Origin of the sequence: Novosphingobium naphthalenivorans NBRC 102051, from assembly GCF_001590985.1 — a bacterium.
GTDB lineage: Bacteria > Pseudomonadota > Alphaproteobacteria > Sphingomonadales > Sphingomonadaceae > Novosphingobium > Novosphingobium naphthalenivorans.
Window position 1 is genome coordinate 1 of the sequence record NZ_BCTX01000035.1, and the last position, 50828, is coordinate 50828.

At 66.4% G+C, this 50828-nt stretch carries 54 protein-coding genes; 34 read left to right on the forward strand and 20 right to left on the reverse strand.

Annotated features, from left to right (window positions below; translation table 11 throughout):
* Positions 1-163 precede the first annotated feature (163 nt).
* The 9 genes from NN5_RS12835 (at position 164) to ruvC (ending at position 5524) form a co-directional block, all read left to right on the forward strand.
* A complete protein-coding gene (locus NN5_RS12835) occupies positions 164-520 on the forward strand; it encodes an ArsR/SmtB family transcription factor (RefSeq protein WP_067734505.1) in 357 nt (118 codons plus the stop codon).
* Positions 517-990 (forward strand): ArsI/CadI family heavy metal resistance metalloenzyme, encoded by a 474-nt coding sequence (locus NN5_RS12840; protein WP_067734506.1) that lies wholly within the window; start codon positions 517-519, stop codon positions 988-990. Before NN5_RS12835 ends, NN5_RS12840 begins: the two co-directional genes overlap by 4 nt.
* A gap of 10 nt (positions 991-1000) precedes the next feature.
* Entirely contained in the window at positions 1001-1507 is a 507-nt protein-coding gene (locus NN5_RS12845) for an arsenate reductase ArsC (protein ID WP_067734507.1), read from the forward strand.
* 23 nt (positions 1508-1530) lie between these two features.
* The gene (arsB, locus tag NN5_RS12850) at positions 1531-2574 is read left to right on the forward strand and encodes an ACR3 family arsenite efflux transporter (protein WP_067734508.1); all 1044 of its coding nucleotides are present in this window, start codon (positions 1531-1533) and stop codon (positions 2572-2574) included.
* A 126-nt stretch (positions 2575-2700) separates the two neighbouring features.
* On the forward strand, positions 2701-2937 hold the full coding sequence (locus NN5_RS12855; protein WP_007012906.1) for a DUF2312 domain-containing protein: 237 nt from the start codon (positions 2701-2703) through the stop codon (positions 2935-2937).
* A gap of 91 nt (positions 2938-3028) precedes the next feature.
* Entirely contained in the window at positions 3029-3583 is a 555-nt protein-coding gene (locus NN5_RS12860; RefSeq protein ID WP_067734509.1) for a VOC family protein, read from the forward strand.
* A gap of 4 nt (positions 3584-3587) precedes the next feature.
* A complete protein-coding gene (locus tag NN5_RS12865; protein WP_067734510.1) occupies positions 3588-4073 on the forward strand; it encodes an arsinothricin resistance N-acetyltransferase ArsN1 family B in 486 nt (161 codons plus the stop codon).
* Between the two features lie 59 nt (positions 4074-4132).
* A complete protein-coding gene (locus NN5_RS12870) occupies positions 4133-4897 on the forward strand; it encodes a YebC/PmpR family DNA-binding transcriptional regulator (protein ID WP_067734511.1) in 765 nt (254 codons plus the stop codon).
* Positions 4898-5047: 150 nt separating this feature from the next.
* On the forward strand, positions 5048-5524 hold the full coding sequence (gene ruvC, locus NN5_RS12875) for a crossover junction endodeoxyribonuclease RuvC (protein WP_067734512.1): 477 nt from the start codon (positions 5048-5050) through the stop codon (positions 5522-5524).
* Positions 5525-5727: 203 nt separating this feature from the next.
* On the opposite strand, the gene NN5_RS12880 is transcribed toward ruvC, so the two are convergent.
* Positions 5728-7215 (reverse strand): hypothetical protein, encoded by a 1488-nt coding sequence (locus tag NN5_RS12880; RefSeq protein WP_245656463.1) that lies wholly within the window; start codon positions 7213-7215, stop codon positions 5728-5730.
* A gap of 149 nt (positions 7216-7364) precedes the next feature.
* Between NN5_RS12880 and ruvA the strand changes: the two genes are divergently transcribed.
* From ruvA to ruvB, 3 genes are read left to right on the forward strand one after another with little or no spacing between them, the layout of a single operon-like run.
* Entirely contained in the window at positions 7365-7970 is a 606-nt protein-coding gene (gene ruvA, locus NN5_RS12885; protein WP_067734514.1) for a Holliday junction branch migration protein RuvA, read from the forward strand.
* Positions 7971-7986: 16 nt separating this feature from the next.
* Positions 7987-8532 carry a DsrE family protein gene (locus NN5_RS12890; RefSeq protein ID WP_067734515.1) on the forward strand — a complete coding sequence of 182 codons (546 nt, stop codon included), beginning with the start codon at positions 7987-7989 and terminating at the stop codon, positions 8530-8532.
* Positions 8529-9596 (forward strand): Holliday junction branch migration DNA helicase RuvB, encoded by a 1068-nt coding sequence (gene ruvB, locus NN5_RS12895; RefSeq protein ID WP_067734516.1) that lies wholly within the window; start codon positions 8529-8531, stop codon positions 9594-9596. The genes NN5_RS12890 and ruvB overlap by 4 nt, the downstream gene beginning before the upstream one ends.
* 527 nt (positions 9597-10123) lie before the next feature.
* Here the strand turns inward: ruvB and NN5_RS12900 are convergent.
* Together NN5_RS12900 and NN5_RS12905 are read right to left on the reverse strand one after the other, a co-directional pair.
* Entirely contained in the window at positions 10124-10663 is a 540-nt protein-coding gene (locus NN5_RS12900; RefSeq protein WP_067734517.1) for a hypothetical protein, read from the reverse strand.
* A 243-nt stretch (positions 10664-10906) separates the two neighbouring features.
* The gene (locus NN5_RS12905) at positions 10907-11218 is read right to left on the reverse strand and encodes a DUF1244 domain-containing protein (protein WP_067734518.1); all 312 of its coding nucleotides are present in this window, start codon (positions 11216-11218) and stop codon (positions 10907-10909) included.
* A gap of 77 nt (positions 11219-11295) precedes the next feature.
* Here NN5_RS12905 and pyk point away from each other — a divergent pair, with 77 nt between their 5' ends.
* Positions 11296-12792: a pyruvate kinase gene (pyk, locus tag NN5_RS12910; protein WP_067734519.1), complete on the forward strand. Its 1497-nt coding sequence runs from the start codon at positions 11296-11298 to the stop codon at positions 12790-12792.
* 5 nt (positions 12793-12797) lie between these two features.
* Positions 12798-13427: a LysE family translocator gene (locus NN5_RS12915; RefSeq protein WP_067734520.1), complete on the forward strand. Its 630-nt coding sequence runs from the start codon at positions 12798-12800 to the stop codon at positions 13425-13427.
* A gap of 159 nt (positions 13428-13586) precedes the next feature.
* On the opposite strand, the gene NN5_RS12920 is transcribed toward NN5_RS12915, so the two are convergent.
* Positions 13587-14252, reverse strand: a complete 666-nt coding sequence (locus NN5_RS12920) for a YggS family pyridoxal phosphate-dependent enzyme (protein ID WP_067734521.1) — start codon at positions 14250-14252, stop codon at positions 13587-13589.
* Here NN5_RS12920 and NN5_RS12925 point away from each other — a divergent pair.
* From NN5_RS12925 to NN5_RS12940, 4 genes are all read left to right on the forward strand, one after another.
* On the forward strand, positions 14251-14856 hold the full coding sequence (locus NN5_RS12925) for a thiamine phosphate synthase (RefSeq protein ID WP_067734522.1): 606 nt from the start codon (positions 14251-14253) through the stop codon (positions 14854-14856). The two genes, NN5_RS12920 and NN5_RS12925, sit on opposite strands and share 2 nt — an antisense overlap.
* A gap of 52 nt (positions 14857-14908) precedes the next feature.
* Positions 14909-17275 carry a DNA translocase FtsK gene (locus NN5_RS12930; RefSeq protein WP_067734523.1) on the forward strand — a complete coding sequence of 789 codons (2367 nt, stop codon included), beginning with the start codon at positions 14909-14911 and terminating at the stop codon, positions 17273-17275.
* Positions 17272-17697 carry a hypothetical protein gene (locus NN5_RS12935; RefSeq protein ID WP_067734524.1) on the forward strand — a complete coding sequence of 142 codons (426 nt, stop codon included), beginning with the start codon at positions 17272-17274 and terminating at the stop codon, positions 17695-17697. Before NN5_RS12930 ends, NN5_RS12935 begins: the two co-directional genes overlap by 4 nt.
* A 309-nt stretch (positions 17698-18006) precedes the next feature.
* Positions 18007-19776 carry a cation:proton antiporter domain-containing protein gene (locus tag NN5_RS12940; RefSeq protein ID WP_067734525.1) on the forward strand — a complete coding sequence of 590 codons (1770 nt, stop codon included), beginning with the start codon at positions 18007-18009 and terminating at the stop codon, positions 19774-19776.
* Here the strand turns inward: NN5_RS12940 and NN5_RS12945 are convergent.
* A complete protein-coding gene (locus NN5_RS12945) occupies positions 19758-20216 on the reverse strand; it encodes an Lrp/AsnC family transcriptional regulator (RefSeq protein ID WP_067734526.1) in 459 nt (152 codons plus the stop codon). The two genes, NN5_RS12940 and NN5_RS12945, sit on opposite strands and share 19 nt — an antisense overlap.
* Before the next feature lie 136 nt (positions 20217-20352).
* On the opposite strand from NN5_RS12945, the gene ald reads away from it, so the two are divergent.
* Positions 20353-21492, forward strand: coding sequence for an alanine dehydrogenase (gene ald, locus NN5_RS12950; protein WP_067734527.1), 1140 nt, complete (start codon positions 20353-20355; stop codon positions 21490-21492).
* A 46-nt stretch (positions 21493-21538) separates the two neighbouring features.
* Positions 21539-23263, forward strand: coding sequence for a sensor domain-containing diguanylate cyclase (locus NN5_RS26905; protein WP_067734528.1), 1725 nt, complete (start codon positions 21539-21541; stop codon positions 23261-23263).
* On the opposite strand, the gene NN5_RS12960 is transcribed toward NN5_RS26905, so the two are convergent.
* Together NN5_RS12960 and NN5_RS12965 are read right to left on the reverse strand one after the other, a co-directional pair.
* On the reverse strand, positions 23250-23648 hold the full coding sequence (locus NN5_RS12960; protein WP_067734529.1) for an acyl-CoA thioesterase: 399 nt from the start codon (positions 23646-23648) through the stop codon (positions 23250-23252). The two genes, NN5_RS26905 and NN5_RS12960, sit on opposite strands and share 14 nt — an antisense overlap.
* A gap of 136 nt (positions 23649-23784) precedes the next feature.
* On the reverse strand, positions 23785-25875 hold the full coding sequence (locus NN5_RS12965) for a S9 family peptidase (RefSeq protein ID WP_067734530.1): 2091 nt from the start codon (positions 25873-25875) through the stop codon (positions 23785-23787).
* A 42-nt stretch (positions 25876-25917) separates the two neighbouring features.
* On the opposite strand from NN5_RS12965, the gene NN5_RS12970 reads away from it, so the two are divergent.
* The 5 genes from NN5_RS12970 (at position 25918) to NN5_RS12990 (ending at position 31454) form a co-directional block, all read left to right on the forward strand.
* Positions 25918-27738, forward strand: a complete 1821-nt coding sequence (locus NN5_RS12970) for an aminopeptidase P family protein (RefSeq protein WP_067734531.1) — start codon at positions 25918-25920, stop codon at positions 27736-27738.
* 58 nt (positions 27739-27796) lie between these two features.
* Positions 27797-28174 (forward strand): VOC family protein, encoded by a 378-nt coding sequence (locus NN5_RS12975; protein WP_067734532.1) that lies wholly within the window; start codon positions 27797-27799, stop codon positions 28172-28174.
* 328 nt (positions 28175-28502) lie between these two features.
* Positions 28503-29255 (forward strand): EF-hand domain-containing protein, encoded by a 753-nt coding sequence (locus tag NN5_RS12980; protein ID WP_245656464.1) that lies wholly within the window; start codon positions 28503-28505, stop codon positions 29253-29255.
* Positions 29256-29295: 40 nt separating this feature from the next.
* The gene (locus NN5_RS12985; RefSeq protein ID WP_067734534.1) at positions 29296-30036 is read left to right on the forward strand and encodes a response regulator; all 741 of its coding nucleotides are present in this window, start codon (positions 29296-29298) and stop codon (positions 30034-30036) included.
* Complete coding sequence (locus NN5_RS12990) at positions 30033-31454, forward strand: ATP-binding protein (protein WP_067734535.1); 1422 nt, start codon at positions 30033-30035, stop codon at positions 31452-31454. The genes NN5_RS12985 and NN5_RS12990 overlap by 4 nt, the downstream gene beginning before the upstream one ends.
* 10 nt (positions 31455-31464) lie before the next feature.
* Here NN5_RS12990 and NN5_RS12995 read toward each other — a convergent pair whose 3' ends face one another.
* Both NN5_RS12995 and NN5_RS13000 read right to left on the reverse strand, forming a co-directional pair.
* Positions 31465-34077, reverse strand: a complete 2613-nt coding sequence (locus NN5_RS12995) for a M1 family metallopeptidase (protein WP_067734555.1) — start codon at positions 34075-34077, stop codon at positions 31465-31467.
* 79 nt (positions 34078-34156) lie between these two features.
* Positions 34157-35755 carry a helicase HerA-like domain-containing protein gene (locus NN5_RS13000; RefSeq protein WP_067734536.1) on the reverse strand — a complete coding sequence of 533 codons (1599 nt, stop codon included), beginning with the start codon at positions 35753-35755 and terminating at the stop codon, positions 34157-34159.
* Between the two features lie 125 nt (positions 35756-35880).
* On the opposite strand from NN5_RS13000, the gene pabB reads away from it, so the two are divergent.
* Genes pabB through arfB form a run of 4 tightly spaced genes read left to right on the forward strand, consistent with a single transcriptional unit; the run spans position 35881 to position 39962 of the window.
* Entirely contained in the window at positions 35881-37716 is a 1836-nt protein-coding gene (gene pabB, locus NN5_RS13005) for an aminodeoxychorismate synthase component I (protein WP_067734537.1), read from the forward strand.
* Positions 37716-38885: a pyridoxal phosphate-dependent aminotransferase gene (locus tag NN5_RS13010; protein WP_067734538.1), complete on the forward strand. Its 1170-nt coding sequence runs from the start codon at positions 37716-37718 to the stop codon at positions 38883-38885. Before pabB ends, NN5_RS13010 begins: the two co-directional genes overlap by 1 nt.
* Positions 38882-39559: an RluA family pseudouridine synthase gene (locus NN5_RS13015; protein ID WP_067734539.1), complete on the forward strand. Its 678-nt coding sequence runs from the start codon at positions 38882-38884 to the stop codon at positions 39557-39559. The genes NN5_RS13010 and NN5_RS13015 overlap by 4 nt, the downstream gene beginning before the upstream one ends.
* Positions 39546-39962 carry an alternative ribosome rescue aminoacyl-tRNA hydrolase ArfB gene (gene arfB, locus NN5_RS13020; protein WP_067734540.1) on the forward strand — a complete coding sequence of 139 codons (417 nt, stop codon included), beginning with the start codon at positions 39546-39548 and terminating at the stop codon, positions 39960-39962. Before NN5_RS13015 ends, arfB begins: the two co-directional genes overlap by 14 nt.
* Positions 39963-40021: 59 nt before the next feature.
* On the opposite strand, the gene NN5_RS13025 is transcribed toward arfB, so the two are convergent.
* From NN5_RS13025 to dksA, 5 genes are all read right to left on the reverse strand, one after another.
* On the reverse strand, positions 40022-40234 hold the full coding sequence (locus tag NN5_RS13025; RefSeq protein WP_067734541.1) for a hypothetical protein: 213 nt from the start codon (positions 40232-40234) through the stop codon (positions 40022-40024).
* Between the two features lie 258 nt (positions 40235-40492).
* Positions 40493-40882 (reverse strand): DUF4112 domain-containing protein, encoded by a 390-nt coding sequence (locus tag NN5_RS13030; RefSeq protein ID WP_084384911.1) that lies wholly within the window; start codon positions 40880-40882, stop codon positions 40493-40495.
* A gap of 68 nt (positions 40883-40950) precedes the next feature.
* Positions 40951-42516, reverse strand: a complete 1566-nt coding sequence (locus NN5_RS13035; RefSeq protein WP_245656466.1) for an ABC transporter substrate-binding protein — start codon at positions 42514-42516, stop codon at positions 40951-40953.
* Positions 42517-42583: 67 nt separating this feature from the next.
* Positions 42584-43096, reverse strand: a complete 513-nt coding sequence (locus NN5_RS13040; RefSeq protein WP_306305103.1) for a PilZ domain-containing protein — start codon at positions 43094-43096, stop codon at positions 42584-42586.
* A gap of 44 nt (positions 43097-43140) precedes the next feature.
* The gene (gene dksA / locus NN5_RS13045; RefSeq protein WP_067734544.1) at positions 43141-43599 is read right to left on the reverse strand and encodes an RNA polymerase-binding protein DksA; all 459 of its coding nucleotides are present in this window, start codon (positions 43597-43599) and stop codon (positions 43141-43143) included.
* Between the two features lie 316 nt (positions 43600-43915).
* On the opposite strand from dksA, the gene NN5_RS13050 reads away from it, so the two are divergent.
* Positions 43916-44254: a hypothetical protein gene (locus NN5_RS13050; protein WP_067734545.1), complete on the forward strand. Its 339-nt coding sequence runs from the start codon at positions 43916-43918 to the stop codon at positions 44252-44254.
* Between the two features lie 12 nt (positions 44255-44266).
* Here the strand turns inward: NN5_RS13050 and NN5_RS13055 are convergent, their stop codons facing one another.
* Genes NN5_RS13055 through NN5_RS13075 form a run of 5 tightly spaced genes read right to left on the reverse strand, consistent with a single transcriptional unit; the run spans position 44267 to position 47497 of the window.
* Complete coding sequence (locus NN5_RS13055) at positions 44267-45409, reverse strand: GNAT family N-acetyltransferase (protein ID WP_067734546.1); 1143 nt, start codon at positions 45407-45409, stop codon at positions 44267-44269.
* Positions 45406-46206 (reverse strand): glycerophosphodiester phosphodiesterase family protein, encoded by an 801-nt coding sequence (locus NN5_RS13060; RefSeq protein ID WP_067734547.1) that lies wholly within the window; start codon positions 46204-46206, stop codon positions 45406-45408. The genes NN5_RS13055 and NN5_RS13060 overlap by 4 nt, the downstream gene beginning before the upstream one ends.
* Positions 46187-46651, reverse strand: a complete 465-nt coding sequence (locus tag NN5_RS13065; RefSeq protein WP_067734548.1) for a RidA family protein — start codon at positions 46649-46651, stop codon at positions 46187-46189. Before NN5_RS13065 ends, NN5_RS13060 begins: the two co-directional genes overlap by 20 nt.
* Positions 46644-47291: an HAD family hydrolase gene (locus tag NN5_RS13070; protein ID WP_067734549.1), complete on the reverse strand. Its 648-nt coding sequence runs from the start codon at positions 47289-47291 to the stop codon at positions 46644-46646. Before NN5_RS13070 ends, NN5_RS13065 begins: the two co-directional genes overlap by 8 nt.
* On the reverse strand, positions 47288-47497 hold the full coding sequence (locus tag NN5_RS13075; protein WP_067734550.1) for a DUF3572 family protein: 210 nt from the start codon (positions 47495-47497) through the stop codon (positions 47288-47290). Before NN5_RS13075 ends, NN5_RS13070 begins: the two co-directional genes overlap by 4 nt.
* A gap of 128 nt (positions 47498-47625) precedes the next feature.
* Between NN5_RS13075 and NN5_RS13080 the strand changes: the two genes are divergently transcribed.
* The 4 genes from NN5_RS13080 to NN5_RS13095 all read left to right on the forward strand — a co-directional run bounded on the left by NN5_RS13080 (position 47626) and on the right by NN5_RS13095 (position 50536).
* Positions 47626-47988 (forward strand): response regulator, encoded by a 363-nt coding sequence (locus tag NN5_RS13080; RefSeq protein ID WP_067734551.1) that lies wholly within the window; start codon positions 47626-47628, stop codon positions 47986-47988.
* A gap of 259 nt (positions 47989-48247) precedes the next feature.
* Positions 48248-48487, forward strand: coding sequence for an acyl carrier protein (locus NN5_RS13085; RefSeq protein WP_067734552.1), 240 nt, complete (start codon positions 48248-48250; stop codon positions 48485-48487).
* A 14-nt stretch (positions 48488-48501) separates the two neighbouring features.
* Positions 48502-49740, forward strand: coding sequence for a serine palmitoyltransferase (gene spt, locus NN5_RS13090; protein WP_174523893.1), 1239 nt, complete (start codon positions 48502-48504; stop codon positions 49738-49740).
* A 4-nt stretch (positions 49741-49744) separates the two neighbouring features.
* Positions 49745-50536 (forward strand): GDSL-type esterase/lipase family protein, encoded by a 792-nt coding sequence (locus NN5_RS13095; protein ID WP_067734553.1) that lies wholly within the window; start codon positions 49745-49747, stop codon positions 50534-50536.
* On the opposite strand, the gene NN5_RS13100 is transcribed toward NN5_RS13095, so the two are convergent.
* Positions 50520-50825, reverse strand: coding sequence for an usg protein (locus tag NN5_RS13100; protein WP_067734554.1), 306 nt, complete (start codon positions 50823-50825; stop codon positions 50520-50522). The genes NN5_RS13095 and NN5_RS13100 overlap by 17 nt on opposite strands.
* Positions 50826-50828: the final 3 nt, after the last annotated feature.

Here is a 50828-nt window from a genome sequence, read left to right on the forward strand (position 1 = left end):
AACGTCCCCTTTTCGCAGGCAACACCGGATAGCCGTCAATGATCGCCCGCGATTGCACTGACCACATGCCAGACAAAAGTCAGCCTCGCAGCCCCCTCCGCCCCATTGACCGAACTCTCGCAATTCGATATTTCGATATTTATCGAATCATCGGAATGAGAGCATGGACGCAGAGACCGTCATCCGCGCGCTCGGCGCGCTGGCGCAGGAACACCGCCTTGCCGCCTATCGCCTGCTGGTGCAGGCCGGGCCCGAAGGCCTGGCGGCCGGTGCGCTGGCTGAAGCGCTCGGCGTTCCGGCTTCTTCGATGAGCTTTCACCTCTCCCAGCTCGCCCATGCCGGGCTGGTGCAACAACAGCGCCAGAGCCGCTCGATCATCTATTCGGCCGACTTTGCCGCGATGAACGCGCTGATGGCCTACATGACCGAGAACTGCTGCGGCGGCGTTCCCTGCACCGCCGAGACCGGCTGCACGCCGGCCGCCGCCTCCCCCTCTTCCCAGCGAAAGGACGTCGCATGAAGCGTTTCCATGTCCATGTCGGGGTTGCCGACCTCGATGCCTCGATTGCCTTCTACACCGGCCTGTTCGGCGCCGAGCCTGCCGTCACCAAGGCGGACTACGCCAAGTGGATGCTCGACGATCCGCGCATCAACTTCGCGATTTCGCAGAAGGACGGCGCCGCCAAGGGGATCGAACACCTCGGCGTGCAGGTCGAGGACGAGGCCGAACTCGCCGAAGTCTATGGCCGCCTCAAGGCCGCCGAGGCCCCGGTGATCGAGGAAGGCGCGACCACCTGCTGTTATGCCAAGTCCGAAAAGAGCTGGATCGCCGATCCGGACGGGGTCGTCTGGGAAGCCTTCCTGACCACCGGCGAGCACACCTCCTACGGCGAGAGCCCCGGCCTTGCCGGTCTCGCCTCGACGCAGGCCGCCGGCCATGCCTGCTGCGCACCGCAAATGCCGGCTCCGGCCAAGACCTCCTGCTGCTGAAGAGGCATCCGTGACTGACCGTCCTTTCCGCATTCTGGTGCTCTGCACCGGCAATTCGGCCCGCTCGATCCTCGGCGAAGCGCTGCTGCGCGAACTGGGCGGCGCGCGGATCGCCGCCTGCAGCGCGGGCAGCAAGCCCAAAGGCACGCCGCACCCCGGCGCCCTGCGGCTGCTTGCCCGCAAGGGCATCGACACTTCGGCTTTCCGTTCCAAGAGCTGGGATCTCTTCAGCGGCCCCGACGCCGATCCGGTCGACCTTGCCATCACCGTATGCGGCAATGCGGCGGCGGAGGCCTGCCCGGTGTTCCCCGGCGCGCCGCTCAAAGCGCACTGGGGCCTGCCCGACCCCGCGGACGTGGAAGGCGATGAGGCGGAGGTCGATGCCGCTTTCGAACAGACCTGGCACTGGCTGGAGCTGCGTGTGCGCGCCCTGCTGGCACTGCCGTTCGAGACCATGGATCACAAGGAACTGATGGGCGAACTCGCCCGCATCGGCGCAATGGAAGGTGCAGCGTGAATCAAGCGATAACAGCAGATAGGATGGCTGCGGCCCCCGCCAAGCGCCTGTCCTTCCTCGACCGCTTCCTGACCGTCTGGATCTTCGCCGCGATGGCGCTGGGCATCGCCCTCGGCGCGCTGGTGCCCGCGGTTCCGGCCACGCTGGGCGCGATGTCGGTGGGAACGACCAGCATCCCGATCGCGGTGGGCCTGATCCTGATGATGTTCCCGCCGCTCGCCAAAGTGCGCTACGAAGCGCTGGGGCAAGTGTTCCGCGACGGCAAGCTGCTCGCGCTGTCGTTCGTGCTGTGCTGGATCGTCGCGCCCGCCTTCATGTTCGGCCTCGCCGCGCTGCTCTTGCCCGACAAGCCCGAGTACATGACCGGCCTGATCCTGATCGGCATTGCCCCGTGCATCGCCATGGTGCTGGTGTGGAACCAGCTCGCCAAGGGCAGCCCCGAATACGTGACCGGGCTGGTGGCGTTCAACTCGCTGTTCCAGATCGTATTCTACGTGCCCTATGCGTGGTTCTACCTCACGGTGCTGCCGCCGGTGTTCGGGCTGGAGGCACATGTGGTGGACATTTCCTTCGGCACCATCGCCAAGGCCGTGCTGACTTATCTGGGCGTCCCCTTCCTGGCCGGGTTCCTGGTGCGCACCACGCTGATCCGCGCCCGCGGCGCGCAGTGGTACGAAGGCCATTTCCTGCCCGCGATCAGCCCGGTCACGCTGGTGGCGCTGCTCTTCACCATCGTCGCCATGTTCAGCCTCAAGGGCGGCGAGATCCTCGCCCTGCCGATGGACGCCGTGCGGGTGGGCGTGCCGCTGGTGATATTCTTCGTGGTGATGTTCGTGCTCGCCTTCGCCAGCGGGCGCGCGGCAGGCGCGGACTATTCGCGCACGGCGGCACTCTCGTTCACGGCGGCCTCGAACAATTTCGAGCTGGCCATCGCCGTCGCCATCGCCGCCTTCGGCCTCGCCTCCCCGGTCGCCTTCGCGGCGGTGATCGGGCCGCTGGTCGAAGTCCCGGTACTGATCGCGCTGGTCAATCTGGCACTCTGGTTCGAGAAGCGCTGGTTCGCGTAAGGACGCGCGTCGCCCGGCTTGACCGGGCGGCGACACTTTCCACAGCTGCGGCTTTGCCCGAATCCCGCAGCCTCGCTATCAGCGCGGCCAACCGATTCACCACGATTTTACCGGAGCACGTACCCCATGGCCGAAACCACCGACGATCGCCTGCGCCTTCTCATCGAGCGCGTCGAGCGCCTTGAGGAAGAGAAGAAGGGCATCTCGGACGATATCCGCGACGTCTACAACGAGGCCAAGGCCGTCGGCTACGACGTCAAGATCATGCGCCAGATCGTGCGCCTGCGGAAGATGAAGCCCGACGACCGCCGCGAAATGGACATGATCCTCGACACCTACAAGGCCGCACTCGGCATCGACTGACCGCTTGCGGGCGCCCTCGCTTCCGGCCTAGAGTCAGACTGGAAGCGAGGACAAGCCCGATGATCGCCCCCCTCATCGACGCCGCCGCCTGATGCGCTGGCGCGGTGTCCATCACGTCGAATTCTCGGTGCTCGACTACGAGCGCTCGGTCGCTTTCTACGACCGCATGTTCGGCTGGCTCGGCTACAAGAGCTTCTGGACGCTCGATATCGGCTACCGCTCCACTTACTACATGGCGCGCTTTCCGCTGCCGCACAGCTATATCGGCATCCAGCCCGCCAGGAGCGGCGCAAGGCTGGATCACGCGGCCCGGCCCGTCGGCGTGCACCATATCGCCTTGTGGGCCCGCAACCGGCGCGAGATTGACGCCTTCCACCGCGAGTTCCTGGTGCCCGAGGGGCTGGCAGTAACCGAGCCGCCTGCTGCCTACGACGTCTATGCGCCCGGCTACTACGCCGTGTTCTTCGACGATCCGATCAATGGCATCCACTGGGAACTCGCCGCCACGCCGCGCCTGCCGACCCTGGGCCAGATCCTGCGCTTCCGCCGCGCGCTGCGTGCCGCGGCGGCCGATCATCCGGAGTGGAACGGGCCGCCGGAAAAGCTGGCCATGCGCGCGTTGCCCTCCCGCCACGGGAAAAGCTGAACCCATGCACATCCGCCCTGCAACCCCCGCCGATGCCCCGGCCTGCGCGGCCATCTATGCGCCGTTCGTTACCGGCAGCGTGGTCAGCTTCGAAACCGAAGCCCCCGATGACGCGGAAATGGCGCGGCGCATCGCGGACTACGGCGCGTCGCACGCATGGCTGGCCGCCGAAATCGATGGGGCGGTGGCCGGGTACGCCTATGGCTCGCCCCACCGCACCCGCGCGGCCTATGCCTCTTCGTGCGACGTCACCGTCTATGTCGATCCCGCCCATGCGCGGCAGGGGATCGGCCGGGCGCTCTACGCCGCGCTGCTGCCGCGGCTGAAGGACAAGGGGCTGCACGCCGCCTTCGCCGGGATCGCCCTGCCCAACCCCGGCAGCGTGGGCCTGCACGAGGCAATGGGCTTCACCCCCGTCGGCATTTACCGCGAGGTCGGCCGCAAGCTCGGTGCCTGGCACGATGTGGGGTGGTGGCAGCGGTTGCTCTAGGGCACAGGCTTGTTGTAAGGGCGCCCGATCCTAACCAGACCAGCAGAACGAACGGACCCATGGCAGGCCATTCCAAATTCAAGAACATCATGCACCGCAAGGGTGCGCAGGACAAGAAGCGCTCGGCGCAGTTCAGCAAGCTCAGCCGCGAAATCACCGTCGCGGCCAAGATGGGTATGCCCGATCCGGACATGAACCCGCGCCTGCGCGCCGCGGTCAACGCCGCCAAGGCGCAGTCGATGCCCAAGGACAACATCCAGCGTGCGATCGACAAGGCGACCAAGGGCGATAGCGAGAACTACGAGGAAGTGCGCTACGAGGGCTATGGCCCCGGCGGCGTCGCGATCATCGTCGAGGCGCTGACCGACAACCGCAACCGCACCGCCACCAACGTGCGCACTGCCTTCGCCAAGAACGGCGGCAACCTCGGCGCGTCTGGCGCGGTGAGCCACGGCTTCGAACGCCTCGGCCTGATCGAGTACCCCGCGAGCGTGGGCGATGAGGACAAGGTCCTCGAAGCCGCGATCGAGGCGGGCGCGGACGATGTCGAAAGCGACATGGGCGATGGCGACGAGAACCCCGGCAGCCACCAGATCTGGGTCTCGGTCGATTCGCTGCACGAAGTCGCGCGCGAGCTCGAAAAGGTGCTGGGCGAGGCCGAAGGCGTGAAGCTGGCCTGGCGTCCGAACCTCAAGGTCGATGTCGACGAAGGCACCGCCAGCACCCTGCTCAAGCTGGTCGACACGCTCGACGACGACGACGACGTGCAGACCGTCTGGGGCAACTACGAGATCTCGGACGAGGTCATGGAGAAGCTGGGCTGATTTGGCCCATGCCGGGCTGCGAAGGGCCGTTCTCTGCGCTTCCGGTGCTCACGTACCTAAAGTACGCTGCGCGCCGGTTCTCGACAACGACCCTTCTCGCTCCGGCCTGACCCAAATCCCCCGATCGGAGCGAACGGGGAGAATTTCCACGTGATCATCATCGGCCTCGATCCCGGCCTCACCTGCACCGGCTGGGGCGTTGTCGCCAAATCGGGCAGCCGGATCAGCCACGTGGCCAACGGCCAGATCCGCACCAACGCCAAGGCCAGCATGGCCGAGCGGCTGGTCGAACTGGATGCGGCGCTGACCGACGTCATCCTCCACCACCGCCCCGACACGGGCGCGGTGGAGGAAGTCTTCGTCAACGTGAACCCGCAGTCGACGCTGAAACTGGGGCAGGCGCGCGGCGTCGCCATGCTCAGCTTGGCCCGCGCCGGGATGCCGGTGGCGGAATATCCGACCAAAGTCATCAAGAAGGCGCTGGTCGGCACCGGCGGGGCGGACAAGAAGCAGATCCAGGCGATGCTCAAGGTGCTGCTGCCGGGCGTGAAGCTGGCGGGCGAGGATGCCTCCGATGCGCTCGCCGTCGCGATCACCCACGCCAACATGCTGGGCAGCCACCGCTAAGCGCTTGGAGCTTAGCGCAAAATGCAAGAAATCTGAATCAAGGCCCGCTCACCCTGAGCTTGTCGAAGGGTGTTGGACCTCGCGCAGCGCCAGCGTCCTTCGACAAGCTCAGGACGAGCGGATGGGGTGCGGATTTCCCGCACGCTGGATTGCCGCGGCCCTGCGGGCCTCGCAATGACGACTCAAAGTAAAACGATCACGATCTACAGCCCAGCGCGGCGGATCATCTCCTGATAGCGGAAGCGCGGATCGATGCGGCACTGCCCCGCGCGCACATAAAGGCACGGAAAATCATGGCCGGGGCGGCAGGCGATCCGCTCGTACCCCGCCGGAACATGCGCATCGCGCCGCAGGAGCAGGGCATTGGCCGATGTCACGATCCCGAACGGCAGCGGCGCCTTGCCGTCCATCACCCCTTCCGGGATCAGCGCCAACGGCTTGGGCACCGCCATCAGCGCGGGCACGATCTGGCTCTTGTATTCATAGGGCACCGCCACCCCGCAGATCGCCGGATCGCGCGCGGCCTTGTCCGCCATTTCCGGCACCGCGCCGCCGCCCCGATAGACCCGCGCGCCGCCGCTGGCCCGGGCCGACCAGAACGAGGCCGCCGTCCACAGCGCACAGACCAGAAGCGCCGCCGGTAGCCCCAGACTGCCCGCCGATCCCCGCCGTGCCGCCAAATACCCGGCCAGACGCACCGACACCACGGCCGCCAGCAGCAGCAGGCTGAACGTCGTCAGCCAGATGAAACGATACTCCTTGTGCGCGATCGCGCTGTGCACCAGCAGGTTCGCCAGCGCCGCCAGCAGCAAGGGACGGTATCGCGCCCCGGCAAGGAACGCACCCAAGGCGGCCGGCACGGCGAACGGCAGCAAGTGCTCTGCCAGCATCGGCAGGTAAGCCGTGGCCGGCGCGGTGCCGAAGCGGGCCGCAATGCCTTCGCCGATATTCATCCGCAGCGTCACCAGAACCCAGGAGAACGGCACGAGCCCGGCGCAAAGGTCGCTCACCGCGCCAACCGCCAGCGCTATCAAGCCGCCTGCGACAACCTGCACCCAGCGCCCCCGGTCGAGCCACAACTCCGCGATCAGCAGCACCGCCGCGAACACCGCATATTGCAACCGAACCAGCACGGCGAGACCGATCAGCAGGCCCGCGAGCATCAGCCGCCTGCGGCCCGCATCCGGATCGAGCAGCCACGCGGCCCCCGCCAGCATCAGCGCCGCGCCCAGACTTTCCGACAGCAGGAATTCGGAAAACAGCACGCTTTCCCACCAGACCGCGGCCACCGTCAGTGCGGCGAGGCCAGCAGCCCGCGAATGCAGCGCGCCAAGCTTCCATGCCGCCGGCAAGGCAATCAAGGTCAGAGCCAGAAACAGCGCCCGCGCCAGCGCGACATGCAGCAGCGTGCCCGGCGCCAGTCCATGCCCCAGCGCCACGGCAGGCACCAGCACTTGCGGGATCAGGGCATTGCGCAGCCCTTCCCGGCTTTCCCAGGGCACGATGCCCGCCCCGGTCACAAGCCGGTTCGCCTGCTCCAGATATTGCATCAGCTCGTCGGAATAGCCGATGTCGTAAAGCGAAAAGCCCGCGACACGCAGCCCCACACCGGCCAGCACGACGACCGCGATCGCTGCGATCCAGCCGCCGGTCAGGCGCTCACGGTCCGGTTGCTGCAACACCCCCTGCATGGGCATTTCCTAGAAGCCCAAGGCCGCCCTGTCACTTCGTCATCTGCCGGGCCATCCGCTGTGCCATCCATCGCGCCATCCACTGCCGCCGTGGAGGAACCGCGTTTCGCCCCTTTTGCCCGACTCCCGCCTGTGCCATAGAACAAACCATGATCGCAAAGCTGACCGGCACGCTCGACGATTTCGGCGCCGACTGGGCGGTGATCGACGTTTCGGGCGTCGGCTACCTCGTCCATTGTTCGGCGCGCACGCTGTCCTCGCTGGGCGTGCGGGGGGACCGCGCGACCGTCTTCACCGAAATGCAGGTATCCGAAAGCGACGTGCGTCTGATCGGCTTCGCCAGCGGCGCCGAGCGCGACTGGTTCAAGCTGCTGACCGCGGTGCAGGGCGTGGGCTCCAAAGTGGCGCTCGCGATCCTGTCCGCGCTCACCACGGAAGAATTGCAGCGCGCCTGCGCGGGCGGCGACGCGGCGATGGTGGCGCGCGCCAACGGGGTTGGCCCCAAGCTCGCGGGCCGCATCGTCAACGAGTTGAAGGAAAAGGCCGGCGGCATGGCCACCGTGCCCGGCACGCCGGGGATCGCTGCGGCGGATACGCCGGGTGCGGCCGGTGCCGATGCCGTTTCGGCGCTGCAAAATCTCGGCTTCAAACCCGCCATTGCCAGCGCCGCCGTGGCCCATGCCATCGCCGAACTGGGCGAAGATGCCGGGCTGAACGACCTCGTCCGCGTGGCTCTCCGGAAAGCTGCGGGATAGCAAGGAGCAGGAATCGATGCGTACTCTCACCATGGCCATGCTCACGGCGGCCATCCTTTCAGCCGCTCCGGCCATGGCGCAGGACACGCCCACTTTCACCGCCGGGCCGGTCTTCACCGATTACGGCAAGGTGGCCAGGGTCGATAGCGACCTGCCGATCCCGGCGGATGAACAGCTCAAGGTGATATTCAACGCCAAGGACGGAGCCGGGCCGGGCGAGACCGTGCGCACCTTCGATTCCGTGGCGCGCTTCATCAACATGAACGTCGCCGCCGGAGTGCCGGAAAAAAACATCCACGCCGTGCTGGTCGTTCACGGCAAGGCGACCTGGAACCTGACCAATGCGGCGGCCTATGCCCGGCATGACCCGGCCCACCCCAATGCCAGCGCGCCGCTGGTCGAACAGCTGCTGGCCCACGGCGTCACCATCTACCTGTGCGGACAAAGCGCCGCCGCCAATGGGATCGCCAAGAGCGACCTGCTCCCCGGCGTGAAGCTGTCGCTGTCCGCGATGAACGCCTTTGCCCAACTCCAGCAGCAGGGCTACGTCCTCATCCCGTGACCGATAACCCCATCCTCTCCTCCTCCCGCCAGGCCGAAGACGCCGATGCGGCGCTGCGGCCCAAGACCCTGTCCGAATTCGTCGGCCAGGCCGCGGCCAAGGACAATCTGCGTGTCTTCATCGAAAGCGCGAAGTCGCGGCGCGAAGCGATGGACCATGTGCTGTTCTTCGGCCCGCCGGGGCTGGGCAAGACCACGCTGGCGCAGATCGTCGCGCGCGAGCTGGGCGTGGGCTTTCGCGCCACCAGCGGCCCGGTGATCGCCAAGGCGGGTGATCTCGCCGCACTGCTGACCAATCTCGAACATGGCGACGTGCTGTTCATCGACGAGATCCACCGCCTCAATCCGGTGGTAGAGGAAGTGCTCTACCCGGCGATGGAAGACCGCGCGCTCGATCTCATCATCGGCGAGGGGCCGTCGGCGCGCTCGGTGCGGATCGACCTGCCGCCGTTCACGCTGATCGGCGCGACCACCCGGCAGGGCCTGCTGCAGACGCCGCTGCGCGACCGTTTCGGCATCCCGGTGCGCCTGCAGTTCTACACCGTGCCCGAGCTGGAACACGTGGTGACGCGCGGCGCCGGGCTGCTCGGCATCGGCATGGACAAGGGCGGGGCGACCGAGATCGCGCGGCGCTCGCGCGGAACCCCCCGCGTGGCCGGGCGGCTGATGCGCCGCGTGCGCGATTTCGCCCATGTCGCGGGCAGCGATGTCATAACCCGCGCCATCGCCGACGATTCGCTGACCCGGCTGGAAGTCGATTCGATCGGGCTCGACGCGCAGGACCGGCGCTACCTGCGGATGATCGCCGATATCTACAAAGGCGGCCCGGTCGGCGTGGAAACGCTGGCCGCCGGCCTTTCCGAGCCGCGCGACACGATCGAGGAAGTGATCGAGCCCTATCTGATCCAGCTTGGCCTGGTGGCCCGCACGGCGCGCGGGCGATGCCTCAACGAACGGGGCTGGAAGCACCTCGGAATGACGCCGCCTGCCGGATCGCCCGCAGCGTCCCAGGGATCGTCCCAAGGCGGTTTGTTCGATTCGGACGGGCCGGATGCAGAACGCTGAAAGCACGAAACAATGTGTCGGACCCGTTTACAAATAACGGCAGCACAAGTCCCGTTTTGATACAGCCATCACTCCGGGGCGATTAATTAACCCTATTTCTCACTTCGGGACAGTCGAATCCCGGTTAACACCGTTGTTCCGTTAACCGGACTCTGCGTTGTTGCTGCGTATGTAATGCCCGCAACCCGTTTTCGAGACGGGAGTGAAAAGCGGAAACAACAGAGAGCAACGCTTATGTCGGTTCGGATGGCCCTTGCGAAATTGTCTGCCTGCGCGGCAGGCTGCGCGATCATTGGTGGCGGCGCCGTCCACGTGGCGGAGACGCAGTCGGCGTCGACCGAATACCACAAGCTGAAGCAGGCCAAAGTGGCGCAGCCCGTCAAGAAGGCCAAGCGGATCGTCCGGAAGGAAAAGCCGCGCACGACCAAGCGCGCGCGCCGGATCATCAAGCGCACCTGCTGCGAACAGCCCGAGATGGCGATGGTCCCGGTCCCGCCGCCCTATATCCCGCCGGCTCCGCCCCCGTCCTACCAGGGTGGCGGCAGCAGCACGCCGGTGGTTATCGGCGGCGGATCGATCGGCGGCTTTGGCGGCGGTTTCTTCGGCGGCTTCTTCGGCGGCGGCGGTTCGAGCGGCGGCAACATCGTCATCACCTCCACCACCAGCGGCGGCTCGACATCCACCTCGTCCTCGACCGGCGGCGTCACGTCGACCACGGGAGGCGTGACGTCGACCTCCTCCACCTCCACCGGCGGCGTGACCTCGACCACCACCACCGGCGGTGTCACTTCGACGACGTCGACCAGCTCGGGCAATGTTTCGACGAGCACATCGAGTTCCTCGTCGTCCAGTTCGTCCTCAAGCTCTTCGTCGAGTTCGTCCTCCAGTTCCTCGGGCGGCGAATCGTCGAGCAGCGGTTCCTCTTCAAGCGGCTCGTCGTCTTCGGGCTCCTCGTCCTCGACAAGCTCGGGCGGTTCGTCCTCCTCAAGCAGTTCCTCGTCGTCCAGCTCGTCTTCCTCGTCGAGTTCGTCGTCGGGCGGATCGACCACGACCAGCACGGGCGGCACCGATGTCCCGGCCCCGCCGATGCTGATCCTGTTCGGCGCGGCAGCCGCGACGGTGATAGGCCGCCGCCGTATCGGCCGCCGGAAGGAAGCCTGAGCGCGGCCTGCCAGACCTAATTTACCCAAACACATTTACCCGAGCACATGGGGCGGGCGCCAAGGGGACGGCGCCCGAATGTGGGAGGGCGGCGCTCGGCACGCCGCCTTTTTAGGGGTGCACCTCACGCACCACCGGCAGCACCGCGATCAGTGCGTGCCGCCGTTCTTCTTCAGGCTCGCTTCCATCCGCGCGATCTGCTCGGGCGTGGCCTCGGTCTGATATTTCGCTTTCCATTCGTCGAAGGGCATACCGTGGATCACGGCACGCGCCTCCGCTTTATCGCCCGCGAACCCGGCATCGCGAATCCAGTCGGCCAGACAGTTCCGGCAAAAGCCCGAAAGCCCCATCAGATCGATGTTCTGGGCATCGTGCCGCTGGCGCAAGTGACGCACCAGCCGGCGGAAGGCCGCTGCCGCCACGGCATCGTCGAGCGTATCTAACGGATCACTTTCGTTCATATTTCTGCCGATCGTCCTTGGTTTGTAAGCTTTGCTTTGCCATATGACAGCCCGTTCCCGAAAGAGGCAGTCGATACGTGGTCAGCACCCCCAGCACAACGCAGCGCCGTTCCCCCCATCATCGCGGCATCAAGCGCACGCGCAAGGTCAAGATTCTCGCAACGCTCGGCCCGGCCAGCCGCGACCAGGACACCATCGCCAAGCTGCTCAAGGCAGGGGCCGACGCCTTTCGCGTCAACATGAGCCATGGCGATCACGAAACCCATCGCGAGACGATCGCCAATATCCGCGCGGTCGAAAAGGATCTGGCCCGCCCGGTCGCAATTCTGTGCGACCTTCAGGGCCCCAAGCTGCGCGTGGGCGCCTTCAAGGACGGCAAGGCCTTCATCCGCCACGGCGCCCACTTCACGCTCGACCGCGATCCCACGCCTGGCGACGATACCCGCGTCTGCCTGCCGCACCCCGAACTCTTCGGCGTCCTCCAGAAGGGCCAGCGCCTGCTCGTCGACGACGGCAAGCTGCGCTTCGTGGTAATCAAGCCGGAAGAGGACAAGATCCTGTGCACTGCCGAAGTCGGCGGGCCGATCTCGGACCGCAAGGGCGTCAACGTGCCCGATGCGATCGTTCCGGTTCCCGCGCTCACCGACAAGGACCGGCGCGATCTGGCCTTCGCGATCAAGGAAGGCGCCGACTGGATCGGCCTGTCCTTCGTCCAGCGCCCCGAGGACGTCGCCGAAGCGCGGCGGCTGATGGGCGGTTACGGCGCGCTGATGGCCAAGATCGAAAAGCCCGCCGCGGTCGAAAGCCTTGAGGAAATCATCGAACTGTCGGACGGCATCATGGTCGCGCGCGGCGATCTCGGCGTCGAGTTGCTGCCCGAGGAAGTGCCGCCGATCCAGAAGCACATCATCGAGAAGACCCGCGCCCACGGCAAGCCGGTGGTCGTCGCCACGCAGATGCTCGAATCGATGATCACCAGCCCGACCCCGACCCGCGCCGAAGTCTCCGACGTTGCCAACGCGGTCTATGACGGTGCCGACGTCGTGATGCTCTCGGCCGAGACCGCTGCCGGTCAGTGGCCGGTCGAGGCCGTGACGATCATGGACCGCATTGCCACCAAGGTCGAAAGCGATTCGACCTACCGCGAACGCATTCACCTGGCCGAGACTCCGCCCGATGCGACCACGGCGGACGCGCTCTCCGCGTCCTGCGCGACGATTGCCGATACCCTGCCGATCGAGGGCATCATCATTTTCACCGGCTCGGGCAGTTCCGCCCGCCGCGTCGCCCGCGAGCGCCCGGCCGCGCCGATGCTGGTGCTCACCCCCTCGCTCAAGACCGCCCGGCGCGGCGCGCTGCTGTGGGGCGCGCATACGGTGCTGACCAAGGACATCGGCAGCTTCGAAGAGATGATCGCCAAGGGCAAGCGCATGGCGCTGCGCCATGGCTTCGGCGCGGCCGGATCGCGGCTGGTAACGCTGGCCGGCGTGCCGTTCGGCGTGCCCGGCTCCACCAACCTGCTGCATATCGTCACGCTCACCGGCGACGAACTGGCGACGCACAAGAAGGCCTGACCCCCATGAGCCTGCAGACCCTGTGGATTTACGCCATCGCGGTTTTCCTGCTGAGCGCAACGCCCGGCCCGAACATGCTGCACATCCTCTCGCGCAGCGTGGAACTGGGCTTCAAGCGCAGCACCGCCGCGATGGCAGGCTGCCTGCTCGGCCTGCTGACTCTGCTCTCCGCCTCGGCCGTGGGACTGGGCGCGCTGCTCCATGCCCTGCCCGGCGTGTTCGACGGACTGCGCCTCGCCGGCGCGGCCTATCTCCTCTACCTGGCGTTCAAGGCCTGGCGCAGCCCGGTGGACGAAGAAGACGCGCAGGAAGAATGGCCGCGCCCCACCGCCTCATGGCAAACCGTGATGCGCAGCGGCTACACGATCTCGATCAGCAATCCCAAGGCGATCGTTTTCGCGGCGGCGTTCCTGCCCCAGTTCATCAACCCCGCCCAGCCGCAGGCTCCGCAATTCGCCGTCCTGCTCGCCGTTTTCACAGTGATCGAGGGCTTCTGGTACTGCGTCTATGCCCTGGGCGGCCGCGCGATTTCACGCCATCTCGGCCGCGCGGGCGTGAAGCGCGCCTTCAACCGGGTGACAGGCGGACTGTTCGCGGGCTTCGGCCTGTCGCTGCTCGCCTGGCGCGCGGCCTGATAACTGCTTCCCGGCAGCGGCCGCCCACCCCATTTTCGTCATTGCGAGCCGCCGAAGGCGGCGCGGCAATCCAGGGGCGGTTTAAACTGCTCTGGATTGCTTCGCCTTCGGCTCGCAATGACGAAACGGGAAAGTAACGCCGTTCGCTCCTGATCCCGGTCAGTCCCGCGCCCCGAACAGGGCCGACCCCACCCGCACATGCGTCGCGCCGAGCATGACGGCGGTCTCGAAATCGCCGCTCATGCCCATGCTGAGCTGATCAAGACCGTTATCGGCGGCAATCTTCGCCAGCAGCGCGAAGAACGGCGCCGCCTCGATATCGGCGGGCGGCACGCACATCAGCCCCACGACCGGAATCCCCGCCTCGCGGGCGGAGGCCAGCAGCGCGGGCACATCGGCAATCGGGCATCCGCCCTTCTGCTCTTCCGCGCCGATATTGACCTGCACGAAGCAGGGCACCTGCTTTCCGGCCTTGTCCATCGCCTTGCCCAGCGCCGAAACGAGCGAGGGCCGGTCCAGCGAATGGATGCAGTCGAACAGGGCCACCGCATCCTCGGCCTTGTTGGACTGGAGCTGGCCGACAAGGTGCAGCTTCACGTCCGGATGCGCTTCGATCAATGCGGGCCACTTGCCTTGCGCTTCCTGCACGCGGTTCTCGCCGAAGACGCGCTGGCCCTGCTCGATGAGGGGCAGGATCTGTTCCGGCGGATGCGTCTTGGAAATGGCGATGAGTTCGACGTCTTCGGCCTTACGGCCGGCAATCGTGGCGGCATGGGCAATGCGGGCGCGCACATGTTCGAGCGGGGTAAGGTCTGGCTGATCCATGGCGCGCTGCTATAGCGTGCCCGTGCCGAACCGCCAGCCGCCTCTTCCCCCGATCTGGCCAAATGTCTGGCTGGTCAGCGATGCCCGCAACGATGCCATGCTGGAACGCGTGCTGGCGCGGCTGCCGCGTGGATGCGGCCTGATCTTCCGCCACTACCACTTGCCGCCGGACCAGCGCCGCGCCCGCTTCAGGAAACTCGCCCGCGCGGCCCGGCGCCACGGGCACCGCGTGGTTCTGTCGGGCAGCGCCCGCGAGGCCAAGGCGTGGGGGGCCGGCGGGGCCTATGGCGCACCGCTGCGCCTTGCCCGCGGCCCGGCGATCCCGCGGCTGGCCACCGTCCATTCGCTGCGCGAACTGGCCGCCGCCCGCCGCGCGCGCGCCGATGCCGTGCTGATCTCACCGGTCTTCCCGACCCGCTCGCATCCCGGGGCATCCACTCTCGGCCCGCTGCGTTTCCGGCTTCTGGCGGCGCGCGCGCAAGTCCCGGCCATCGCTCTGGGCGGCATGACGCCGCGCCGGGCCCGCGCTTTCGGCTTGCAGCATTGGGCGGCAATTCAAGGACTTACCGAAACGCCCACAGGTCTGTTCCCGCTTCATTCTTGACGTGGAGTCCCGCCCGGGCGCATTATCCGTCCGCCTAATCAGGGGAATTCTTATGGCCACGCGGCCCATGGCGCCCGGCCGGCGCATTGCCAAACCGGACTGGCGCGCTGTCCTCAAGCGCTCCTTGCGCCGCGCAACCGAGCTTTCCGGCGCGGTGCTGCTCTTCGCGCTGATGGTCTATCTGGCGCTGGCGCTGGCCAGCTATCACCAGACCGACCCCTCCACCTCGACTGCGGCGGGCGGCGAGGTGCAGAACTGGATGGGCGCGATGGGCGCCTGGACTGCCGAGCGGGCGCTGTTCCTGTTCGGCCCGGTGTCCTGGCTGTTCCTGCCATTGCTCTATGTCTTCGCGCGCAAGCTGTGGCTGCTGGTCGAAGAGGACGACAGCGAGATCGAGCATTCGAACCAGCGCTGGTGGCGTCCGGTCGCGCTGCTGGCTTTCGCCATGGTGCTGATCGCGACGGTGTTCTCGCTGTGGTTCACCCAGCCCGGCGGCTCGCTGCCGGCCTCCATGGGCGGCATTTCGGGACTGCTCGGCGCCAAGGCCGTCAGCGCTCTGGCCGGCCTGACACCGCCCCCCGCGCAAGGCTGGATAACCCTGGGTCTCGCGCTGGTCTGCCTGATTGCCGGCGTCACGCTGATCGGCAAGGTCTTCGCGTTCGACTGGGGCCGCCTGCTAACGCTGCCAGGCCGGATCGGCCGCTTGCCGCGGGCCCTGCCCTCGCCCCGCGGCGCGCCCGCCGCAGCTGCCGGGGAAACCGCGCGCCCCGAGCCCGCGCCGCGCGCCGAAGCGCGTGCCCCGCTCGCCGAAAAGCCGCGCCGCGCGCCCGAGATCGTCGATCCCAAGGCCTCTCCCGCGCCCGCCCAGCTTGGCACTGGCAGCCGCCAGAAGGACCTGTTCGACCAGTACGAACTGCCCAGCCTCGACCTCCTGGCCGATCCGCCGCCCAACACCCAGCAGAAGATCGACAAGCTCAGCCTGGAACGCAACGCGCGCCTGCTGGAGACCGTGCTCGACGATTTCAACGTCAAGGGCGAGATCACGGCCGTGCGCACCGGCCCGGTCGTCACCATGTACGAGCTGGAGCCGGCGCCCGGCACCAAGGCGGTGCGCGTGATCGGCCTCGCCGACGATATCGCGCGCAACATGTCCGCGATCTCGGCGCGCGTCTCCTCGATCCCCGGCCGCACCGTCATGGGCATCGAACTGCCCAATGCCGTGCGGCAGATGGTCTCGTTCAAGGAAATGGTCGCCTCGGAAGCCTTCGCCCATCACAAGGGGATGCTGCCGATCATCCTGGGCAAGGATATCGCGGGCGAGCCGGTCGTCGCCGACCTTGCCACGATGCCACACCTGCTGGTGGCCGGTACGACCGGTTCGGGTAAGTCGGTCGGTCTCAACTGCATTCTGCTCTCGCTGCTCTACCGGCTCACCCCGGCGCAGTGCCGCCTGATCCTCGTCGACCCCAAGGTCCTCGAACTCAAGAGCTACGACGACATTCCGCACCTGCTCTCGCCAGTCGTGACCGAGCCGCCCAAGGCGGTGCGCGCATTGAAGTGGGCGGTCGAGGAGATGGAGCGCCGCTACCGCATGATGAGCGAGGTTTCCGTCCGCAACCTCGCCAGCTTCAACGAGAAGGTGCGCACTGCCGCCGCCAAGGGCAAGCCGCTCGGCCGCCGCGTGCAGATCGGCTTCGATCCCGACACGGGCGAGGAACTCTACGAGGAAAACCAGCTCGATTACGAAGTGCTGCCGCAGATCGTGCTGATCGTCGACGAGCTGGCCGACCTCATGGTCACGGTCGGCAAGGAAATCGAAGTGCTGATCCAGCGCCTTGCGCAGAAGAGCCGCGCCGCGGGCATCCACCTCATCATGGCAACGCAGCGCCCCTCGGTCGACGTCATCACCGGCGTCATCAAGGCCAACCTGCCGACGCGCGTCTCGTTCGCCGTCACCAGCCGCATCGACAGCCGCACGATCCTGGGCGAGCACGGCGCCGAGCAGCTCTTGGGCAAGGGCGACATGCTCTACAAGCCGAGTTCCGACCCGATCAAGCGCGTCCACGGCCCCTTCGTCTCCGACGAGGAAGTGGAACACGTCGCCGATTACTGGCGCACGCAGGGCACGCCGGACTACGTCACCGCCGTCACCGAGGAGCCAGAGGAAGGCAGCTTCGGTTTCGACGATCTCGACGCCACCGCCTCCGACGCGCCCGAGGAGCGCAAGTACCGGCAGGTCTGCCAGCTCGTGTTCGAGAACCAGAAGGTCTCGGTCTCCTGGCTCCAGCGCCAGATGGGCGTGGGCTACAACACCGCCGCAAAATGGGTGGAGCGCATGGAAAACGACGGCTTCGTCGGCCCCGCCAACCACGTCGGCCGCCGCGACATCTACCGCGACGAGAACGGCAACCCGCTGTGAGGCGCGCCCTGCTGCTCGCCGCGCTGGCCGCGGCTCCCGCGACGGCGGCCACGGTGGAACTCACGGTGGCCACCGGCCAATGGGTTCAGGTCTTCCCCAACGACGTGGAACGCGCAACCGGCCGCAGCGTTCGCGTCGATGCCGCCAGTGTCGCGGCAGGCGGGCTGGGCGTTCAGTTCCGCCAGGCCGCCGTGCTGCTGCGCGCGGAAGGCAGTTATCCCTATGGCACGACAATCTACGCGCTGCGCAGCGTGAACTGCGCCGCCGGACTGCAAGCCACATATCAGTGGAGCGCAGTGGGACCGAGCGGCGCCGTTCTGGGTACGCAGACCATAGCCAGCCCCACCGCGCAGCAGATCCATTGGGATACGCAGGACGGCAAAGTGCTCAAATTCGTCTGCCAGGGCATCCTTCCGCGGTAGGTGCCTTGGCCCCAACTCATCCTCCCCCATCGGGGGAGGGGAACCACCCGAAGGGTGGTGGAGGGGGCTTTGCAAATACCGATGTAGCGCCTTGTCGCGCCCCCTCCGTCAGCCACTTCGTGACTGCCACCTCCCCCGGCGGGGGAGGATCTTGTGATTTCGGCTAACACCAGCCCGCTCCCAGCCTTCCCGATCGCCTCGTCCATTCTCCCCCGCCTGAATTTGTGCACGGCAGCCACCCGCGGGGTTGGTGATCGCCGGTCCAGCGCCTAGATTGCACGCCACGCAACGGCCGCATCGGATCCCCCCATGGAACACCAGACCCAAGCCTTCCCACTGCAGGACGGATTCCTCCTGCTGGGGACAGCGCTTGTCTTCGTGCTGCTGTTCCGGCGGCTGGGGCTCGGCGCGACACTGGGCTACCTGCTCGCGGGGGCCGTGCTGGGGCCCTATGCGCTCGATCTGATCGGCGATCCGGAAAGCAAGATCGGCTTTGCCGAGCTGGGGATCACCCTGCTGCTGTTCATCGTCGGGCTCGAACTGGCGCCGCGGCGTCTGTGGCGGATGCGGCATGAGATCTTCGGTCTCGGCCTTCTGCAAGTCGCCCTGTGCGGTCTGGCCGTTTCGTGGGTCATCCATACTTTCGCCGGCTTCAGTATCGAGGCTTCGCTGGCGCTGGGCCTGCCGCTGGGCCTGTCTTCGACGGCGCAGGTCCTGCCGATGCTGCAAAGCGCCGGGCGCCTGCATACCCCGTTCGGCGAGCGCTCTTTCGCGATCCTGCTGTTCCAGGATCTCTCGATCATCCCGCTGATCACGATCATCGCCGCGATGAACCGCAATCCCAGCCTGCCCGCCGGTCCTCCCGGATGGCAGCTGGCGCTGACCACCGTGCTCGCGATCGGCGGGCTGATCGCGGCCGGGCGCTTCGTGATCCGCCCGCTGTTCCGCCTGATCGGCAATCTCGGCGAGCGCGAGATGTTCGTCTTCGCCGCGCTGTTCACCGTGATCGCCGCCGCGGCGCTGATGCAGGCGCTCGGCCTCTCGACCGCGCTGGGGGCTTTCGTCGCAGGCGTCATGCTGGCCGACAGCCCTTACCGGCACGAACTGGAAGCCGATGTCGAGCCGTTCCGCTCAATCCTGCTCGGCCTGTTCTTCATGTCGGTGGGGATGATGCTGGATCTTTCCGCCATCGCCCAGCGCCCGCTGTTCGTCGCGGCCATGGCGCTGGCGCTGATCGTGGTGAAGTCGGGCGTGATCTTCGGCCTGGGGCTGCTCTTCAAGATGAACTGGCGCAGCGCGCTGGCGCTGGGTCTGCTGCTCAGCCAGGGCGGTGAATTCGGCTTTGTGCTGTTCGCGCAGGCCGCCGACGCCTGGCTGGTGGAACCGCAGGCCGCCAGCCTGTTCGGCGCCATCGTCACCCTGTCGATGGTCGCCACACCGTTCCTGATGATGGCCACGCGCCGCATCCGGGAAATCCCCGTGGTGGCGGAAGAGCGCGAAGGCCCGCAGCAGGATGGCGCCAGCGCGATTGTCGTCGGTTACGGCCGCTTCGGTCAGACCGTCGCGCAGATCCTGATCGCCGCGCAGATCGAAGTGACGCTGATCGATACCGACATCGAGATGATCGATATCGCCAGCGGCTTCGGCGCCAAAGTCTGGTTCGGCGACGGCACCCGGATCGACCTGCTGCGGCAGGCCGGGGCGGAGGAGGCCGAACTGATCGCCTTCTGCATCGATGGCGACCAGTTGACCGAGGACTTCATCCACGCCGTCCACGCCGCCTTCCCCCAGGCCGAGCTTCACGCCCGCGTGTTCGACCGGCGCGGCCTGCTGCGCCTCAAGGATGCCCCCATGACGTCGGTCACGCGCGAAGTGATGGAATCGGCGGTCGTGCTCGCCCGCAATGCCCTGAAAAGCCTTCACGTATCGCTGGAGGATATCGACAAGGCCGAGACCATGTACCGTTCGCGCGACAAGGAACGGCTTTCGCTGCAATACGAAACCGGCGACTTGCGCGCGGCCCGCGACCGCATCCTGACCCAGCCGGTGCGCGCCGCGCGTCAGGCGGGAACCGAATAACCCTCGAACCGCTTGATCCGGCGCAGCGAGAAGCTGGTCTTCATCGAGGAAACGCCCGGCAGCCGCGCCAGGCAATCGCGATGCACCCGGTCATAGTGGTCGAGATCGGCGGCCGCCACGCGCAGCAGATAGTCCGCCGCCCCGCTCATCAGGTGGCATTCAAGGATATCGTCGAAATCGCGGACCGCCCGTTCGAACCGGTCCATCGCCTCGCGGCTCTGGCTGGTGAGCGTGATTTCGACGAACACTTCCACCGAGAGGCCCAGCCGGCGCGCATCGACGCGCGCGGCATAACCCAGGATCAGGCCCTGCTCTTCCAGCGCTTTGATCCGGCGGTGGCAGGCCGATGGCGAGAGGTGCACGAGCAAGGCCAGTTCGGCAATCGAGCGCGACGAATCCGCCTGCAACGCTTCCAGCAAGGCGCGGTCGGCCCTATCCATGAAATTTTCTCCCTGAAAATCGAATGATTTCGAAAATCATTCCGATCACAGCAGAGATCAAGCGTAAATTTGGTGAAACATTGCTGCCTAAGGGGTGTATTTTCCCTTCACAGCATCCCCGCACCGGAGACGAACCATGCGCATCGGCACTGTCAAGGAAATCAAGAACCACGAATACCGCGTCGGCCTCACGCCCGAGAGCGTGCACGAACTGGTCCGCCACGGGCACGAAGTCTGGGTCGAAAGCGGTGCGGGCCTCGGCATCGGCGCCAGCGATGCCGACTACCAGCGCTGCGGCGCCAAACTGATCGCCACCGCCGCCGAAGTGTTCGCGGGCTGCGCAATGATCGTGAAAGTGAAGGAACCGCAGGCCGTCGAGCGCGCGATGCTGCGCGAAGGGCAGATCCTCTACACGTACCTCCACCTCGCGCCCGATCCAGAGCAGACCGCCGATCTCGTCAAGTCGGGCGTCACCGCGATCGCCTATGAAACCGTCACTGGACCGGGCGGCTCGCTGCCACTGCTCAAGCCGATGAGCCAGGTGGCCGGGCGCATGTCGATCCAGGCTGGCGCCACCGCGCTGGAAAAGGCCCATGGCGGGCGCGGCGTGCTGCTGGGCGGCGTACCGGGCGTGATGCCGGGCAAGGTCGCGGTGATCGGCGGCGGCGTGGTTGGCTTCAATGCCGCGCAGATGGCCGTGGGCCTCGGCGCCGACGTGACCATCCTCGACCGCAGCCCCGATGTGCTGGAACGCCTCGGCATCCACTTCGAAGCCCGCGCCAAGACCCGCTTTTCGAGCACCGCAAACCTTGCCGAGAGCGTGGCCGAGGCCGATCTCGTGATCGGGGCCGTGCTGATCCCGGGCGCTGCCGCCCCCAAGCTCGTCACCCGCGACATGCTCGGCACGATGAAGCCCGGCGCAGTGCTGGTCGATGTCGCCATCGACCAGGGCGGCTGCTTCGAGACCAGCCATGCCACCACCCACGCCGAACCGACATTCGTGGTGGACGGCATCGTTCACTATTGCGTGGCCAACATGCCCGGCGCCGTGGCCCGCACCAGCACTTATGCGCTCAACAACGTGACGCTGCCGCACGCCCTGGCCCTTGCCGCTGCCTTTGACGGGGCGGACGGCTGGAAGGCCGCGCTGCGGGCCGATCCGCACCTTGCCGCCGGCCTCAACGTCCACGCCGGGCACGTGACTTACGAGGCCGTGGCCCGCGAGCTGGGCTATGATTTCGTGCCGGTGGAATCGGTGCTGCAACAGGCAAATTAACGAGAGTGTTAACCTCATATTGAAAGCCTTGTCCCATGGATCGGTCATGCTCCATGGGACAAGGCTCTTCCTGACCGGTCTGCTGGCTATCGCCTGCACCTTGCTGGGTGCGCCGGTGGCAGCCGCGACCTCCGGTTTTCCGGCAGGATCAGTCTGCACGGCCCTTGCCGCGGACAATGCCGCGGACAATGCCAGCACCGCCGCTCTCGCCCGGAATCCGGCCCATTGGGACTGCAGCAGGGCAAACTGGGCCATCGACGGCGCCAGAGCAAGCCTGGTGCGGATCGACATGGCCGGGCGCCCGCTCGCCGCCGGTTCCGTCCTGACGACGCGCCTGACCCGCTTCGACCGCCTGTGGCTTACTGCAATCGGCCGCGACGGCACCAGCACCACCCGCGAAATCACTTCCGGCGACCTGCGATTTTCCACCACCCACTGGAAAATGCGGATGCCGCTCCCGCGCTTACATGCGCCGGTGACGGCCTATGTCCTGAAAGTGACCGGAGCCCGGCACCCGGGCCTGCTTTCGGACGTGCAGGTCGCACCGCCGCCGGACGAAGCGCGGGTCGGCAATGAGCAGATCCTGCTCGCCATGCTGTGCGGGCTGATGCTCATGCCGCTGGTGCTGAACTTCGGGTTCTACCGGGTGCTGCGCCAGCCCTTTGCCCTGTGGCACGCGCTCGCCGTGTTCGGGATGCTGGTCCAGACTTTCGTCGCCAGCGGTCTGGTGAACCGGTTCTTCGTACTGTCGCTGTTCGAAATCTGTGCCTTGTCATCGGCAAGCCTGGCCCTGGCGAGCATCGCCGCCACGCAGTTCCTGGCATCGCTTGTCGAACCGGGCATGCTGGGCCCGTGGCAAAAGAGATTGCTGCGCGCCACCGGGCCCTGGATGGCCGTGTGGTCCATCTATTACCTCTTTGCCGGCGGCCCCCTGCTGCCGAGCGTCTCCGCCGTCTATTATGCGGCCTTCCTGCCGCTCTTCGCCATGCTCGTATGGTCCATGGCGACAGCGGCGCGGCGCGGCAGCCGCACGGTCTGGTTCCAGATCATCGGCTGGACGCCGCTGATCGGCATGGCGCTGGTGCGGATCGGATCGCTGCTGGGCATGGCCGATTCGCCCCTGAGCGTGATGACCGCGCAGCACCTCTCCCTCGGCTTCGAAGTGCTGCTCAGCACCCTGGGCGCCGCCGACCGTTTCATGACGATCAAGCACGAACGCGACCGGGCGATCACCCAGTCCCGGTTCCTCGAAAGCCTCGCCGAGCGCGATCCGCTGACCGGGCTCTTCAACCGGCGCGGGTTCGAGGAACGCTATGCCCAGCTGGCGAAGAAGGGCTTCGACACCATGGCCGTGCTCGATCTCGATCATTTCAAGCTGATCAACGACACCCGGGGCCATGCGATGGGCGATGCCGTACTGAAAGCAGTCGCGCGGGCGCTGATGCCGGACGAGGACACGGTCGCCGTGCGCTTCGGCGGCGAGGAATTCCTGCTGCTGCTGCGCGGGCCGGACGCGGCCGATCGGGCCGAGCGCCGCCGCCAGTCGATCCCGGTGCGCATCGCCGCCGAAATCTCGGGCCTCGACCGGCCCGTAACCGCCAGCATGGGCCTGATTACCGGCGCGCCGCTCATGCGTTTTGCCGATCTCTATGCCCAATGCGACGCGCTGCTCTATCAGGCCAAGTCGGAAGGCCGCAATCGCACCGCACATACCGCCATGACGGTCGAAACGGATACCGGCGCGAACAGTACCGTCGTCAATCTCCGGTAAAGCGCGCCGCCACGTCTTCGGGCACCCGCATCAGGCGGCCGCTGGCGATATCGATCATGGCCCAGGTGGTCCGGGCCGAAACGATCACTTTCCCCGCCGCATTGCGAAAATCGACCCGCCGGTCGAAGCGCGCGCCATGCGGCCCATCGGGAATGAACGTCTCGGCCGTGACACTTTCCCCTTCGCGGATATTGCCGCGGTAGTCGATCTCGTGCCGGGTCACGACCCAGGCATATTTCGCCTGCTGTTCGGGCAGCGCGTAAGCTTCCCAGTGCGCCGTCGCGATGGCCTCCATCCACTGCACCCAGACCGCGTTGTTGACGTGGCCCATCACATCGATGTCTCCGGGCCGCGCGGTGAAGGTTAGGGTGAAGCGGTTGCTCACAGGGATAACACCACCCCCCGGCCCTCTCCTCTGAAGAGGAGGGGGAGAGGAGTTCCCGCCGAGAAAGCCCCCTCCTCTTCAGCCCCAGCCTTCGCTGGGGCAGGCATCGGGGTTGGGGGTGGTGGAAGCAAGGACTTCACCCCTCCACGCCCAGTTGCCAGAGGATAAACGCGAATTCCTCCGCGGTTTCCTTCAGGCTCTCGAACCGGCCGGACTTGCCGCCGTGGCCCGCGCCCATGTTGGTCTTGAAGATCAGCTCGTTGTCATCGGTCTTCAGCTCGCGCAGCTTCGCCACCCACTTGGCCGGTTCCCAATAGGTCACGCGCGGGTCGTTAAGCCCAGCGGTGACCATCAGCGGCGGATAGGCCTGCGCCTTGATCTGGTCATAAGGGCTGTAGCTCAGGATATGCTCGAAGGCGGCCTTGTCCTCGATCGGGTTGCCCCATTCGGGCCATTCGCCCGGCGTCAGCGGCAGGGTCTCGTCGAGCATGGTGTTGAGCACGTCGACGAACGGCACATGCGCCACCACCGCGCCCCACAAGTGCGGATCGGAATTGATCACCGCGCCCATCAGTTCGCCGCCCGCCGAGCCGCCGGCGATGGCGATCTTGCCCTCGGTGGTGAAACCGCGCTCGATCAGGCCCTTCGCGCAGTCCACGAAGTCGTTGAAGGTATTGGTGCGCTGCTCCAGCTTGCCCGCCTTGTACCAGGCGCGGCCCATGTCGTCGCCGCCGCGGATATGGGCAATGGCATAAGCGAAACCGCGATCGACCAGGCTGAGACGCGCGGTCGAGAAGCCGGGATCGATCGCAATGCCGTAAGCGCCATAGCCGTAGAGATAGAGCGGCCCTGCGGCGTCCTCTCCCTTTGGGCGATCCTTGCGGTAAACGATGCTCACCGGAATCGCGGTGCCATCGCGCGCGGTGATCTCCAGCCGCTCGGTCGCATAGAGCGAGGCATCGTAGCCCGAGGGGATTTCCTGCACCTTGAGCGTTTCCATGGTGCGCGCGGCGACATCGTAATCGAGCACCGAGCTGGGCATGACCATCGATTCGTAGGACAGCCGAAGCTTTTCCATGTGCCATTCGGGATTGTTCGAAAGCCCCGCCGAAAAGCTCGCCTCGGGAAATTCGATCGGCTCGATCCGGGCGGGATCGTCGTAATAGCGCACCTCGATCCGGTCGAGCCCGCGCACGCGGCCCTCGATCACGTAGAAATCGCGGAACAGGTCGACGCCGGTCAGGTAGAATTGATCCGAACCCTCGATCAGCGTCGTCCATGCACCGGGATTGTCCAGCGGCGCGGTGGCGAGGCGGAAGTTCTCGTGAGTGTCGTTGGTGTGGATGTAGAGCACGCCCTCGCGCTCATCCACGTCGTATTCCACGCCCTTGGCGCGCGCCTTGACGAGGATCTGCTCGCCCAGCGGATCGTCCGCCAAGACCAGCCGCGCTTCGCTGGTCTCGTGGTCGCTGGCGCCGATAATCAGCCACTTCTCGTTCGAGGAAAGCGAGGAGCCGACGCGGAAGCCATCGTCATCCTCATGGTAAAGCTCGACGTCCTTCTCCAGCGGCTCGCCCAGCCAGTGGAGACGGGCATTGTCGGTGCGCCACTGCTCGTTGGCGAGCGAATAGACGAGGCCCTTGTCCTGAGCGACCCAGACGAGGCTGGAGAGCGTGCCGGGAATTTCGTCGGCCAGCAGCTCGCCGGTTTCGAGGTTCTTGATCCGCGCGGTGAAGCGCTCCGAGCCGTTGTCGTCCACTGCATAGGCCAGCAGCTTGCCATTGGCGCTGACGGAGATAGCGCCGAGGCGGAAGTAGTCCTTGCCTTCGGCCAGCGCCACTTCGTCAAGCATCAGCTCATCGGGGCCCCCAGCGACCGGTTTGCGCCACCACTTCTTGTATTCGGCGCCTTCCTCGAACTCGATCCAGTAGAGCCAGTCGCCGTCCTTCTGCGGCACCGATTTGTCCGCTTCCTTGATGCGGCCGCGCATTTCGGTGAACAGCGCGTCGATCCGCGCCTGATGCGGCTTCATCCGCGCCTCGAACCAGGCATTTTCCGCTTCGAGATGCGTCAGCACTTCCTTGTCGGTGACTTCCGGATATCCGGGATCGCGCATCCAGGCATATTCGTCCGTGACGGTCAGATCGTGACGGGTGAAGGAATGCGGCTTTTTCGCCGCCTGCGGGGGACCGGAAAGGGTCGGGGTGGAATCTGCCATGGCTCGCATCTATGTAGCATTGATGCCCCCCGCAAGCCGGATACCCCAGACATGCTGATGAATACACATGAAGCCCGCCTCGATGCCCTGCGCAAGGAACTGAAATCGCGCGGCCTTGATGGCTTCGTGATCCCGATTTCCGACGAGCACATGAGCGAATATGTCGGCGCCTATGCCCAGCGCCTCGCCTGGCTGACGGGCTTTGGCGGTTCGGCGGGCACCGTGGTGGTGCTGACCGATCCCACGCTCGAACCGTCGGCGGCGATCTTCGTCGACGGGCGCTACACCATCCAGGTGCGCGATCAGGTCGACGGGCGGCTCTATGCCTATGAAGGCACGCCGCAAAGCAGCCCCGCCAAGTGGCTCGAAGCCCGCGCGCCTGAAGGTGCCGTGATCGGCTACGACGCCTGGCTGCACGGCGCGAAATGGGCCGATACCACCGGCAAGGCGCTCGCTGCCAAAGGCGGCAAGCTGGTGGCCGTGGACAGCAACCCGATCGACGCGATCTGGGAAGATCAGCCCGCCCCCTCGCCCGCGCCTGCTCTGGTGCACCCCAGCGAACTCGCAGGCGAAACCAGCGAGGCCAAGCGCGCGATGGTCTCCGAATGGCTGGCCGGCAAGTCCCTCGACGCCACTGTCATCACCGCGCTCGATTCGATCGCCTGGCTGCTCAACATCCGCGGCACCGACGTGGAGCGCACGCCGGTCGCGCTGTCCTACGTGATCGCGAAGGCGGACGGCACGGCGGACCTGTTCATCGCCGAAGAGAAGGTCACGCCCGAACTGCGCCAGCACCTCGGCAATGCCGTGACCATCCAGCCGCGCGATGCCTTCGTGCCCGGGCTGGAAGCCCTCGCGGGCAAGCGCGTCGCGGTGGACCCGGATCACGCGGTCAGCGCCATTTTCGACGTGCTGAAGCAGGCCGGCGCCACCGTGGTCGAGGAGCACGATCCCACGGTGCTGCCCAAGGCGGTCAAGAACCCGGTCGAACAGCAGGGCCACCGCGACGCGCAGGCCCGCGACGGCGGCGCCGTCTCCCGGTTCCTGCACTGGCTCTCGGTGGAAGGCCCCAAGGGCGAAGTGACCGAAGTCTCCGCCGCCGACCGCCTCGAAATGTTCCGCAAGGCCTGCGGCGACTTGCGAGACCTCTCGTTCGACACGATCTCGGGCGCGGGGCCGAATGCGGCGATCTGCCACTACCGCGTCACCGACGAGACCAGCCTGACGCTGCAGCCCAACTCGGTCTATCTCGTGGACTCGGGCGGCCAGTATCCCGACGGCACCACCGACATCACCCGCACTGTGTGGATCGGACCGGGCGAGCCGGGCGCCGAAGTGAAGGACCGCTTCACCCGCGTGCTCAAGGGCCATATCGCACTGGCCATGGCGGTGTTCCCCAAGGGCACCACCGGCAGCCAGCTCGACGTGCTGGCGCGCTATGCCCTGTGGCAGGCCGGGGTCGATTATGCCCACGGCACCGGCCACGGCGTCGGCAGCTTCCTCTCGGTCCACGAAGGCCCGCAGCGCATTGCCAAGTCGGCCGGCGGGCAGGCAGGCTCGGATCAGGCGCTGATCCCCGGCATGTTCCTCTCGAACGAGCCAGGCTACTACAAGGCGGGCGAATTCGGCATCCGCATCGAGAACCTCATCCTCGTCGAGCCGCGCACGATCGCTGGGGCGGAAGGCGAATACTACGGCTTCGAAACGCTGACCCACGTGCCGATCGAGCGCCGTCTGGTCGATTGCAGCCTGCTCACCCGCTTCGAGGTCGAATGGTGGAACACCTATCACGCGCGCGTTCTCGAAGTGGTCGGCCCGCAGCTCGAAGGCGAAGGCAAGGCTTGGCTGGAGGCCCAGTGCACGCCCTTGTGAAGGGTTTTTTGTTCCTGTAATGTTCCAATCCTCGATGCGACTCGCAGGAGGAGAGGACATGATTGGCTACGTGACATTGGGAACCAATGACCGGGACCGCGGCGCGGCGTTCTACGACGCCGTCTGCGGTGAACTGGGCGTGGGCCGGATGATGGAAAACGAACAGTTCATTGCCTGGGGCGTGCCGGGCGGCGGGGCCGGAATCGGCCTGACAAAACCCTTCGACGGCAAGCCGGCCACAGTCGGCAACGGCGTCATGGTTGCGCTCGAAGCCAAGGACGAAGCGCAAGTGCAGCGTATCTATGACATCGCCCTCGCCCAGGGCGGCACTTGCGAAGGCCCTCCGGGACCGCGCGGCGAAGGGTTCTATGCCGGCTATTTCCGCGATCCCGACGGCAACAAGCTGAACGCCTTCTGCATTCCGGCCGCGCCATGACCGGCACGGCGCGCGGGCCACAGTGCAGCCGGCCGGCGTGTGGCACACCGCGGACATTGCGCGAGCGGCCACGGCGCTGTTCATGACGGCCGGAAAAGGCCCGCAGGGCCGTCCGCGTTGAACGGGTGTTCATCCAGTTTGCCTGCCCATGAACGGCTGCGCGCGGCTGTGACAATTGACGACAATAAACGGGCGTCCCGGCATATCTGAGCGACAAGCGCGCCCTAGAAAGGATCTCAGAGAGCCGCGGGGCGCCCTCCCCCTCCCTTCCCCAGTCCTGCGGCTCTCATCCTTTCCCTTCGGGAGTGAGATGACAATGAAGACTGCAATGAAGAAAATCACGCTCGGCCTTTCGGTTGCCGCGCTTGCGGTTGGCGGAATTGCCTATGCTCAGCAGAATGCCCCGGCAAAGCCCTTCATGGACGCCAACAAGGACGGCGTGATCACCCGCGCCGAGGCGCAGAAGGCCGCCGAGGAGATGTTCACCAGGCTCGACGTCAACAAGGACGGCAAGATCGACCAGGCAGACCGCGATGCGCAGCAGACCACGCGGCGCGCCGAGATGTTTGCGAAGCTCGACACCAACAACGATGGCATGATTTCCAAGCAGGAATTCATGGCCGCCAAGGCTCCGCAAGGCCCCGGCCCGCGCGGCCCGGGCGCACCGGATGGCGATGGCCCGCCGCCCCCGCCGCCGGGCATGGATGGCCCCGGTATGCCGGACGGTGCCGGAATGCCGGATGGCAATGGTCCGCCCCCGCCGCCTCAGGGCATGAACGGCCCCGGCAAGGGTGGTGGCCCCGGCATGGAGGGTTGCCCTCCGGGCGGTCCGGGCCGTGACGGTCCCGGCAAGCATGGCCGGAATGCCATGCGCGGCCCCGGCCATGGCATGAACCTGCTGAAGATGGCGGACACCAACAACGACGGTGCCGTGACCAAGGCCGAATTCATGGCCGCTGCCACCAAGCACTTCGACGAGATGGATGCCAACAAGGACGGCAAAGTCACCAAGGAAGAGCGCCAGGCGGCCCGGCAGACCATGCGGGCGCAATGGCAGGCGGCACAGCCCGCCAAGAAGTGACTGGACAAACCGCGGTGAAGGGGTGTGGAAGAATACCCGTATGAACGATACTGCCACAGCCCCTTCGAAACTGCTCCTTGTCGATGACGAGGCAGCCCTGCGCGAACCCCTGGGTGACTATCTGTCGCGCCAGGGGTTCGACGTTGTCCAGTCGGCCAGCGCGGCCGAAGCCCGCAGCCGCCTGCGCGACGGCAAGTTCGACCTCGTCCTGCTCGACATCATGATGCCGGGCGAGGACGGGTTGTCGCTGTGCCGCCACCTGGTCGAAACGCAGGACATTCCGGTGATCTTCCTGACGGCGCGCGGCGAAGCGACCGATCGTATCGTCGGCCTCGAAATCGGCGCCGACGATTATGTCGTGAAACCGTTCGAGCCGCGCGAACTGGTCGCCCGCATCCGCTCGGTGCTGCGTCGCGCCGCCCGCAGCGCCGTGCCTGTGCCTGAGAACGAAGCTTTCGTGTTCGAAGGCTGGCATCTCGATCCGCTGAAGCGCCGCCTGACCGATGCCGAAGGCGCGGTTGTCGCCATCTCGTCGGTCGAATTCCGCCTGCTCATGGCGTTTCTGGAACATCCCCGCCAGGTGCTCAACCGCGACCGGCTGCTCGACATGGTGCAAGGCCGCGAGGCGCACCTGTTCGACCGCGCGGTCGACAATCAGGTCAGCCGCCTGCGCCGCAAGATCGAGGTGGATAGCCGCAATCCGCAACTGATCCAGACGGTCTGGGGCGGCGGCTACATGCTGGCCACCGAAGTCAAGCGGGTCCCGCTCGATCCCGAATGAGAATTCCGCGCCCCCGAAGCCTGATGGGCCAGATGCTGCTGGCCGTGGCCGTCGCACTGCTGCTGGTGCAGGGCCTGAGCTCGTTTCTCGTCTACAAGGCGCAGCGCGAAGCCTACGAAACCGGTATGCTCAACGTGGCGGCCTTCCGGCTGATCGCCGACACGCGCGGGCCGGACACCTTCGCACGCCCCGATCGCGGGCCCGAGGGCGGGCCGATCGGCGGCCCGCCGCCCCGCGCCTATTCGCTCGAATTCAGCAACCACTCGCCGGCCAGCCAGGGCGAACAACGCGATTCCCATGCCGAAAAACGCCTGGAAGGCATTCTGGCAGACCAGAATTTTCCGCCATCGGAAATCGTCATCGTGCACCGCTCGGTCGCGCATGACCCGGCCGCGCGGCAAAGTGCCCTGCGCAGGGCGGCCATCCGCAACATGGCCCGCTTCGAGATCGACGATCTGATGAAAAGCCACCTGCTGGTGGTGGGCGTGCGGCCGCTGAACCAGCAGAGCTGGCTGATTGCCCGCGTGCGTTCCCCGCGCGCGATGAACATCCTGCTGATGCCGCTCATGCTGCAGACCCTGCTGATCTACGTCGTTCTGGTCGGCGCGGTTGCCCTGATCCTGCGCCGGATCACCCGGCCGCTGGCCGCGCTGACCCGCCGGGTCGAACGCTTCGCGGCAACCCAGGACGCCGACGGGCAGATCACGCCCTCCGGCCCGGACGACATGCATCGCCTCATCGTGGCGCACAACGCGATGGAAGCGCGCATCGCCGCCATGCTCGATGAAAAGAACGTGATGCTGGGCGCCATCGGCCACGATCTCAAGACACCGCTGACCGCGCTGCGCGTGCGGATCGAGTCCGTCGAGGACGAAAACGAACGCGCCCGCATGGCCGCGACGATCGAGGATATCGTGCGCACGCTCGACGATATCCTGTCACTGGCCCGCGTCGGCCGCCCCGGCGACCCGCGCGAGCGCACCGAACTGTCCGCCCTCGTCGCCTCGGTGGTCGAGGAATACGAGGACATGGGCGAGCCGGTCGAGCTCGGCGACACCGAGCGGATCGTGCTCGAACTGCGGCCGACCTGGCTGCGGCGGGCCCTGCGCAACCTCATCAGCAATGCCCTGCGCTATGGCCAATGCGCCCGCGTGACCCTGACCCGCGAGGGCCAGAACGCCGTGGTCCTGATCGAAGACGACGGTCCGGGCATCCCCGACGACACGATCGAGGACATGATGAACCCGTTCACGCGCGGAGATCCCTCGCGCAATTCGGCCACCGGCGGCGCCGGGCTGGGCCTTGCGCTCGCCCGTGCCATTGCCGACCAGCACGGCGGCGCGCTCACGCTCACCAACCGGCTTTCGGCAACCGGCGCGATCGAAGGCCTGACCGCGCGGCTGGAAATCCCGGTCTGAGGCACGCGCATCAGCGCAGTTTGCGGAATCCCTCGTCGATCTGGGTGCCCATCATGTCTTCGAGCAGGCCGCAATTACGCACCCGCTCGATGGCCCGGTCCAGTTCCAGAGCGCCGGGCGTAGCGGCCAGCCTGTCCCGGAAATCGCGTGCGATGCGGCCGGCCCAGGCAACCGAGCAGAAGCGGCCGAGCGCTTTCGGCAATTGCGCCGCGAAGAACGGGCCATCGCCGCCTGCCAGCAGCCGGCCGGCATTGGCCTGCGCCCAGTCGTAACCCAGTTCGCGCGTCGCGCTGCGCGCCATGATCCCGTCGAGAAATTCGCGTTTCTCGCTTTCGCGCAGCCGGGGATCGTCGAGCGCCAGAAGCCAGGCGGCCATGTCCTTGCTGCCGGTGCGCGCGGCGGCGCGCAGAGCGGCCGGACGGAACACCGGATCCTCTGAATCCAGCGCCTGCTCCACCAGGGCCTTCGCGGCCGCTTCCTTGCGCTCGAACAGGTAAACGTCGAGCGCAAGGTCGAACCATGCCGGGTCCAGGGCCTGTCTGCCGCCCGCCAGATAGACCGAGACAGCCCGGCTCATCTGCTTGCGCAAGTCCCCGCCCCGGCCGGTGCCGAGCAGCGCCGAGACGATCTGCACCCGCCGCTGGGTGCGCGCGGGGGCTTCGCGGGCATAAGCCCCCGCGCGCGGATCGAAGCCGTACTGCCCCAACAGGCGCCAATAGAGGTGTTCGCGGAAGGCCCCGAACGCCCAGCGCCCCTGCGCGCCGACGATCCCTTCGCGCACCATCTGGCTCAGCGCCTTGTCCGGTGCGTCGGCGGCATGAGGGTCCGGATGGCGGATCAGCTTGCGCGCCAGCCATGCCATTTCCCCGACCGTGCCGCGCCCGGCGCGAACCGAAGCCCACAGCGAATCGACCAGCGCCTGCGCCTCCCCGCCCGGCAATTTGTCGGCCTCGGCGATAAGCTGGCTCCAATGCTGCGCCGTCAGCTCGAAGCGATAGTAGCCGGTGCCGCCGGCATTGGGGAACACCGGACCCTTGCCCGCAATCGTGAAGGCCTGCGTGTGCTGGTCCATCAGCACGCAACTGCGCGCCGCGCCCCGGCGCAGGCACAGCGGGATGATCCAGTGCGAATCCGGCGTCGCGACACCGGCGGTGGTGTAACGCAGCTGGGTGATCGTCACTTTGTCGCCCTGCTGGCGCATCGCCAGCAGCGGTACGCCCTGCTGCTCGACGAAACCGCGCATCGCCGGAACCAGCCGCGGATCGCCCGCGACATCGGCCAGCGCCGCGAAAAAATCATCGCTCGCCGCCGCACCGAAGCGGTGCGCCGAAATGTAGCGGCGCACGCCCTCGCGGAACTTGTCCTCGCCCAGCCAGGCCGCGATCATGCCGACGATCTGGCCGCCCTTGCCGTAAGTGATCGAATCGAAGGCGGAATCGATCTGGGTGTTGGTCTCGATCGGCTGGCGCACCGGCCGTCCTGCCAGCAGGGCATCGGTCTCCATCGCCCGGTAGCCTTCGCTCAGGGCATCGCCCATGATGCCCAGATCGGGCCGCCAGGCGTCGCCGATGCGATAGCCGATCCAGTTGGCGAAGCTCTCGTTCAGCCAGATGTCGTCCCACCAGGCAGGCGTCACCAGATCGCCGAACCACTGGTGCCCCAGCTCGTGCCCGACGATCACGCCGAAATCGCGCTGCTGCACGACCGGTGCATTCGCATCCATCACCAGGATATCGTCGCGGTAAAGGTCCGCGCCCGCGTTCTCCATCGCTCCGGGAAGAACCGGCGTCGTCACCTGATCGAGCTTGGGGAAGGGGAATGGCTCTCCGAAGTAGGCTTCGAGCAGCCCCACGATCTCCCGCGTGCCCGCCATCGCATAGGCAAGCTGGCCGGCATTCTGCCGCGTCGAATCGATCCGCACCGGCAAGGGCGCGGGCCGCAGCGCATTGGGCGGCACGGTGCCTTCAAGGCTGGCGAAAGGGCCCACCATCATCGCCACGAGATAAGTGGGCAGCGGCAAGGTGGGCGCGAAGCGGTGCACCGCAAGCCCGTCCGCCAGCTCCGGGGTCCCCTGCTCGGCGCCATTGCTGATCGCGGTGAGGCCGGGCGGGGTGCGCAGGGTGATCGTGAAGGGCGTCTTGAAGCTCGGCTGATCGAAGCCGGGAAAGGCCGCGCGCGCGTCGATCGATTCGAACTGCGTCCAGCTGTACCAGGCATGGTCTACTTCGACATGAAACATGCCGGCCGGGCCATCGGCGAAGGCGGCGCTGTAATCGAAGACGAGCGTGACCGGCCCGGCCGGCAGCAGTTCACCGAAGGACAGCCTCACGACGCCGCTGGGATCGCGCTCCTGCCAATGCCCCGTGACGGCCTGCCCCGCCACCAGCGCCACCGCCCGCGAGACGGAAAGACCCCGCCCATGCAGGTCGATGAAGCGCGCAGGCTGGGCCAGCCTCACATCGATTTCGGCATGGCCGGAGAACCGCGGCGCGGCGGGATCGACCGTGAGATCCAGCCGGTAGGCCTGAGGCACCACGTCATCGCCGAGCCGCCCCAGCGGCAGCGGGTGCGCTGCATTGACAGTGATGTCCGCGTGCCCGGATCCGGCCAGGGGCGCGGGCACCGGCTGCGTCTGAGCCGCAGCCGGACATAATGCGAAAAGGACCGTGAACAGAATCAGGCGGCGCAATGAGCCCATGGGCCTAGCGCATCAGCCCTCCGATCAGATTGCGGGCGAAGCGGCCGAGGCCCGGGATGCCGATCGCCTTGCTCAGGGTATCGCCGACCGCCCCCGCGGCTGCGCTGGCCGCCGAAGCCTTGGGACTGGCGCGGCTCGTCTTGCCCTGGATGGTCTGCGCCAGGATGGACCCGGCGCTCGCCGCCGCCGCACCGGCAGCGGCCTTGGCCACCTTGCCGCCGATCCCGTCCCACAGGCTCGGGCTCTTGCGCTCGCGCTTGCGCACTTCCTCTTCGCCCTTCTCGGCGACTTCCTGAGCCGTAGCCGAGGCATCGGCGGCCTTGGCGGCCAGCACTTCCTCGGCGCTCTCGCGGTCGACGCGGGCATCGTACTTGCCGTCGCAGGGACTGATCGACTGGATGATCGCGCGCTCCTTGGCCGTCACCGGCCCCAGCCGCGAGCGCGCAGGCGCGATCAGCGTGCGCTCGACCACGGTCGGCGCGCCGTCCTCGTCCAGCGTGGAAACCAGCGCCTCACCCACCTTGAGTTCCGTGATCGCCGCCTCGACATCGAGATCGGGATTGATGCGGAAGGTGTCCGCCGCCGCCTTGATCGCCTTCTTGTCGCGCGGGGTGAAAGCGCGCAGCGCGTGCTGCACCCGGTTGCCGAGCTGACCGGCAATATCCTCGGGAATGTCGATCGGGTTCTGCGTGCAGAAATAGACGCCCACGCCCTTCGAGCGGATCAGGCGGACGACCTGCTCGACCTTGTCCTCCAGCGCCTTGGGCGCATCGTCGAACAGCAAGTGCGCCTCGTCGAAGAAGAACACCAGCTTGGGCTTTTCCGGATCGCCCACTTCGGGCAGCGCCTCGAACAGTTCGGACAGCAGCCAGAGCAGGAACGTGGCATAGAGCTTGGGGCTGCGCATCAGCTTGTCGGCGGCCAGCACGTTGATGTAGCCGCGCCCCTGATCGTCGCACCGGATGAAGTCCTGGATTTCCAGCGCGGGCTCGCCGAAGAACTGCGCCGCCCCCTGGCTGTCGAGCGTGAGGAGCTGGCGCTGGATCGCCCCGACGCTGGCCTTGGTCACATTGCCGTACTTGGCCGAAAGCTCCGAGGCGTTCTCCGCCGTATAGGCCAGCATCGACTGCAGGTCTTCCAGATCAAGCAGCAGCAGGCCCTGCTCGTCGGCAAAGCGGAAGACGATGTTGAGAATGCCTTCCTGCGTCTCGTTGAGGTCCATCAGGCGCGAGAGCAGCAGCGGCCCCATCTCCGAGATGGTGGTGCGCACCGGATGCCCCTGTTCGCCGTAGATGTCCCAGAACACCGCCGGATTGTCGGCATAGGCATAGTCGGTAAGGCCGATCTCCTTCGCCCGGCTTTCCAGCTTGTCGGCGTGCTTGAACGTGGGGCTGCCCGCCATCGAAATGCCGGAAAGGTCGCCCTTCACGTCGGCGAGGAACACCGGGACACCGGCGGCGGAAAACTGTTCGGCAATGCTCTGCAGCGTCACCGTCTTGCCGGTGCCGGTGGCGCCCGCGATCAATCCGTGGCGGTTGGCCCTTCCGAGCAGCAGTTCCTGCTTCTCGCCATTGCCGCCCAGCCCCAGAAATATCTCGCCCATCGTCCACCCGTCGCCTTTGCCGAATACCGTTGCAAAGGGTGATAGAGCCCCTGCCGCGCCAGCGCGAGAGTGTTTTTGCCAGCAGCCGATGTCGCCGCTAAAGGGCGGGTTTCGAACCGATCCTTATGCCAGAACCCTTCGTCCTTCTCGATGATGCGCGCGCCATGGGCGCCGCCGATGCCCGGCTCTACCGCCATCCGGTGGAGACCGTCACCGCCTCGTGCGCCAGCGAGGTGCTGCCCGCGCTCGAACGGATCGCGGCCCTGTCGCGCAGCGGCCATCACCTCGCCGGCTATATGACCTACGAAGCGGGACTGGCACTCGAACCCCGGCTCGCCCGACTGCTGCCCGCCGTGACCGGCGCGGCCGGGCCCCTGCTCTGGTTCGGCGCCTTCACGGATTGCGAGCGCATCGCCGCCCGCGATGTCCCGCGCTGGCTTGCGGCCGAAGCCGGGCCCGGCACGCCCGCGATCGGCCCGCTCGAACCGCAAGTGGGCATCGGCGCCTACGCAGCGATGTTCGATACCTTGCGCGATGCGATCGAGGCGGGCGACATCTATCAGGCCAACCTGACCTTCCCGCTGGCCGGGCCCTGGCACGGCGATCCGCTGGCGCTCTATGCCGCCATCCGCCCGAGCGCCGCCGCCGGGTATGGCGGGGTGATCCACGACGGCGCGCACTGGCACCTCAGCTTCTCGCCCGAGCTGTTCTTTTCGCTGCAAGGCGGCACCGCCCGGGTCAAGCCGATGAAGGGCACCCGCCCGCGCGGCCGCGATCCGGTGGAAGATGCGCGGCTGCGCGAAGACTTGCAGGCCAGCGCCAAGGACCGCGCCGAAAACCTGATGATCCTCGATCTCATGCGCAACGATCTCTCGCGCGTGGCCAATCCGGGCTCGGTCGAAGTCGAGGCCCCTTTCAGCATCGAGACCTATCCGACGATCCACCAGATGGTCTCGTCCGTGCACGCCATGCTGCAGCCCGGAAAAGGCGCGGTGGACCTGCTGCGCGCGCTGTTCCCCTGCGGCTCGATCACCGGCGCGCCCAAGATCCGGGCGATGGAACTGATCGCGGGGATCGAGAGCGGACCGCGCGGCGTCTATTGCGGATCGATCGGCCATATCGAACCCTCTGGCGATGCGGCTTTTAATGTGGCAATCCGCACCTTGCGCCTGTCTCCGGGCAAGGACGGGGGCGGCAGCAACGGCGGCGGCCGTGCGGTTCTGGGGGTAGGATCGGCGATCGTCGCAGATTCCGAGGCGCTTCCCGAATGGCGGGAATGCCTGATCAAAGGGGGTTTCGTGCGAGAATCGGAAGCGCGGCAACCGGGAGAGCCAGCCTCGCCCGCAAGCTTCGATCTTATTGAAACGATGCGCTTCACGCCCGAAGAGGGCATTCCCCTGCTCGAACTCCATCTGGAACGGATCAAGGCGAGCGCCGCCGCGCTGGGCTTCCTGTTCGACCGCCACGCCGTGCGCAATGCCATCCAGGCGCTGTGCTTCGATGCAGACAAGCCCGCGAAGCTGCGCCTCGTCGCCGCGCGCAGCGGGGCTTACGCGCTGGAACTGGCGGACATGCCTGAAAGCCTGCCCGAACCGGCCGTGGTCGGCGTGCTGCCTATGCCGGTCGATCCGGGCGACTGGCGGCTGGCCCACAAGACCAGCGACCGCGGCTTCTACGAGGCGGGCCTTGCCGCCGCGAAAGCCGCCGGTGCGCAAGAGGCGCTGTTCCTGCGCGACGACGGGCTCGTGACCGAAGGCACGTTCACCAACCTGTTCGTCGAACGCCACGGCCAACTGCTTACTCCACCCGCGCGCCTCGGGCTGCTGCCCGGCGTGCTGCGCCGCTCGCTGATCGAGGAAGGACGCGCCGTCGAGGCCGACCTGACGCTCGACGATCTCGCGGACGGCTTCCTGATCGGCAATGCCCTGCGCGGCCTGATCCCAGCCCGGTTACTGACCTGATGCACCTTTCCACTGCCCTTTCCCGCATCGCCCCCTCGCAGACGACGGCGATGACCGACCGCGCCACCCAGCTCCGCGAGGAGGGCCGCGACATTATCTCGCTTTCGGTCGGCGAACCGGACTTCAACACGCCGCCGCATGTCGTGGCCGCCGCCAAGGCGGCGCTCGATGCGGGCGAGACGAAATATACGCCCGTCGGCGGCACTTCGCGCCTCAAACAGGCCGCTGCGCTGCACTTCGCGCGCGATCTCGGGATCACGGTGCCCGCTTCGCAAGTGACGGTCAGCGCGGGCGGCAAGCAGGCGATCTTCCACGCCATGCTCGCCACGGTGAGCGAAGGCGAGGAAGTGATCGTGCCCGCGCCCTGGTGGGTGAGTTATCCCGAAATCATCCACTTCGCCGGTGGCAAGGTGGTCCCGCTCCTCACTTACGCGAAGGACGCCTTCCGCTTCACCGCCGCCGATCTCGAAGCGCAGATCGGTCCGCGCACGCAGTGGCTCATGCTCAACAGCCCCGGCAATCCCACCGGCGCCTGCTATCCGGCGCAGATGCTGCTGGGAATCGGCGAAGTGCTGCGGCGGCACCCCAAGGTCATGGTGCTTTCGGACGATATCTACGCGCCGATCAACTACACCGGCCAGCCGCACGCCACGCTGGCGAACCTGTGCCCGGACCTGGCGGACCGCATTCTCACGATCTCCGGCGTCTCGAAAAGCCATGCCATGACCGGCTTCCGCATCGGCGTCGCCGCCGGGCCGGAATGGCTGATCAAGGCGATGGAACGCCTGCAATCGCATTCCTCGGGCAATCCCTGCTCGATCAGCCAAGCCGCTGCCGTGGCCGCCTTCGAAGGGCCGCAGGACTTCCTGACCGGCTGGTGCGAGCGCTTCCGCGAACGGCGCGACCTTGTCGTGGCGGCCATCAACGCGATCCCCGGCCTGTCAACGCCGGTGCCCGACGGCGCGTTCTACTGCATGGTCGATGCCGCGCCGCTGATGGCCCGCTTCGGGGACGACAAGGCGCTGGCGCTGCACTTGCTGGAACATGGCGTGGCGATCGTCCCGGCATCGGCTTTCGGCGGCCGCGACGGCTTCCGCATCAGCTTTGCCGCCGACGAGGCCAAGCTGGAAGAAGCCTGCCGCCGGATCGCAAAGGCGGTGACGGAATGAAACTGGATATCCTGTTCGAAGACGGCGAGGCGCTTGTCATCGACAAGCCCGGCGGCTTGCCGCTGGACCGGCCCCGCGCGGGCGGCCCTTGTCTGGAAGACTACCTCGACGACCTGAAACTGGGCTTCCAGCGCGCACCGGCTCCGGTGCACCGGCTTGACCGTGACACTTCGGGATGCCTGCTGCTGGCGCGCAATCCCAAGGCGCTCAAGCGCTTCTCCGCCGCGTTCGAGGAACGGCTGACCGAAAAGCGCTATCTCGGCATCGTCGCAGGGGAGCTGGCCGACGAGGAAGGCACGATCGCGCTTTCGCTCTCCAAGGTCAGCACCGCGAAGAGCGGCTGGCGGATGATCCCGGCGCGCAAGGGCAAGCCGGCCGTGACGCACTGGCGCAAGCTCGACAGCCTGAACGGCCTCACCCTGGTCGAATTCCGGCCCGAAACCGGCCGCACCCACCAGATCCGCGTCCATGCCGCTTCCGGCCTCGGCGCGCCGCTGCTGGGCGATCCGGTTTACGGCTCGGGAAAAGCCGATTCTGGCAAGGGAGCGGGACGCACCATGCTCCACGCCGCCGGGCTGACCGTGCCGCGCGGCGAAAAGCCGCCGGTCATCGCGACAAGCCCGATGCCTGCGGATTTCACCGCGCTCGGCTTTTCGGATCATGACCTCGGTTGAAGACGTCATCGGCCGCGCGCAGGCGCTGGCGAGCGAAAGCTTCATCGCCTCGGCCGGGCCGGGCGGGCAGAACGTCAACAAAGTGGCCACGGCCGTGCAGCTGCGGCTTAACGTCTATGCGCTGCGCCTCACCCCGCCGGTCTTCGCCCGGTTCAAGGAACTGGCGGGCAGCCGGATGACCTCGCACGGCGAACTGGTGCTTACCGCGCGCAAGTTCCGCACGCAGGAAGCCAATCGCGCCGATGCCCGCGAACGCCTCGCCGAACTGCTGGAGGAAGCCCACAAGCTGCCCGAAAAACGCGCCAAGAGCCGGCTCAACCGGATCGGCAAGGAGCAGCGCCTGAAAGGCAAGAAGCTGCGCGGCGCGGTCAAGGCCGGGCGCGGCAAAGTGAGCTTCGATTAGAGCATTTTCCGAGCCGTCAGGTGGCATCACCTGACGGGAAAATGCGGCAGACCTATACCCTATTGCGCCGCGTCGTCCGGGGTGCCGCTGGGCCATTCCATGGCCGAGGGCTCCAGAGCTTCCTGCGGCGGACGGCGGGCATCGAGCATGGCGGCGGCCTCGTCCAGCGCGCGCGCTTCCCCTACCGTGACCCCGCCCGGCCCCGGATCGTTATCGGCCTTGCCGCACGCGGCAAGCGCAAGCAGGCAGGAAAGAAGGCAGAAGCGTTTCATCACGCCGCTTCTATAGTCTGAAAGCCTTCGTCATGGCGAGCCCGCATCTGGGTGAAGCCATCCGGGCGGTTCGTGCGGCCCTGGATGGCCGCGCGGCCTTCGGCCGCTCGCAATGACGATTCAGATGGAAACGATCCGCCGCCCGCCCAATGACATCATACCAAGTCCCTGAGATGCTGACGCATCAGACTTGGAAAATGCTCAGGCGCCGCTCGGGCTTACCAAAACTCCATGAGTCAAGCTCAAGGAGTTTTGGTATCAGCCGTCGATGACCCGCGTATGCGGGTGATGCTTGTCGAGATGCTTGCGGATGATCTTCAGATTGCGGCTGTTCGAACGGTACAGGAAATCGAACAGATCGCCGGCAACCGGCACGGCGCCGACCAGCGTATCGAACCCGACATTGGCCGTCATGCGCGCGAGCTGCCACTTGGACATGCCCAGGTTGCGCGCTTCCCAGACGAGGTAGAGCCCCATGGCGGCCGCGATCACGTCGCCTGCCACCGGCACGAGGCCGATCAGGGCATCGAGGCCGAACTGCCGGTTGGTGCCGGGCAGGGTAAAGGCCCGTTCCAGCACATGTTCCATGGCTTCGACGCGGCGCCGGATCGAGACCGGATCATTGCCGAGCGGAAGCTCGTAATCCATACGGCGAGCGGAATTCTGTCCTGCAGCCAATGCGTACCCTTAGTTCTACCGGCGTTTGCCGCCGCACCTTATTTGGGCAGCCAGGCCAGCGGCATCAAGGGGTGCCAGCCCCAGGCATTGGGCGAGAAACCGCTCACGCTGCCGCGTACCAGCGACCAGCGGATCGGCGTTCCGAAGGGAATGAAGACGTTCGCGGACGTCAATTCCGCCTCGGCCTCCGTCAGCAGCGCGGCCCGGTCGGTGGGCGTGGCGGCCTTCTCGGCTTCGGCGACGCGCGCATCGGCCTCCTGGGAGCAGAGCCCCCGGCGCGCCGCGCAGGACAGGCGGTTGAGGAACCACGCCGCGCGCGGATAGCGGGCCACATCGTCGACCAGGGCCAGGTCTGCGGCCTGCGCATCTTTCGTCCGGCTCAGCGTGACGCCGATCGTGGTGAAATCCGCCGCGAGCTTTTCGAACAGCACTTGCGAGCCATCGCCCTCGGGAAGCCATAGCTGCAGCTTGACGGCAGGCACGGCCCCGGCGCCCGCAGGCGGCGCTTCAACCGCCGGGGCCGTGCCGGCCGCTTGCACCGGCTTGCCGGAAGCCCAGCTGCGCACCCGTCCTGCGGCAACCTGCCGCCGCTCGTCCAGCGATTGCCCGGCCCAGCGCTCTCCGATCGTGCCGAGATCGCCCTCCAGGCTGGGCGTGACGATCCGCGTGGTGGACGACCAGCCGCCGACGCCGAATGGCTTGATCAGAGCCTCGCGATCGACCGCCATCGCCAGCGCCTCGCGGTTGGCGGGATCGGCCAGGAAGCCGCGGTCGTTCATCACCTGCAATCCGAACAGACCGACAACGGGGTCGATCTGGATCGTCCCGCGCAGGATGCCCACCGAACGGGTCAGCAGGAAGTCTTCTATCCGGCCGCCGAGCACGAGATCGACATCGCCATTGTTGAACTTCTCGACCGCGGCCGGGCCGGCGATGGAATGCAGGACGATCTGCCGCGTGCGGGCATCCCAGTTCTCGATCGACGGCAGGCCCAGCTTGGCGGGATCGACCGGAGTCAGCCGCGCCAGCCCTTCCGCCTTTTCCAGCGTCATCGGTCCGGCGCCATGCTTGTCGTGATAGAGGCCGAGCTCGGGCTGGGCCAGCAGTTGCAGCAGATAGGGCATCGGCCGTTTCAGCCGGATCTCGATGACGCGGCTCGCCATCGTCCGGATCTCGTCGATACCCGACAGGTCGAGCGCCAGCGGTGTCTTGTCCAGCAGCTTGAGCGACGCGGTGAGCGCCTTGCGCGCCGAATCGGCGGTAATCTCGTCGCCGTTCGCCCAGTTGCCGTCGCGCAGGCGGAAGATATAGCTCTGGCCATCGTCGGTCACGATCCAGCGATCCGCGAGAGCGGGAATGACCCGCCCTTCCTCGTCGAACGCCACCAGCCCTTCGACCGTCGCGGCGCGCACCAGCTGGCCTGCCATGGAAAGCCGCACACCGCTTTCGAACGGATCGTCCGGCGCGCCGATAACGGCCACGTCCAGCGCCGAATTGTCACGCGAAGTGCACGAGACGAGAGCAAGCGCGGCCAGAACGGCCAAAGCCTTCGTGGCCAAAGCCTTCTGGGCCGGAACCTTCATCGCTTTGCGCTTGGCCTGCATAAGACCCGGTTAGCCCATTCCCGCAGCGCCGCAAATGCACCCGGGGCAATATTTCACAAGGATCGGGTCAGATCTTGCGGAGGTTTTCGCTGGGCGAGAAGTGCGCTTCGTGATTGCGCACGAACCGCGGCGTGGGGTCTTCGGCAATACTCACCGGCGCACGCGCCAGCTTGGGGTCGATATCCTCGCGGAAGGCGACGCCAAAGCGGCTCTCCTGAACCCAGGCCACCGAACCTTCGACCCAGCCGACATTGCGGATATCCACTTCGACGATCGCCCCGCGCATGACGCGCACGGGACCTTCGCCCATCATCCCGCCGGCGGACAGGTTGCGAACTTTGATGCGGTGCTCGCCATCAAGACCGTCCACGCGCATATTCGCCATGAGAAACAGGCTGTCGCGTGCGACCTGACGATTGTCACTTTCGCTCATGATCTCCGTCCGGCATTCGAACCAGCTTGCCCCTTTTGCCAGCTTGCCCGTTTTTTGTCCGCCATAAAACGCGAAACAGCAATCGGCACGCTGCCGTTTCGGCTTACCGGCAAATGGCAAACAAACGCTTAACAGCGCACCGTTCACGGGCGCTGCCCCGGCGATTCGGCCCGCTTGGCGGGAACCCCGAATCAATCGTCGCGCGAAACCTTTTCGCGGCGTTCGTGGGCTTCCTGCGCTTCCACCGTCATCGTCGCGATCGGACGCGCTTCCAGCCGGCCAAGGCCGATCGGCTCACCCGTGACCTCGCAATAGCCGTATTCGCCTTCCTCGATCCGGCGCAGCGCGGAATCGATCTTGGCGATCAGCTTGCGCTGGCGGTCGCGGGTGCGCAACTCGATGCCCCAGTCGGTCTCGCTCGATGCACGGTCGTTGAGGTCGGGCTCGCGAATGGGCCCATCCTGCAACTGCTGCAGCGTACCAGCCGCCGCGTCGAGAATCGAACGCTTCCAGGCTTGAAGCAATTTCCGGAAATAGTCCTGCTGGGCCTCACTCATGTAAGGTTCGTCAGCAGCGGGAATATAGGCTCCGCCAATCGCACGCTTTGCCTTGGCGAGAACATCAATTTCGTCAGATAGGGCCGTTGCCATCCAGAGAAACTCCGCAGGTGTCTCCTCGGACCGCCAACGCCCTGCAGCCCCGGATTTTTCCGGCAACCGTAAAACGATCCGTGGTTGCGGGGCCCTATAGGTCGGCAGATTCCGGGGCACAAGCACATATGGCCGCTCGTCCACAAAATTCCGGGACGCGGTTTCGATTCGGCACGATTTCGCGCCGGCGCCCGGCAACTCTCCTATCCCGCATTAACCATTTCTTGACGGGCTATGTTCCAGCGTGTCGCCATCAGAAGACCAAATAAGCGGTCCGAAGAAAGGGGTACTGCAAATCAGACGGGGGTAACGAATCATGAAAACTGCCTGGAACACGCAATATTATGCCGAACCGGCAACGGCTGCCGACTTTTCCGCCGGCGACATGCTGGTCGCAGAATGCCTCGCCGCAGCGGCGCAAGGTGACTTTTCTGCCTATTTCGACCTTGGCGTTGCCTTTTCGACTGGCAGCCACGGCGCCAGCTGCGATCTGATCGAAGCACACAAGTGGTTCAATCTCGCCGCCGTTGCCGGGCATGAGGAAGCGGCTGCATGCCGTTCCGAAGTCGCCGACGAAATGTCCGCCCGTGAAATCGCCGAAGCCCAGCGCCGCGCGCGCGAATGGCTCGCTGCCGCGAATCGCAGAGCAGCCTGAGCGGCCCGGCCGTTAACCTTCCGGTTTGCGGAACGGCGAACGCTCGCCAAGCCAGATCTGGTCCCGGGCGATGCCCGCCCGCTCCTGCGCCAGATAATCGGCAACGGCCGCGCGCAATCCTTCGTGGACGATGTAATGCGCTGAGACCGTGCGCACCGGCTCATAGCCTCTGGCCAGCTTGTGGCCGCCCTGCGCGCCCGCTTCGACGCGGGCCAGCCCCAGTTCGATCGCCGCGTCGATCGCCTGATAATAGCACAGCTCGAAATGCAGGAACGGCTTGTCGATCCGCGCGCCCCAATAGCGCCCGTAAAGCGTATCGCCGCCGATGAAATTGAGCGCACCTGCCACCGGCGTGCCATCGATGAAGGCCAAGACCAGCAGGATCTGTTCCGCCATGGTCTCGCCCAGCAGCGTAAAAGCTTCCCGCGTCAGATAGGGCCTGCCCCATTTTCGGGCGCCGGTATCCTGATAGAATTCCCAGAACGCATCCCAGTGGGCTCCGGTGATGGCTGCGCCGCGCAGGGCCCGGATTTCCACGCCCTCCTGCGCTTTCGCGCGCTCCTTGCGCAAGTCCTTGCGCTTGCGGGAGGACAAGGCGCTCAGGAAATCCTCGAAGCTCGCGTAGCCGCGGTTTTCCCAGTGAAACTGGATATCCTCGCGCAGCAGCCATCCCGCCTCTTCGAACAGCGGCACTTGTTCCGGTTCGATGAACGTGGCGTGCGCCGAGGACAACCCGCTGTCCCGGCACAAGGTCTCCGCCGCGCGCAGCAGCGGCAGGGCGAGTTCGGGATGCGGGGTCAGCAGGCGCGGCCCCGTGGCCGGGGTGAACGGCACGGCGATCTGCAGCTTGGGGTAGTAGGCCCCGCCCGCACGGTGCCAGGCATCGGCCCAGGCATGGTCGAAGACGTATTCGCCCTGCGAATGTTCCTTCAGGTAAGACGGCAGCGCCGCCGCCAGCCGCCCGTCCGGCCCTTCGATCACGATCGGCACCGGCGTCCAGCCGCTGCGCCCGCCGACGCTGCCCGAATTTTCCATGGCGGTGAGAAAGGCATGGCTGACGAAAGGATTGCCGCCCGGCGTCAGAGCGTCCCATTCGGCCGCCGGAAGTTCGCGAACCGAACCATGGACTTTCGCCGTGAAAGCACCCTCGCTCACGCCTGCCCGACCACCTTTCCAGCCGCCTTTCCAGCAGGGCGCGCTACGCCTTCGAAAATATCGGCATCGGCATGGGCAGCGGCCCGCTCGCGGTGCTCGGCACTCACCACGGTCCATGCCACGACGGGCAGGCCCCGGCGGCGCTGCGCGGCGGCAAAGCGGCTGGGCAGATCGCGCACGTCGTAACACAGGAAATCCGGCCGCGCGTGCCACAGCGCCAGACGGCGGCGCACTTTGCCGGGAAGCGCCCGGTCTTCGCCTTCAGTGATCGAGAGCCCGCGCACCGTGTGCGGCGAGTGCTGCCGATACCAGTGCGCAACGCGCGGATCGAAGCTCATCACTGCATGGGGGCCGGTATAGCCTTCGAGCACCCGGCGCACGGCCAGGCACAGGGCCTCGATACGGACATCGCGGCCGGACTTGATCTCGATGAGCACCGGCACCCGTCCGCCCATGTCGGCCAGCACCTGCCGCAGCGTCGGGATCGTCTGGGCGGTCCCGGCCAGACGGATCGCGCCCAGTTGCGCGGCGCTGCGCCGGGCCAGCGCGCCGGTTTCCGCCGTCATCCGGTCCAGCGTCTCGTCGTGGAAGACCACCGGCAGCCCGTCGGCCGAGCGCTGCACGTCAAGCTCGATGCCGCAGCCGGCCATCGCCGCGCGCTCGAACGCCGAGCGCGCATTTTCCGGCACGCCGGCATCGTGCAGCCCGCGATGGGCATAGCTGTATTCGCCCAGCCACCCGACCTTGCGCGGATCGGGCGGGGGCGAAAGCCAGCGGTCAAGCAGGGCGAACGGCAACGACGGCGTCCACTTCGACGGCGGCGCCCAGCGGCAGCACCGGCACGCCGACGGCGCTGCGGGCGTGCTTTCCAGCCTCGCCGAAGACCGCAACCATCAGTTCCGATGCGCCATTGGCGATCTTGGGCTGGTCGGTGAACGATCCGGCCGAATTGACGAAGGCGCCCAGCTTGACCACCCGCTCGACCCGGTCGAGCGACCCCAGCGCCGCCTTGAGCTGGGCCAGAATCATCACCGCGCAGGCCTGCGCCGCCTCGATCCCGTCTTCCAGCGCCACGTCCTCGCCCAGGCGGCCCGTCACCAGCTTGCCGGCCACGAAAGGCAATTGGCCCGAAACATGGGCCAGCCCGCCGGCCACGACCACCGGCACATAGGCCGCCACCGGCGCGGCGGGTTCGGGCAGGGTCAGACCGAGTTCGGCCAGGCGGTTTTCGATGTCACTCATTCGCTTGCAGGTCCTTTTCTTCGCAAGTCAGACTTTCCAGAAGCCAGGGCAGCGCGCGGTCCCATTCGTCTATGCGCGCGTGGGCATGGCCGGCCTCGTGGGCACAGGGGATATGCGGCGCGACCAGCGGCTCGGCGCAAAGATGGAGACGGCGCACCTGCGGTGCAACCTCGAAGACCGAGCCGTGATGCTGCGACAGATCATCGATGAAAACCGCGCGGCTGGGCCGGTATTCATCGAGAATCGCCTGCAGTGCCGGTCCCTTCGGCCCCTGATTGGTGAACACGCGCACGTCGATGCCATGCCCCGCCAGTTGCGCGCGGCGGGCATCGCGGCGGAAATCGAGCAGGTTGGTCAGCACGACGACATCGGCATGTTCGCGAATCGCGGCGATCGCCTCGACCGCTCCTTCGACCGGGGTCTGGCGGTGCATCTGCCCGTCGAAGAACTTGTTGAGCAGCGCCCACATCTCGTCCTGCTCGATGGGTTCGCCCGTGGCGATGCGCCGCATCGACCGGTAGAATTCGCCGTGTCCCATGTCGAAGGCCACGCCTTCGTCCTCGGCAAGCCAGTCGCGGAAGTGCGTGATCATGTAGAGCAGCACTTCATCGCAATCGGTGATGAGCAGCGGCCGGGTCATGGGCTTAGCCTTTCGCGCGTGCCGGCAAGCTGCGCGGGCGTGACGCCCAGCGCATCGGCGGCACCGATCAGGTCCGGTTCGTGCGCGCAGAGGAAATCCAGCACCGCGCCGAGCGTGGCCGATTCGCCCAGCGATGCGCGCAAGTCGTCGGGAGTGAGGCCGGTCAGCGCCAGGAACCGGGCGGCCCGGTCAGCGTCGCCCAGCACCCAGCCCAGCGCGTTCAGCGCCAGGGCCTGCGGGTCCGGAAATGGGGATGGCGGCTCTCGGAGAATTGTCAGCCTCGCTTGCCTGGAATAGAGGGGACGGCACCCCTAACATGGTGCGCGGGCGTCGAATGGCAAAGCGAATCCTCGTTGTCGAGGACAACGATCTCAATCGAAAGCTCTTTTGCGATGTGCTCAAGAGCCAGGGCTACGCGGTGGAGCCGGTCGCGGACGGGCTCGACGCGCTCGACCGGGCGCGCGAATTTGTCCCCAATCTCGTCATCATGGACATCCAGCTCCCCAATGTCTCGGGGCTGGACCTGATCGAGGCGGCCAAGAAGGACCCGGTGCTGCGGGCGATCCCGATGCTGGCCGTCACCGCCTATGCCGGCAAGGGCGACGAGGAACGCATCCGCGAGGCCGGGGCCGAGGGATACCTCGCCAAGCCGGTCTCGATCGGGCCTTTCATGCAGGCCGTGAGATCATTGCTGTGACGGCTTCGAACGTCACACCCCCATCGTCATTGCGAGCGGCGAAGCCGCGCGGCAATCCAGAGCAGCCGCAAACCGCCCTGGATTGCTTCGTCGCTACGCTCCTCGCAATGACGATGGCAGAGCGGGACGGGGCAGAGCGGGACGGAGCGGGGCGGGACAGAAGAAACGACCTGCCGCTTGACTTTCCCCTCCCCCGCCGCTTTTGCGCCGCATTTCCCGGCCAGAGAGCCGCCCGGACTTACTCGGAGTTGTAAAGACCATGGATCGCGAAGAGACCTCGGCCCGGATCGCCGCGCTGATCGAACCCTTCAACAAGAAGGAAGTGGCGATCACCGACGCCACCCGTTTCACCGACGATCTGGAATTCGACAGCCTGACCGTGATGGATTTCGTCGCCGCGATCGAGGACGAGTTCGACATCATCATCTCGATGAACCAGCAGGCCGAGATCGAGACTTACGGCCAGCTCGTCGATGCCGTGACGAAGCTGCAGGGCTGAAGGAACCGCAAGCCATGACCGACATGCTCGACGATGATGTGACCCAGGCCCACGTGGACCTGTTCAGCAAGTTCGATCCGCTGATCGCAATGCGCCGCGACCTTCTCGCCACCGGCGTGACCGATCCCTTCGGCCTGGTCATGGAGCGGGTGATCTCGCCCACGGTAGCGGTCTGCAACGGACGCGAGACGATCCTGCTCGGCACCTACAACTACATGGGCATGACTTTCGATCCCGACGTGATCGAAGCCGGCAAGCAGGCGCTCGACGATTTCGGATCGGGCACCACCGGCAGCCGCGTGCTGAACGGCACTTATGCCGGGCACAAGGCGGTCGAGCAGGCGCTGTGCGATTTCTACGCCATGGACCATGCCATGGTGTTCTCGACCGGCTACCAGGCGAACCTCGGCATCATTTCCACCATCGCGGGCAAGGGCGACTACATCGTCCTCGACATCGACAGCCACGCCTCGATCTGGGACGGCTGCAAGATGGGCGATGCCGAAGTCGTGCCGTTCAAGCACAACGACATCGAGGCGATGGAAAAGCGCCTGCGCCGCATTCCCGAAGGCGCGGGCAAGCTGGTCGTGCTCGAAGGCGTCTATTCGATGCTCGGCGACATCGCCCCGCTCAAGGAGATGATCGCCGTCGCCAAGAAGTACGGCGCGATGGTGCTGGTGGACGAGGCCCACTCGATGGGCTTCATCGGCCCCAACGGCCGCGGCGTGGCCGAGGAACAGGGCTGCCTCGATCAGGTGGACTTCGTGATCGGCACGTTCTCCAAGTCGGTCGGCACGGTCGGCGGCTTCTGCGTTTCGAACCATCCCAAGTTCGAGATCATGCGGCTGGTCTGCCGTCCCTACGTCTTCACCGCCAGCCTGCCGCCCAGCGTGGTGGCAACCGCCTGCACCTCGATCCGCAAGCTGATGCACGCCGGGGACAAGCGCGCGCATCTCTGGGGCAATTCGCGCGTGCTGCACAAGGGCCTGCGCGATGCCGGGTTCCAGCTCGGCACCGAAGAGCCGCAGAGCGCGATCATCTCGGTCATCATGCCCGACCTCGAACGCGGCGCGGCGATGTGGGAAGCGCTGCTGCACGAAGGGCTCTATGTGAACCTTGCGCGGCCGCCGGCAACCCCTGCCAACATGACGCTGCTGCGCTGCTCGCTCTGCGCTGAACATTCGGCCGAGCAGGTCCAGCAGATCATCGGCATGTTCACCCGCGCCGGCAAGGCAGTCGGCATCATCGGCTGATGTGATGACCCTCCGCCTCCGCTTCGTCCTCACCGGACTGGCGCTGGCGGCGGCGGTCTATCTCGGCTTCACGCTCTGGCATGACCACCAGCGCGCCGCCCTGATCGGGCTGAGCGGCGAACCCTGTACCGCCGAAGGGCAGCCAGTCACCGGCAACGGCTTCGACGACTGGGGCGCGCTCTGTGCATGGCGCGCGGAGAACCGCAGGCTCGTCGCCTCGGGCACGCGCCCCGATGTCGTCATGATCGGCGATTCGCTGACCGAGCGCTGGCCGGGCAAAGCTCCGGGCATCGTCACGCGCGGCGTGGGCGGACAGACGAGCGGACAAGTACTGCTGCGCTTCCGGCAGGATGTGATCGCCCTGCATCCGCGCATCGTGCACATCCTGCTCGGCACCAACGACCTGCTGGGCCTCGCCGGCCCCTTCACCGCCGATCAGTTAACAGGCAACGTGCTGGACATGGTGGAACTGGCCCGGTTCCATGGGGAAGCGGTGATCCTCGGCACGATCCCGCCGATACGCGATTTCGCCGGGTTCAAGTCCGGTGATCCGGCGCCGGACGTGGCGCGCCTCAATGCCGCCCTGCGCAAGCTCGCCAAGGCGCATGACGTTATCCTTGCAGATTACCACGCAGCGCTCACCGGCCCCGGCGGGACAATGCGGCACGAGCTTTATCTGGCCGACGGCATCCATCTGACGCCCGGTGGCTATCAGGCAATGCAGGCCGTATTCGGCAAGGCCCTGCGGGAGGCCCGCGAAAAGCGCACGGCAGCGCCCGTCAGTGGATCGAAATGACCCCGTTCACCGCGCGCCATTCCTGCGGGCCGATCAGCCGCTTGTGGGCAACCCGCACCGAATGCAGCGGCCCTTCGATTTCGCGGGCCCAGTAGTCGAGAAACTTGCGCAGCACCGGGAACGTCGGCGCCTCGTCGTATTGCTGGAAAGTGAAGAGCTGCAGCAATTTGGGGTGGTCGGGAAAGAAGTAGTGGATCTCTACGGTCGTGAGGCCGTAGCCTTCCATCTGCCTGATGAAGTCAGGCGAAGCGTGGAAATCCAGTGAAGCTCCATCCAGTCGACCAGCCATAGT

Excerpts from the sequence above, each read along its gene's own strand:
- NN5_RS12835 (WP_067734505.1), top strand. The coding sequence starts at position 164 with ATGGACGCAGAGACCGTCATCCGCGCGCTCGGCGCGCTGGCGCAGGAA.
- NN5_RS12840 (WP_067734506.1), top strand. The coding sequence starts at position 517 with ATGAAGCGTTTCCATGTCCATGTCGGGGTTGCCGACCTCGATGCCTCG.
- arsB (WP_067734508.1), top strand. The coding sequence starts at position 1,531 with ATGGCTGCGGCCCCCGCCAAGCGCCTGTCCTTCCTCGACCGCTTCCTG.
- NN5_RS12855 (WP_007012906.1), top strand. The coding sequence starts at position 2,701 with ATGGCCGAAACCACCGACGATCGCCTGCGCCTTCTCATCGAGCGCGTC.
- NN5_RS12860 (WP_067734509.1), top strand. The coding sequence starts at position 3,029 with ATGCGCTGGCGCGGTGTCCATCACGTCGAATTCTCGGTGCTCGACTAC.
- NN5_RS12865 (WP_067734510.1), top strand. The coding sequence starts at position 3,588 with ATGCACATCCGCCCTGCAACCCCCGCCGATGCCCCGGCCTGCGCGGCC.
- NN5_RS12870 (WP_067734511.1), top strand. The coding sequence starts at position 4,133 with ATGGCAGGCCATTCCAAATTCAAGAACATCATGCACCGCAAGGGTGCG.
- NN5_RS12880 (WP_245656463.1), bottom strand. The coding sequence starts at position 7,215 with ATGCAGGGGGTGTTGCAGCAACCGGACCGTGAGCGCCTGACCGGCGGC.
- ruvA (WP_067734514.1), top strand. The coding sequence starts at position 7,365 with ATGATCGCAAAGCTGACCGGCACGCTCGACGATTTCGGCGCCGACTGG.
- NN5_RS12890 (WP_067734515.1), top strand. The coding sequence starts at position 7,987 with ATGCGTACTCTCACCATGGCCATGCTCACGGCGGCCATCCTTTCAGCC.
- NN5_RS12905 (WP_067734518.1), bottom strand. The coding sequence starts at position 11,218 with ATGAACGAAAGTGATCCGTTAGATACGCTCGACGATGCCGTGGCGGCA.
- NN5_RS12915 (WP_067734520.1), top strand. The coding sequence starts at position 12,798 with ATGAGCCTGCAGACCCTGTGGATTTACGCCATCGCGGTTTTCCTGCTG.
- NN5_RS12925 (WP_067734522.1), top strand. The coding sequence starts at position 14,251 with ATGGCGCGCTGCTATAGCGTGCCCGTGCCGAACCGCCAGCCGCCTCTT.
- NN5_RS12920 (WP_067734521.1), bottom strand. The coding sequence starts at position 14,252 with ATGGATCAGCCAGACCTTACCCCGCTCGAACATGTGCGCGCCCGCATT.
- NN5_RS12930 (WP_067734523.1), top strand. The coding sequence starts at position 14,909 with ATGGCCACGCGGCCCATGGCGCCCGGCCGGCGCATTGCCAAACCGGAC.
- NN5_RS12940 (WP_067734525.1), top strand. The coding sequence starts at position 18,007 with ATGGAACACCAGACCCAAGCCTTCCCACTGCAGGACGGATTCCTCCTG.
- NN5_RS12945 (WP_067734526.1), bottom strand. The coding sequence starts at position 20,216 with ATGGATAGGGCCGACCGCGCCTTGCTGGAAGCGTTGCAGGCGGATTCG.
- ald (WP_067734527.1), top strand. The coding sequence starts at position 20,353 with ATGCGCATCGGCACTGTCAAGGAAATCAAGAACCACGAATACCGCGTC.
- NN5_RS26905 (WP_067734528.1), top strand. The coding sequence starts at position 21,539 with ATGCTCCATGGGACAAGGCTCTTCCTGACCGGTCTGCTGGCTATCGCC.
- NN5_RS12965 (WP_067734530.1), bottom strand. The coding sequence starts at position 25,875 with ATGCGAGCCATGGCAGATTCCACCCCGACCCTTTCCGGTCCCCCGCAG.
- NN5_RS12970 (WP_067734531.1), top strand. The coding sequence starts at position 25,918 with ATGCTGATGAATACACATGAAGCCCGCCTCGATGCCCTGCGCAAGGAA.
- NN5_RS12975 (WP_067734532.1), top strand. The coding sequence starts at position 27,797 with ATGATTGGCTACGTGACATTGGGAACCAATGACCGGGACCGCGGCGCG.
- NN5_RS12980 (WP_245656464.1), top strand. The coding sequence starts at position 28,503 with ATGAAGAAAATCACGCTCGGCCTTTCGGTTGCCGCGCTTGCGGTTGGC.
- NN5_RS12985 (WP_067734534.1), top strand. The coding sequence starts at position 29,296 with ATGAACGATACTGCCACAGCCCCTTCGAAACTGCTCCTTGTCGATGAC.
- NN5_RS12990 (WP_067734535.1), top strand. The coding sequence starts at position 30,033 with ATGAGAATTCCGCGCCCCCGAAGCCTGATGGGCCAGATGCTGCTGGCC.
- NN5_RS13000 (WP_067734536.1), bottom strand. The coding sequence starts at position 35,755 with ATGGGCGAGATATTTCTGGGGCTGGGCGGCAATGGCGAGAAGCAGGAA.
- pabB (WP_067734537.1), top strand. The coding sequence starts at position 35,881 with ATGCCAGAACCCTTCGTCCTTCTCGATGATGCGCGCGCCATGGGCGCC.
- NN5_RS13010 (WP_067734538.1), top strand. The coding sequence starts at position 37,716 with ATGCACCTTTCCACTGCCCTTTCCCGCATCGCCCCCTCGCAGACGACG.
- NN5_RS13015 (WP_067734539.1), top strand. The coding sequence starts at position 38,882 with ATGAAACTGGATATCCTGTTCGAAGACGGCGAGGCGCTTGTCATCGAC.
- arfB (WP_067734540.1), top strand. The coding sequence starts at position 39,546 with ATGACCTCGGTTGAAGACGTCATCGGCCGCGCGCAGGCGCTGGCGAGC.
- NN5_RS13025 (WP_067734541.1), bottom strand. The coding sequence starts at position 40,234 with ATGAAACGCTTCTGCCTTCTTTCCTGCCTGCTTGCGCTTGCCGCGTGC.
- NN5_RS13030 (WP_084384911.1), bottom strand. The coding sequence starts at position 40,882 with ATGGATTACGAGCTTCCGCTCGGCAATGATCCGGTCTCGATCCGGCGC.
- NN5_RS13035 (WP_245656466.1), bottom strand. The coding sequence starts at position 42,516 with ATGCAGGCCAAGCGCAAAGCGATGAAGGTTCCGGCCCAGAAGGCTTTG.
- dksA (WP_067734544.1), bottom strand. The coding sequence starts at position 43,599 with ATGGCAACGGCCCTATCTGACGAAATTGATGTTCTCGCCAAGGCAAAG.
- NN5_RS13050 (WP_067734545.1), top strand. The coding sequence starts at position 43,916 with ATGAAAACTGCCTGGAACACGCAATATTATGCCGAACCGGCAACGGCT.
- NN5_RS13065 (WP_067734548.1), bottom strand. The coding sequence starts at position 46,651 with ATGAGTGACATCGAAAACCGCCTGGCCGAACTCGGTCTGACCCTGCCC.
- NN5_RS13070 (WP_067734549.1), bottom strand. The coding sequence starts at position 47,291 with ATGACCCGGCCGCTGCTCATCACCGATTGCGATGAAGTGCTGCTCTAC.
- NN5_RS13080 (WP_067734551.1), top strand. The coding sequence starts at position 47,626 with ATGGCAAAGCGAATCCTCGTTGTCGAGGACAACGATCTCAATCGAAAG.
- NN5_RS13085 (WP_067734552.1), top strand. The coding sequence starts at position 48,248 with ATGGATCGCGAAGAGACCTCGGCCCGGATCGCCGCGCTGATCGAACCC.
- spt (WP_174523893.1), top strand. The coding sequence starts at position 48,502 with ATGACCGACATGCTCGACGATGATGTGACCCAGGCCCACGTGGACCTG.
- NN5_RS13095 (WP_067734553.1), top strand. The coding sequence starts at position 49,745 with ATGACCCTCCGCCTCCGCTTCGTCCTCACCGGACTGGCGCTGGCGGCG.
- NN5_RS13100 (WP_067734554.1), bottom strand. The coding sequence starts at position 50,825 with ATGGCTGGTCGACTGGATGGAGCTTCACTGGATTTCCACGCTTCGCCT.